The sequence below is a fragment of the Cognatishimia maritima genome, assembly GCF_900129685.1.
Taxonomy (GTDB): domain Bacteria; phylum Pseudomonadota; class Alphaproteobacteria; order Rhodobacterales; family Rhodobacteraceae; genus Cognatishimia; species Cognatishimia maritima.
In genome coordinates this window covers 199,238-256,908 of record NZ_FQWM01000003.1, presented here as the reverse complement: position 1 = coordinate 256,908, position 57,671 = coordinate 199,238, and the positions used below count along the sequence as shown (strand labels likewise).

Below are 57,671 nucleotides of genomic sequence, written 5' to 3'. Positions count from 1 at the left end.
AGGTTTTGTGGGCAAAGGTGCCAGCAGTGGAACGCGGGCGTGTTGTCCGCAAACTGGGTGAATTGATCCTTGCGCGGACGGAAGAGTTCGCTCGGCTGATTACGACCGAGCAGGGCAAGCCGCTGGATCAGGCGAAGGGCGAAGTGGGCGCGACGGCAGAGTTTCTGTTTCACGCAGCAGACAACGCACGGCGCATTGAAGGCGACATTCTGGTTTCAGACAATCGCAATGAGGAAATCCACATCCGTCGCCATCCCTATGGTGTTGTGGTCGGTTTGACCTCTTGGAACTATCCGGCGGCGCTGGCGACCCGGAAACTGGGTCCTGCGTTGGTGGCGGGCAACGGTTTTGTCTTGTTGGCGCATGAGATCACGCCGCTGTCAGGTTTGTATATTGCGGCCCTGGCCGAGCAGGCGGGCATTCCGAAGGGATTGTTCAATGTTGTCACCGGGCGCGGTCCGGTGGTGGGGCAGGCGTTGGTGGAACATCCGATCAGCGCCATGGTCACTATGACCGGCAGCAACCGCGCGGGGCGCGAAATTTTCCGTGCAGGGGCGGATGGCATGAAAGTGCTGCGTCTGGAGCTGGGCGGCAAAGCGCCGTTCATCGTGCTGGAGGACGCGGACATCGACAAGGCCGTCGAGGCTGCGGTGGTGGCGCGCTTTACCAACTGTGGTCAGATCTGCACCTGCAATGAACGCATGTACCTGCATCAGGACATTGCGGATGAATTCCTTGAAAAATTTGTTGCCAAAGCGGCGGCGCTGACCATCGGCGACCCGATGACCAACCCCGATATGGGGCCAAAGGTCAGCGGGCCGGAAGTCGACAAAATCGGCTCTATTGTGGCCGCTGCAGTGGCCGAGGGCGCAGAGGTGCTGCTGGAAGGCGGGGCCTTGACCGAAGGCGCCTATGCCAAGGGTCATTGGATCGCGCCGACAGTGCTTGAGGTGAAAGACAACAGCAATTCTGTTGTGCAAAACGAGGTCTTTGGCCCGGTGGTGCCTGCAGTTCGCGTGGGCGATTTCGTAGAAGCGCTGAAACTGGCAAATGACACCCATTTTGGCTTGTCGGCTTACTTGTTTACACAGAACCATCGCCGGATCATGCAGACGCCTTATGCGCTCAACTTCGGGGAAATTTATGTCAACCGCGCCAATGGTGAACAGGTTCATGCTTTCCACAATGGCTGGGGGCAATCGGGCCTTGGCGGTGAAGACGGCAAATACGGTTTTGATGGCTATTTGCGCAAGCAAAGCCTTTACATGAATTGGGACTAGGCCGGAACGGCCAGACCCGTCTGCGGGTATGCGGATCAACCGCATCGGGAACGGAAAAGACGACCAACAATGATGGCAGCGCCGGGGATCAGGTGTCGCCACCGGGAAAGGAACAAAAGAGATGGCAAAGATCGTCAAGGTCACGGTTCGGGTATTTGATGTCCCGTTGGCCGAAGTGCTTTCGGACGCGAAACACGGGGATCACACCCATTTCGAACTGGTGACCGCCACCGTGCAATTGGACAATGGCGCGGAAGGCACTGGTTACACCTATACCGGGGGCAAAGGTGGCCGGTCGATCGCGGCGATGATTGAACATGACTTGGCCGATTGGCTGGTTGGGCAGGACGCAAGCAAGGTTGAAGACATCTATGACGCCATGCAGTGGCACCTGCATTACGTTGCACGCGGCGGGATTGCTTCGTTTGCGATTTCTGCGGTCGACATTGCGCTTTGGGACCTGCGCTGTAAGGCGGCGGGCCAGCCGTTGTGGCAATACATTGGTGGGACCTCCCGCGAATGTCCGGCCTATGCGGGTGGCATCGATTTGAATTTCCCACTGCCAAAGCTTTTGGCGTCAATCCAAGGTTATCTGGATCGCGGGTTTAAAGCGGTGAAAATCAAGATCGGCCAGCCGACGCTGGAAGAAGATGTCGAACGCATCAAGGCCGTGCGCGAGTTGATCGGCCCGGACATCAAGTTCATGGTCGATGCGAATTATTCCATGTCCGTGGATGAAGCGATCAAGGCGGTCAAAGCCTTTGAACCCTTTGATCTTGTCTGGTTCGAAGAACCGACCATCCCGGATGACTACAAAGGGTTCGGTGAAATTGCCGAACAGTCTACCATCCCGCTGGCGATGGGGGAAAACCTGCATACAATCCATGAATTCGAATATGCGTTTGAGCAGGCGAACCTTGGGTTCGTGCAGCCTGATGCGTCCAATTGCGGCGGCATCACGGGTTGGCTGCAGGCTGCCGAGTTGAGCCGGAAATACGGCGTGACCGTCTGTTCACACGGCATGCAAGAGCTGCACGTCAGCCTTGTGTCGGCGCAGGAAAACCGGGGATGGATCGAAGTTCATTCTTTCCCAATTGATGAATACACTTTGCAACCGCTTCAGATTGAAAACCACATGGCACTGGCTCCGATGGAGCCGGGGGTCGGTGTGACCTTTGACTGGGGCAAACTAGAAGACGCACATAAGGAAATGCACTCATGAACGCTGAAACGATGACAGCGGCCTTTTATCGCGGCAATAAGACCTTTGCCGTAGAAGAGACGCAACGCGCGGTGCCGGGCGCAGGGGAGGCGACGATCCGCGTGGCCTACTGCGGGATTTGCGGCACGGATATGCATGTATTCCATGGCAACATGGATGCGCGGGTGGGCGACAACCGTGTGATTGGCCACGAGATGTCCGGCGTGATCGACAGCGTTGGTGACGGTGTGACGGGCTTTACGGCGGGACAGAAAGTTGTTGTGCGCCCGTTGGACCCCTGCGGCGATTGCCCGGCGTGTAACGCTGGCCATCCACATATCTGCCACAAGCTGAAGTTCCTTGGTCTGGATACCCATGGCGCCATGCAGGAATTCTGGACCGTCCCAGCCCATACGCTGCACGTGCTGCCGGATGATCTGCGTCTGGATCACGCGGCGCTGATCGAGCCTGTGGCCGTCGCCTGCCATGACGTGCGTATGTCCGGCCTGAAAGAAGGCGAAGACGTTGTTGTGATCGGCGGTGGGCCGATTGGCCTTTTGGTTGCCATGGTGGCGCGGGATGCGGGCGGCAAAGTCACGATCTCTGAAGTCAATGAAAAGCGTCTGGCGATTGCCGAGAAGCTTGGCTTTGAGACAGTGAACCCGATCAAAGCCGATCTGGTTGCGACCATCACCGAAAAGACCGGTGGCAAAGGCGCGGATGTGGTCTTTGAGGTGTCTGGCACGCAGCCGGGTGTGGATGCGATGACAGCGGTTGCTGCAACCCGTGGCCGGATTGTCATGGTTGCCATTCATGCCAAAAAGCCAGCGGTCGATATGTTCCAGTTCTTCTGGCGCGAGTTGCAGCTGATTGGTGCACGGGTCTATGAGCCGGAAGATTACGAGAAAGCGATCAACGTCATTGCAAGCGGCGGTGTGGATGCGGACACGGTCATCACCGACGTCAGCCCTCTGGCCGACATTCAATCCGCGTTTGAATCGCTGGATTCCAGCCCCGACGCGATGAAAAGCTTGATCAAAGTGGGGGACCTGTCATGAGCATTCTTTCCCGGTTTGATCTGAGCGGAAAAACCGCGCTCGTCACTGGCTGCAAACGCGGCATTGGGCGCGGGATGGCCGAAGCACTGGCGGAAGCTGGCGCCGATATCGTGGGCGTCAGTGCATCCTTGGAACTGGAAGGCAGTGCGGTGGAAAAATCCGTCCGCGAGATCGGGCGCAATTTCAAAGCCTATCAATGCGATTTCAGCTCTCGGGATGCGGTGCTTGGCTTTGCTGCACAGTTGGAAGCGGACGGCGTCAAACCTGATATCCTGATCAACAATGCTGGCACCATCAAACGTGCACCGGCAGCGGAACACGAGGATGCGCTGTGGGATGAGGTCATCAATGTGAACCTGTCCTCGCAATTCATCCTGTCGCGTGAAATTGGTCGCGGCATGATCGAGCGCGGCAAGGGCAAGATCATTTTCACGGCATCTCTGCTGACGTTCCAGGGCGGCATCACTGTGCCGGGTTACGCGGCGTCCAAAGGCGGCGTTGGTCAGTTGACCAAAGCTTTGGCAAACGAATGGGCTGGCAAAGGCATCAATGTGAACGCGGTTGCGCCGGGGTACATCGCCACGGACAACACGCAAGCGCTTCAGGATGATCCCGTGCGCTCCAAAGCCATCCTAGAGCGTATCCCGCAGGGTCGCTGGGGCACGCCCGAAGATTTCGCAGGTCCTGTGGTTTTCCTTGCATCAGACGCAGCAAACTATGTGAACGGCGAAATTCTGGTCGTCGATGGCGGCTGGATGGGCCGTTAAGAATCCACCGCCTCTCCGGGCTGGGTCCCGGGCAGGCATTTTGGGGAGGGGCAATGCGATAGAGGCACCAAAGTTAGGACCGGGGCGACCCCTCGTTAAGCTGGAAGAACTTGGCGAGGCCGTGGCCCAAAGCAGATTCGACGCACCTTAACTGCTGGTCCTGACGCCGCTATCGCATTGTCGCCCAAACTTATGTTTGGCGCGGCGGTGCTATTCGTTTTCGGGCCTCTGTTCGTTCGGTACGATCCCTAGCGCGATCTTTTTCCTCTCAAACATGCGTTTCAACCGCAGATCAAATTCGGCGGGTGAAAGTGTTTCGTCCTCTGCGCGTGCAATCAGCAGGGTCCGCAACGCCTCTTTTTCTTCGTCAGAATACATTATGCGCTCCTGTCTTAAGGGCATGTCCTCTTACGGCCCACGCAAAACCAGTTCGGCGTTGAGTTTGCGGAGGCCTGACCCTTTCGCCGCATCCCCATTCGGTTGCAGCAGGGCCATGGCTTCTTGGGCCAAAGCATCGATGGGCAGGCGAATGGTTGAGATGCCGCCGGCGAGCCAGCGGTAGTAAGATGGGTCCCCGTAGCCAATGAAGGCCAGTTGCTTTGCAGAACCGGGGCCATGTTCCATCAGGGCGCTCAGCGCGCCGTTGGAAATTTCCACGCCGCCGCAGACCAGTGCGGTTGCCGATTTACCCTTTAGCAGCTTGCCAAAGCAGCTGCGTCCCATCTCAAAAGACGGGCTGCCGGTGTGCACAAGTGCTGCGTCTTCGCTCAGCCCGGTCGTGGTCAACCCGGCGCGGAAAGCGGCGAGACGTTGTTTGCCCGAGGACAGATTGTTGTTGGCCCCAATAAAGCCAATCGCGCGATGGCCTTGCTGTGCGAGGTGCACCACCGCGTCGTGGATTGCCTTGTGATCATCAATCAGAACAGTGCCGCTGGTGCCGTCGATGGCGCGCTGGCGCACCAGTTGGATGACGTTCAGTCCTGACGCGGATGGTTGTTCATGCGGGGATGTGGCAGGCGTCGGTACCATCAAGACCGCCATGGCCTGCACTTCGCGCAGCCGCTCCAAAGCCTGACGTTCCAATGCGCTGTCGTCATTGGTCAGGTGGATGATCAGATGTAATGAGTTTGCTTCACAGGCGAGCGCCATGGCGTTGGCGAAGCGGGCATAAAATTCGTTGGTGATATTGGGCAAAAGCAGCCCGACGATCTTGGTGCCGTCCCCGCGCATGGCTTTGGCGGCGGCATTGGGCACATAGCCCAACTCACGTGCCCGCGCCTTGATCGCCTCGCGTTTGTCTTTGTGGACATTGGGGTGATCTGACAGCGCGCGAGAGACCGTCATGTGGGAAATCCCCAGATCCTGCGCGATGGATTTGATCGTGACGCGTTTTGTCAAACAAAGCCCCTTGGTGTTTCCGCCGTCCTAGCAAATTTGCCAATTCCTGTCTTGACAGAAATTCACTTGATAGACTAATTGTTCACGTGAACAAATCAAGAGGAATCATCGTGTCGACCGAGTTGGACCAACGTTGCCGTGACCTTGTTGTCGAATTGGGCCTTGGGGCTGCCTCTGACGTTTCCGAGGTGCGGCCCCTGACCGGCGGCGTGGCGTCTGACATCGCGATGGTGGTTCTGCCGGATCAGAAAATCTGCGTGAAATTTGCCTTGCCCAAGCTGCGTGTGGCGGCGGACTGGCAAGCACCGGTGCATCGCAACGCGGCGGAATACGCTTGGTTGAAAGTGGCGGCAGATATTTTGCCGGACAGTTCGGTGCGCCTTTATGGCCGGTCCGAAACCGCGCATGGTTTTGCGATGGAATTTTTGGACGGGCAGGGGGTCTATCTTTGGAAAGACGCCTTGCTGGCAGAGGCCAAAGACCGAGGCGAGGCGGCGCGCGTGGCCGATATGCTTGGCCAGATTCACAAGGCATCGGCTGCGAACGGATTTGACACCAGCGCCTTTCAGAACCGAGATGATTTCCGGGCGCTGCGGATCGAACCCTATCTTGGCTACACGGCCCAGAACCACCCTGATCTTGCGGCTATTCTCGGCGCGCTTGAAGAGATGCTTTATGACGGCAACGCGGTGCTGGTGCATGGTGATGTCAGCCCCAAAAATATCCTTTTCCGGGATGACGTGCCTTTGGTGCTGGATGCGGAATGCGCGACAATGGGGGACGCGAGTTTTGATCCTTCATTCTGTCTGAACCATCTGGTGTTGAAAGCCATTCATTTGCCCGGCTCTAGCGATAGTTTGCTGACTCAGGTGCAAGCCTTCTGGGCGGCTTATGCGACCCATATCACATGGGAAGCGCCCGCCGATCTGGAAGCGCGCATTTGCCGGTTATTGCCTGCCCTGATGCTGGCGCGGGTCGATGGCAAATCACCGGTGGAATATCTGGATGAGGCCGGTCGCGAGACGGTGCGTCGCGTCGCCATCCCCTTGATCAAATCGCCTGTCACCACGGTGGCAGATTTCGCTGACAATATTGCAATTGCGCTGAAGGAAATCCGTTCATGACTGCAATCAAATCCATCTCTGGGCGTCGCGTCTGGGACTCTCGTGGCCATCCAACTGTTGAGGTCGATGTGATCTTGAAAAATGGTACCTTAGGCCGGGCGATTGCGCCTGCCGGGGCGTCTCGGGGCACACGTGAAGCCATTGACCTGCGCGATGGCGGCGACAGACTGCAAGGCAAGGGCATCGACAAGGCGCTGGCCAGTGTGAATGGGCCGATTGCTTCGGCCTTGGTTGGGCGCGACGTAAATGACCAACTGGGCGCGGATACGGCGATCTTGGAACTGGACCCGTCGCCGTTGAAAGAAACGCTGGGCGGGAACGCGACAGTGGCGACATCTCTGGCGCTGCTGCATGCGGCGGCGGCCAATGCAGGCGCGCCGCTGTGGAAACACGTGGCAGACAAATACGGCTGCACCCCTTCTTTGCCTTTGCCTGAAATTCAGATTTTTGGCGGCGGGGCACACGCTGGCCGTCGGGTGGATATTCAGGACTTTATGATCATGGTGCCTGGCGCCAAAACATTTGACGAGGTGATGGAAATCACCAATGAGGTCTATTTCGCAGCTGGCGACATCATGGCGTCGCGCGGCAACCTGGCAGGCGTCGCAGATGAAGGCGGCTGGTGGCCTGTCTTTAAAAGCAACGAAGAAGCCCTGGAAACATTGGTTCAGGCGATTGAAAAAGCGGGCGAGAAGCCGGGCGAAAACGTCGTGATTTCGCTGGATATTGCGGCGTCGGAATTTGGCAAGGACGGCACCTACCGTCTGGCGCTGGAAGATCGCGACATGGACAGCGGTCAGATGATCGACATGCTGGGTGGCTGGCTGGATGCCTATCCGATCGCCTCGATCGAGGACCCGTTGGGCGAAGATGACAAGGCCGGGATGATCGAATTCACCCGTCGCTTTGGCGACCGCGTTCAGATCATCGGCGATGACTATCTTGTGACAAGTGCCGCGCTTGTCGAAGAAGCGATTGCGGATCAGGCCTGCAATGCGGTGCTGATCAAGGTCAATCAGATCGGGACGATCTCTGAGGCGGTGGATACGTTCAGAGCGGCCCAGAAGGCCGGGTGGGGGACAATCGTTTCCGCCCGGTCGGGCGAGACCGAGGATGCCTCGATCTCGCACCTGAGCACCGGCTTGGGTGGGCGTCAGTTGAAAGTCGGGTCGTTCCAACGGTCCGAACGTATGGTAAAATGGAATGAGTGCCTGCGGATTCAGGACGCGTTGGGGCAGGGCAGTTTTGCGGCTGGCCAATCCTTGGCAAACACCTGGTGGGGCAAAGCAAACGATAAGGACAAGTCAGAATGAAATTGATGCGCTACGGAGACCGCGACGGCTCTAAACTCCCCTGTATCCTCGACGCGGACGGCGTTGCACGCGATGCCTCCAGCATCGTGGGGGATTTTGGTCCGCGCGCCCTGACACCCGAGGTGATCGCGCAGTTGAAGTCTGTGGACCCAGCCAGCTTGCCGGTTGCAGACATCGACGGAAAACGGATCGCGCCGCCAACGGCGCAGCCTTTTAATATCTACTGCATTGGTCTGAACTATTCTGATCACGCAGCCGAGGCAGGTCTGCCGGTGCCGGATGAACCGATCCTTTTTAACAAGGCCTCGGTGACCTACTGCGGTCCGAATGATGACATCCTGTTCAGCGAAAAGATGACCAAGCTGGATTGGGAAGTGGAACTGGGGATTGTGATTGGCAAGAAGGCCCTGAACATCTCCAAAGAAGACGCGCTGGATCACGTATTGGGCTATGTGCTGGTCAACGATGTCAGCGAACGCGCCTGGCAGATGGAGCGTGGCGGGCAGTGGGCCAAGGGCAAAAGCTTCCCGAATTTCTGCCCAACCGGCCCGGTCCTTGTCTCTGGCGAGGAAGTTGGTGACGCCAAGGCGCTGTCGATGTGGCTGGATGTTAACGGCAAACGCATGCAGACCGGCAATACTGACACGATGATTTTTGATGTGGCGACAATTGTCAGCTACCTCAGCGAATTCACAGAATTGCAGCCGGGCGATCTGATCTGCACCGGGACGCCTCCGGGCGTGGGTGCGGGCATGAACCCGCAGGTCTGGTTGAACCCCGGCGACAAGGTCACCTTGGGCATCGAGGGTCTGGGCGACCAAGCCCAGACTGTTGTTAAACTATGACCGGGCGGCTGCAGGGTCGGCTGGCGGTCGTCACTGCGGCCGGTCAGGGTATCGGTCGCGCGGTCGCAGAGCGATTGCGCGCCGAAGGGGCCATAGTGCATGCCACTGATTTGAACGCGAACCTTCTGGATGGCTTTGACGGGCCTGTGTCTGCGCTTGATTGCACGGATCCAAAAGCGGTGCAGGCGTATTTCAGCGGCTTTGAAAAAGTGGATATCCTCGCCCATTGTGTTGGCTTTGTGCATCAGGGCACGGTTGAGGAATGCAGCGACGAAGATTGGCGCCGGTCGGTGCAGATCACGTTAGACAGCGCATTTTACACCTGTCGCGCGGCCTTGCCGAAGATGAAAGACAATGGCGGCAATATCGTCGCCATTGCCTCGGTGATTGGGGCCAACCGTGGCTTTCCACGTCGGGCGGCTTACGGTGCGACCAAGGCCGGGCTGGTCGGGCTGATCAAATCGATTGCCTGTGACTACCTGCCCAATGGCATTCGTGCCAACGCAGTTAGTCCCGGTACAGTGCAATCCCCCAGTTTGGATCAGCGCATCGCCGACCTCGCCAAGACATTTGGCGATGAACAGAAAGCGCGCGACTTCTTCATGGATCGTCAGCCGACCGGTCGCTTTGGCACGCCGGAAGAGATCGCCGCCCTGTGCGCCTACCTCGTTTCAGACGAAAGCGCGTTGATCACCGGACAGAACGTCGCGATTGACGGCGGCATTACAATTTAGGGCCCGACGCGGCCAACGATAGGAGCCAATTTGATGAGCAGTTTTGACCTAAAAGGGCGCCGCGCGGTGATCACAGGCGGTGGACGTGGCATGGGATTTGCCGTGGCCAAACGTTTCCTGGAAAGCGGTGCGGCTGTGTCTTTGTGGGACATTAGCGATGAGACGCTGGCCAAAGCGGCAGAGGCGCTTTCTCCATTGGGTACGGTCATCACCCAACGTGTTGATGTTTCAGATTATTCCAGTGTTGAGGCCGCAGCGGCGGAGACCGAACAACAGCTTGGCGGGATCGAGCTTTTGGTCAATTCGGCGGGCATTGCAGGCGTCAACGTGCCTGTCACCGAATATCCCATCGAGACATGGTACGCGGTGCAGAACGTGAACCTGAACGGGATCTTCCACACCTGCCGCGCGATTGTACCGATCATGCAGAAATCCGACTATGGCCGGATCGCCAATATTTCATCGATTGCGGGCAAAGAGGGCAACCCCAATGCCTCGGCCTATTCGGTGTCCAAGGCTGCAGTAATTGGCTTGACGAAGTCTTTGGGAAAAGAGCTGGCGACCTCAAATATTCGCGTGAACGCGCTGTGTCCGGCGGTGATCCAGACCGAGATGCTGGACGATGTGACGGACGAACAACTGGCTTACATGCTGTCCAAGATCCCGATGGGTCGCCCCGGCACGGTCGAAGAAATTGCAGCCATGGTGTCCTTCATGTGTTCTGAAGACTGTTCTTACACCACGGGCTTTGTGTTTGACCTTTCTGGTGGTCGCGCGACCTATTGATGATGATCTGAACAGCCTTGGTCCTGCAGGTTTAGGGCTGTTCAATCGCCGATCACCTCGTCGGGTGTTCCCTAGTCTAAAGCGAACGGATCGCCACCGTCTGCCAAGTCATGAGAATTGCCGCGATCTCTACCACTCAGCGAAAGAGCCGTCGGGGTGGGCCCAATTTGCATCTGAAATGGTCCAATCGGCATGCGCGGCGCGAACCGCCTTTTCATCCACCTCTAGCCCTAGCCCCGGCCCTTTTGGCTGAGGCAGCCATCCGTCGACGGGCATCAGGACGTCAGAGTTCAAGACATAGTCCGACATTTCGCCCTTGTTGCTGGTCTTGTGACTTTGCTTGTAGTCCAGGCCCCAGCTGGTTTCCTGAATAGTCACACTCGGGCAGCTAAAGCCGACCTGCATGGACGCCGCCAGACACATTGGGCCATTTGGGGAATGCGGGGCCACAAGCACGTCATAGATTTCAGCGAGCCGTGCAACCATTTCGAGGTTTGAAAGACCCGTCAAAGAGATGTCGGGCTGCACAATATCAACCGTGCCGGCATCCATCAGGCGCTTGAACTGGCCCGGCGTGATCAACCGCTCGCCGGTCGCGATGGGTATATGCGGGCAGGCACGTGCCAAATGTGCGAGGTTCTCATCGTAATCTGGAACGAAGGCTTCTTCGATCCACATCAGCGAAAAGGCGTCTAGCTCTTTTATCAAAGGCTTCAATGACGCTCGGGAGAAGCGACCGTGAAGATCAACGGCAATCCCAATTTCAGCGCCAAGCGCGTCTCGGACGGAAGAGATGCGTTGGCAAAGGTCGTCGATCTCTTCGTGTGCGCGCAAAGGTGCGATGCTAGCCTTTGGGGTCAGCTTCACGGCGTCAAAGCCTTGTTCAACCCGCTTTTTGGCGTGTGCGACAAGCGCATCGGTGGTTTCGCCATTGATCCAACCGTAAGATTGGATTTTGTCCCGTACCGACCCGCCCTTCAATTCATAAATCGGGGCCGACAGTTGCTTGCCTTTGATGTCCCAAAGGGCAATCTCGATCCCGGCCAAAGCCGACGAAAGCACCGGGCCGTCGCGAAAGAAAGACCCCTTGCGCAATGACTGGGCGAAATGAGTGATCGTGCTGACATCGCGGCCAATAAGATTCTGCGCCAGATCGCTGATTGTCCCGACAATACCGGATTTGCGTTTTGGTACGATGGCTTCACCCCAACCCACTGTGCCATCATCGGTCTCAACGCGGACGAAAATCCAACGTGGCGGGACGGTAAAGGTTTCGATACGCGTTATCTTGTTCATTTCCGACGCCATTTTCAGTGTTGAGGGCAGGGCTGGGTAACGTATAGCATGCGATACACCAGTGTCGCACGTGCCAGATAAGTTGTACTTTGTGTAGAAACTGGTATATCAGATGTCAATTATCTTTCGGAGAGAACGTGAAAATCAATTCCCTAAGTCGCCCGAAATCTTTGACAGAAATCACCTACGAACGTCTGAAAGCGGCGATCCTTGACGATGAAATCGAACTCGGCGCTCAGCTGTCGGAGCTGAAATTGTCGAAGTCGCTTGGGGTCAGCAAGACCCCCATCCGTGAGGCGTTGCAAGAACTACGTCGCGAAGGACTCGTGCATGTTGACCCGCAGCGCGGAAGTTTTGTTTTTAGTCTGACAGAGCAAGAGATCGATCAAATTTGCACGCTGCGTTCTATCCTTGAGGTCGGAGCCGCGCAGCGGCTTTACGAAGTTGGCCGGACTCGCACCATCAACAAACTTGAGAAAATTGTAGATGGGATGGTGACCCTTTCCCAAAAAGGCGATGCACGTGGGTATGTCAAATTGGACTCCGAGTTTCACCAGGCGATCGTGGAGGGCGCTCAGAACCGATATTTGGTGGCAGCCTATCGGCCTCTGAGTGCGCAGGTTGAGGCGATGCGTGCACGTAATTTGAAAAGCGCTGAAGTCCTGAAGCGCTCGGTCGACGTGCATCGCAGTATTTTGGAAACCCTGCGTCAGGAAAACCTTGAGGCTTTCTTGCAAACCACGCGCCAACACATCGAACAAAGCCGGTTGGATTTCCTGGATTGGCTGCAGCGGTCAACTAACACCGAATAATTGAGCCGAATGAAACGTCATCTGTGATGACAATAGACTCGCGCCTCAATCTAAGATATCAGATGTTAGGCACCATAGGCGGCGGGAGCTGGCCGATGGCGTTCGGAGTGTTTCTGGATGTTTCATTCAGGACAGCCATTCGACAGAGGAGGATAGAATGGGTTTGCAGTTTAGAATGAAGGGGATCTTGGCGGCGTCTGTTGCGACGATCTCTTTGGCCGGCATGGCCATGGCCGAGGGCTTCAAAGAAGCGCCAGCACTGGCAGAGATGGTTGCGGCGGGCAAGCTGCCCTCTGTTGAAGAGCGTCTGCCGTCTGAACCAATGGTGATGGAAGTTCTGGATTCTATTGGGGAATACGGCGGCACATTGCGCCGGGCGATTCTTGGCGGGGGCGACCAGCACAACATGGTGCGTCTGATCTCGAATGAGAACCTCGTGCGCTGGAGCGCGGATTGGTCTGAAGTCAAAACCAACATTGCTGAAAGCTATGAAGCGTCCGCGGACGCAACAACATACACTTTCAAATTGCGCGAAGGCATGAAGTGGTCAGATGGCGCACCGTTCACCGCCGATGACATCATGTTCTGGAACGAGGTGTTTAATGACAAACGCCTGACCCCTGTGCAGCACAGCAACTTTGTAGGCGCTAGCGGTCCGGTTCAGGTCACAAAGATTGACGATTACACAGTCGAGTTCAAATTTGGCGAGCCAAACGGCCTGTTCCTGCAGAACATGGCCTATGGTTTCGGCTACTACGTCGTGAACTATCCGGCGCATTATCTGAAGCAGTTCCATATTGACCATAACCCTGACATTCAGGCCTTGGTTGATGCAGAACCTGCGGCAACGGATTGGATTTCGCTGTTCAACCTGAAAGCCGGTCCAATGCACACGCCGCTGTTCTGGCAGAACGCAGACCGTCCAACGCTGCATCCTTGGCATATTGTCGAAGGTTACGGCTCTACAGAGCGCATGGTTGCTGAGCGCAACCCCTATTACTGGAAAGTGGACGCCGAAGGTCAGCAGCTGCCCTATATTGATCGCGTGACCTGGGATCAGGTGGAAGATCCGGAAAGCATCCTGTTGAAAGCCTTCAATGGTGAAATCGACTATATGGCACGCCATATCGGTCGCTCGTCCAACTTGGCGGCCCTGACAGATAACAAAGACCGTGGTCAGTACGGTTTCTATCAGGTGGCTGACATTCCGGCGAACGTTGCGATCCTGATGTTCAACTTGAACAACCCTGACCCGATCAAGAATGAGATCGTAAACAACATCGATTTCCGCAAAGCGGTAAGCCACGCGGTCGACCGTCAAGAGATCATCGATCTGGTCTATCTGGGCGATGGGACACCGGCACAGACAGCGCCACATAAGGTTGCGCCGTTCTACCAAGAAAAGTGGGTGAAGCAGTTCACCGAGTTTGATCCTGACAAGGCAAACGAACTTCTGGATAGCATCGGCTTGGACAAGCGCGATTCTGATGGGTATCGCCTAGGTCCGGATGGCGAGCGTTTCACGCTGGTCTTCCTAGTCGCCGATGTTTTTGGTTTGCAATATCCAGACGTGATGGAACTGGTGGCAGAATATGCATCCAATGTCGGTCTGGATTTCCAGGTACGGTCCTCTGACCGTGGCCGTCTGCAGGAAATCACGGCTAGCGGCGAACATGACGCCTACATCTGGAACTGTGGCGGTGGTCAGGTTGACGCCTACACCAACCCATATTGCTATGTGCCAGTGGGGACTGCGGTTCACTGGGCGCCGAAATGGGTTGCTTGGGGAGTTGGCGCAGCCGATGGTATCGAACCACCTGAGCACATCAAGAAGCTGTTTGAGACCTACGAAGGTGTGACCACCACAGCAGATCCTGAAAAGCAACTGGCTGCGTTGAACGATCTGATCGAACAAGCCACAAGCCAGCTTTTGACTGTTGGCCTTGTGCAAAGTGACGGTGCCTTTGGGATCGCGCGCAACAACCTGCGCAACTATCCTGATCCGATGCCAATCGCCGGTCAGCTTTGGACGCCTGCGCCCTATACCGCGCAGTTCTACTTCGAAGGCGGGGACAACCTGAAATAATCCGACCTTTGAAAGAGTTGCGTCTTTTCATCTTCCAAGTTGGCGCAACTTAAACCAAGCGGAGCTGCTCCCACCCTCCCCGGCAGCAGCTCCGCGACCTCTTCATTTAAGGCCCTGACAGATGCTCTGCTTCATCTATCGCGGAACGCGCTCCATGATCGTAACCGGCTTACTGGTTTTGATCGTGCCCCGAGCAATCGCAGCATCCCGCTTGTCGGCGTTTACGTCGCTCCCGTGGGCTAGGGCCTCTTAGATATGACCGTTGGCACGATGCATCACCTAGACATTCCCGCGATAGTAACGCCCGTAGAGATCGCGAAAATTGACGTGTGGGCGTTTCGCGAGCCAACAAAAGTGGCGGTCGAAACTTCATTCGGTCGCATGTCTGACCGTCGGGCCGTCGTTCTGCGCGTTGAAGATCGTGATGGCTGTTTCGGCTTTGGTGAAATCTTTGCCAATTGGCCCGTTGCCGCGCCAGAACACCGTGTGCGCTTATTGGTTGAAGACATTTGCTGGCTTCTAGAAGGCCAACGTCTGACGCGCCCCGCGCAGTTATTCGACTATCTGACCGATCGGGTGCGCCTTGTCGCCCTTCAGGCCGGGGAGTTCGGACCATTTCAGCAGGTCATCGCGGGGCTCGACACCGCAATCTGGGACCTCTTTGCCAGAAAATCCTGTCGCCCGCTTGCTCAGTATCTGAACAAGGTGGCTGCGAACGAGGTGCCAGCCTATGCCAGCGGCATCCACTTCAACGTGCGGCATCAGGCTGTGGCACAGGCGCAGGCCGTTGGGTTTGATCGGTTCAAGATCAAAGTCGGCTTTCATAAGGACGCTACAGTAGAAGCGCAGGAGATTTTGAATCTTCTAGAGAGTCTCTCCGACGATCAGACGCTTTTGGTTGACGCCAACCAAGCCTGGACCGCTGCGCAAGCAGAGACCTTTCTAAGGGCTACAAACGGCGCGGGTCTGGGGTGGGTTGAAGAGCCTATCCCTGCGGATGCCGATGAAACTGCCTGGCGCAGCTGTGCCGAGGCAACGACAACACCCCTTGCTGGCGGCGAGAATATCGCCGGATACACTGACTTTGACGCGGCGCTGTCCGGGCGGTTTCTGTCAGTTTTGCAACCCGATGTTGCCAAATGGGGGGGCGTGACCGGCTGCACCTTTGTTGCAACCGAAGCGCGCAAGCACGGTAAAACCTATTGTCCACATTTTCTTGGCGGCGGGATCGGCCTTTTGGCCTCTGCCCATCTTCTGGCGGCTCATCCGGGCGGACAGCTGGAAATGGATGTCAACGAAAGCGCTTTGCGCACAGCTTTTGGCGACGCGTTTTTGCCAAAGGTAACCGCTGGCCAATGGACCCTTTCAACTGAACATGGCCTCGGGGTGACGCGTTTACCCGAGGCCCTCAATCAATATCTTGTTGTTCATCAGGAGATAGCACTTTGACCACCAAATTTCCTGCCAACCCGTTTCGCAGCGCATTCGAAAACCATGCCCGTCCGCTTGTCGGCATTTGGTCGGTGCTGAATTCATCCAATGTTGTCGAAGGCCTGTCGTATTCTGGCTTTGACTGGATTCTCATCGACAACGAACATTCTCCGACGGACCTTGGAGACACGCTGGATCACCTGCGCGCGCTTTCAGCCTCGGACATCGTGCCCGTGGTGCGCCTGCCATGGAACGACCCGGTTTTGATCAAGAAATACCTCGATATTGGCGCGCAGACGATCATGCTGCCCTTTGTCCAAACACCGCAAGAAGCAAAGGCGGCGGTTGCGGCAGCGATGTATCCGCCGGATGGAAAACGTGGCTATGCCCTTATGCACCGGGCAAGCAGGTACGGGCGTCACAGCAACTATGCAGAGGCCGCTAAGGACAATGTCTTTATCATCGTGCAGCTTGAGACACCGGCAGCGCTTGAACATACCGAAGAGATCGCAAAAATCGATGGGATTGACGCAATCTTTTTCGGGCCCGGCGATCTGTCGGCCACAATGGGACATCGGGGCAATCCTGCGCATGCAGAGGTCCTAAACCTCATTTGTGAGAAATCCAAAATCGTGAAAGCTTTGGGCAAACGCACGGGTGTGCTTGCGCCCGGTGCCAGCGCGGCCGAGTTCTTTATCGAAGCAGGCATCGATTTTGTTGCTGCAGTGACGGACGGCGGGTTGATGTTTTCGGCCTCAGACAGCGCCGCACGGCATTTTGTCAGCTTTGCCGAGGGTGTCGTGAGCAAAGGCGCGGCAAAGGTCGCAACGCCTGCGAACAACACGCAATAATCCGAAACACAGCGCAACCGCGCAAACAATTAAGAGGTGACCTGTGAGTTCATCATTTCCCCAGGCCGGCATGCAGTTTATCGACGGCGCATTCTGCGACGGAACCGGCGAAACCACCATTCAGTTGATCAATCCCGCCACGGGCGCGGCGATCTTGGGGTTTGCCTCGGCCAGCCCGGCAGATGTCGAGAAGGCGCTGCATGCCTCTGCAAAGGGATTTTCGATCTGGAAGGCAGAGACACCAAAGGCACGACAGAAAGTTCTGGCGCAGGCAGCTGCCCTGATTGCCGAGCGATGCGAAGAAATCGCCAGCGACCTGACGCGGGAATCCGGTAAGCCAATCAAAGAAGCGCGGATCGAAGTAAATACGTCCGCCGAAATCCTGAGCTACTACGCCGAAGAGGCAAAGCGGGTTTATGGGCGGCTTGTGCCTGCCGTGACACCGGGGCTGACGCAAAGGGTGATCCATGACCCGGTCGGCCCAGTTGTCGCGATGGTCGCGTGGAACTTCCCGGCGGTGAATTACATGCGCAAGGTTGCGGCGTCGCTCGCTGCAGGTTGTTCGGTGACGATCAAACCTTCTGAGGAGACGCCGCTCACCGGCCTTCATTTCGCGCGCGCCTTCCAAGATGCCGGTCTGCCTGCGGGGGTTTTGAATGTCGTCTACGGAAACCCAGCAGCCATTTCACAGCAGATGTGCGCCTCTGACATTCCGCGCAAACTGTCCTTCACAGGCAGCGTTCCGGTCGGACGTGAACTGATCAAACTGGCAAGCGAAAACCTTATTCGCACAACCATGGAACTGGGTGGCCATGCCCCCTTCATCGTGTTTGAAGACGCTGATATCGATCACGCGGCAAATTTGATGGTGGCAGGAAAGTTCCGCAATGCGGGTCAGGTGTGCGTGTCGCCGTCGCGGTTTTTGGTGCATGAGTCCGTGCACGATGCCTTTGTGGCGCGCGTGATCGAGAACGCTCGCAAACTTAAGATCGGCGATGGGCTTGACGAAACAACCGACATGGGGCCTCTGGCCAATGTGCGCCGTCGCGAGGCGATGGAGCATTTGCTTTCAGACGCCCTGAATAAAGGCGCATCCTTGTTGTGGCAGGGTGCGGTTCCAGACAGCGAAGGCTTTTATTTTGCGCCAGCCATTCTTGGAAACATCGCGCCGGACAGCCTTTTGCTGACTGAAGAAATTTTTGGCCCGATCGCGCCGATTGTGACCTTTGCCTCGGTCGATGAGGCCATCGAAATGGCGAACTCCGTGCCCTATGGCCTTGCGGCATATGCCTTTACCTCAGATCAGGGAACCTTGCGCCGGGTCGGAGACGAAATCCATGCTGGTATGACAGCGATCAACACGCTTCAGGTGGCGTCTCCTGAAACCCCATTCGGCGGTCTTGGCTGGAGTGGTTGGGGATCAGACGGTGGCCCAGAGGGGCTTTCGGCCTTTCTGTCCGTGCGCTTGGTGAACGAGGCTTTGGCGCCGGGAAAATAACACCGATCAAGGCATCGCATGGTGGCTTTTGGCGCTGTGCTCCCGCTTCATCAACGGGGCAGGGCACAGCGCAGTCATAAAGAACATGATAAGCGGCGACACAAAATGTGTGCGCCCAAAGAGAGCCTGCACCGGTGCTTTCATGTTACTGAGAGCGCCGCAAAACATGTTCTCTTGTTAAGGCAACCAGCCGCGCGTTACCTCTGCGCGGCTTGCTTTCGAAACAACGGAAGCACCAGCAACAGAATGCTGATTATGGTCGCTGCCGCCAGCACAGCGCTGATCGGGCGTGTGAAGAATGGCTCTAAAGAGCCCTCTGACAGTATCAAGCCTCTGCGCAGGCTTTTGTCCAGCAACTCACCCAGCACAAGACCCAGTACCAAAGGAGCCATAGGAAAGTTAAGCTGTTTCAGGACAAATCCGATCACCCCGAACGCTAGCATCGTCCAGACGTCAAATGGTCGTGACGCGATCGCGAAAGCGCCCACTGTGCAAAGCACAAATATGATCGGAAGAAGGCGCTCCCGTGGGATACGCAGCACCATCAATAGGGGCGTCGTCAGCAAGACACCTGCAATTGTCATAACGACAGCGGCGAGAACAATAGCAGCGACCACGCTATAGACCATATCAGCACCCGTCAGCATGATCAGAGGTCCGGGTTGAACACCGTGGATGACAAGGGCGGCCAGAAGCACCGCAGAGGGTGCAGAGCCGGGGATCGCAAGCGTCAACACCGGTATGATTGCACCCGGAACCGCGGCTGAATTGCCGGTTTCGGCCGCGATCAACCCTTCTGTCGATCCTTTACCAAACAGCTCTTTGGAACGGCTGAAGCGCTTAGCGATGGCGTAGGACACCCATGCGCCGATGTCCTCTCCGACGCCGGGGATCAGCCCCATCAATGTACCCGCAAGTCCAGAGCGCCCGATGGTGCCCGCGTTGCTTGTAAGATCGCGCGCCTGAGGCAGCAGCCGTCCTTTGTTCTGCGACAGCTTCGGCGTCTTTGAGTTTGAGATGCTGGACAGGATTTCGACCAATCCAAAGGCCCCCACCATGGCCGGGATCAAGCTGACGCCACCTGTCAGGTCTTTGATATCAAACGAAAACCGTGCATAGGCAAACACTTGTTCCTGACCAATCATAGCGATGATCAGCCCCAGAAAACCCGCTATCCATCCCTTGAGGGGGTCATCCATGGCGGTCAAGCGTCCTGAAATGACGACTCCAAAAAGAGCCAGCCAGAAGAATTCGTAAGACCCGAAATTCAACGCGTAATCGGCCAGGATCGGTGCAGTAAAGAGCAGCAGGATAACCCCCACCATCGTGCCAAAAAACGAACCGATTGTCGCCAGACCCAACGCCTCTCGGGCGCGGGATTGGCGGGCAAGGGGGTAGCCGTCCAGCGATGTCGCCGCGCTTGCAGGCGTGCCTGGCATGTTCAGGATGATTGCCGTGCGGCTGCCGCCATAGATCGCGCCAACATAAAGGCCGAGAAGGGCAGTGATGGCCGCGACGCTTTCCATCTTGAATGTCAGCGTGGTCAGCAAAGCAAGACCCATAGTCGCTGTAAGCCCCGGCAGCATCCCGAAGACGATCCCGAGGATCGTGGCCCATATGGTGATCAACATCATCTCAAGCGAAAGGGCCGCAGAGAAAGCTGTAAGGATAGCTGAGAAGTCAGGCATATTTACCTACGGAAGTTGCACGAGGAAAAGCGTCTGAAACAGGTACTGGCACAGGAAGGCCGTTGATATGCCCAGCAGGCTGGCAATACCGATCGTTTTGCCGATATGGCGCGGCGCGCGTTCTTCTGGTCTCAACCAATGCTCAAAGGTGATGACGAAGCCAAAAACAAAGAGGAAGGTTGCAAGCAGAAAGGGGACGTTGCCAAAGAGCACCGCGCCGTATGATAGCGTAAGGGCAAGTGCTGCAAGCGCGCGTTTTCTGTTCTGAGGTGTTCCGGCGATTGCGTCCCAGTAGCTATGCGACTTGCCATCGGCACGCGCTTTGCGAAAGGCTAGCAATGCACCGCAAAGGGCCAGTGCCGCTCCAAGTAGCGCTGGCGTGAGTCCGGGTGCCTGATAAATCGACGCGCCCTGCGCCTCAAATCGCGGCATCGACCATGCGCCAAAGACCACGAACAGCCCCAAGCCGCATAAGACCAATCCAGAGATCCGATCCAACGCGTGATTTGTCATGTCGCTCTCCTCCCTTGGAAAAGGGCTGCCCAAGGCAAGGGCAGCCCACCATTATTATGGACGTGGAATTCCCAGGTCTTCTGGGCTTGTCACAGAGGTTCCGGCGTCATGCAGCAACCAAGCATTCAACTGGATAGAAGACCAGACTTTCTCCTGCGCCTCTGCGCCAGAGTGAACCGTCATCAGTGACCCCCGACCTTCGGTGTACTCTGCAAGAGCCTCAGAAGTTGCTAGGCCTGCCCAAGCCGCGTCAATTTTGGCAGAAACGTCTTCTGGCACGTCACCGGGCACGAAGATACCGAAGTAGATCGGCGCAACCGGCACATCCGGCAGGCTGCCAGAGATAGACGGAATAACGCCGACACCGGGCACATCCGCGTCCCCATCCGACAAGATCGCGATGGGCTTCAGTTTACCGCCACGCAGCATATCGATTTGCTCGGAAATCAGCTGGGTGGTGGCCTGAGTTTCACCCGAGACCGTTGACAGAACTGCCGCCGCACCGCCGTCATATGTGGCGTGGATATAGCTGCCGCCAACGGCATTGGAGATCGCTTCGATGGCCGAATGACCCGCCGAGTTCACGCCCGACGTTCCAACAGACAAACCGCCCGCTTTCAAGGCTTCGACAAAGTCTTCGATCGTGTCGATGTCAGAATCTGCAGGGACCGAGATGACGCTGGCCAAAGCAGAGTTCAGATAGAGGTCCCAGTCCTTGATCGAGGTGTCCATTTTGCCGGTCACGGCATATGTCCCAAGGTCCTTTGCGGCACCCGCCGTCCAGGTGTAGCCATCATGCGGCGCGTCCCAAGCGGCTTGGCTGCCAATCGAGCCAGATGCACCCGGTTGGTTCACGACCACAATGCTTTGTCCAAGCGCCTCCTCAAGCTCGGACGCGACAACCCGTGTGACCTGATCAGTTGCCCCGCCCGCGCCCCAAGGCACGATCAGCTGAATTGGCTTTTCGGGCCAATCTGCGAGCGCAGGGCTGGCCATAACAATCGAGGTCAGCGCTGCGGTAATCATATGTTTCATCTTCATAGTCTCTCCTCCACTTTCAATGTCTAGGTTGGCTCGTTTGCCAAATTGCCAAGCCTGATTGCTTGGTTCTGTGCCTCAAGCGCCAACCGCATCACGCGCAGTGTGTGATCCTGTGGGCAGGCGCTTTCAGTGCGATTCTCGATGTCATTGCGCAGACGCACGAAGTAGGGGGTGCCGGCATCGGACCCATCCAAGTAGGTGCACTCGGAGCCATTCACTAGGAAGACGTGGTCTGTACCCGGGCGTCCCGCAATATCCATGTATTTGCGAATTTCAATGTAACCTTCGGTGCCCAATATGGTCAGCCGACCATCGCCCCAGTTTGGGGCCGCGTCCGGCGTGTACCAGTCGAGCCGCACATAGCCTTGTGCCGTTGCACTGCTCAGGTTCATCTCGCCAAAATCTTGAAATCTAGGATGCTGCGGCGTGTTGAAGTTACCCACGGTTGCGCGCGTAACGGTGGCGTCAGTTGCTTTTGTAAAGTGCAAGAACTGGTCTATCTGATGGGTCCCGATGTCTCCTAGAATGCCGCCGTAATCCTTTGGGTCCCAGAACCAATCGGGACGCATATGTGCGTTCAATCTGTGTGGGCCAACGGAGAGAGTATGAACAACGTCGCCTATGCGTCCCTCGGCGAGCAATTTGTCAACAAGTGTGATGGCAGGGACTTCGAAACGCTCGGAAAAATTGACGCTCCAGATGCGGCCGGTGGAATGAATGCAGTGCTCTATCTGCTCAAGTTCCTCAGGCGTCAGGCACCCCGGCTTGTCCATCATCACGTCTTTGCCGTGCAGCATCGCCTGAATGGACAAAACCGCTCTTTCGGCAGGAGGGGCGGCGATAAGAACAAGCGAGATGGATTGATCTTCCAATATCTGTGCCAGATCGGGCACTCTTTTCGCATCGGGAAAACGCTTTAAGAACCCCGCCAGTGGTCCGGGCGTGCCCTCTGTCCAAAAGGCGGACAGCTCAGCACCGGCGTCAATCATGCCCTTTGTCATGCCGTAGATGTGTCTGTGGTCAAGCCCGATGGCTGCAAACTTTAAAGGTTTCATGTCTGGCCCTCGACCGTTTCTCGGCATCCGCTTTTTGCGGAACGCTCGATTGCATCAATCAGGCGATGCACCTCAAGCGAGGTTCGGCCTGTGATCAGAGGCGCTTCGCCATTGCGCCAGCTCGCTGCAAAATCTGCGATCAAATCTCTGTGCCACTCGCAGGGGAAATCCATTGGATCACTGCCGCCGCCCGTGCCGGTCACTTCGCCGGTTTTTTCGATTTGGCCATCGCGCCAATGAACCACCAATTCACCTGCGGTCAGCCGCACCGACGCATGTTCTGTGTCGAGTTCGAGCGACTCTGCGCCGCCGGGGAAGCTGGCAGTTGTCGCGACAATCGAGCCAAGCGCACCAGACGCAAATCGCAATCCGGCGGCTGCAAAGTCTTCGGCTTCCATTTTGTGCAGAGGGGTTGTGCCTGCGAGAGCGGAGACTGTTTTGACAGGACCTGTCAGGCTTAGCATCAGATCAAGGACATGGATGGCCTGTGTGATCAGGACGCCTCCGCCGTCAAATTCGTAGCTCCCGCGGCCCGCATGATCGTAATAGGATTGGTCACGCCACCATGGAACCGTGACGCGCGCGAGGTAAATTTGGCCAAGTTTTCCTGATCGCACCAGGTCTGTCAGGGTCTTCGCCCCCAACCGATAACGGTGCTGAAAAACGACACCAAGCGTCACACCTGCGGTTTCGCAGATTTGCACAATTTCCGCCGCCCCTGCCAATGTGCGCTCAACCGGCTTTTCCATCAGAATGTGTTTGCCCGCTGCGGCGAGTGGCGCAACAATGTCTTTCCGCGCGTTCGGAGGGGTGATTACGATGGCTCCGTCGATGTCTTTTGCGTCGCAAATCGACTGAATGTCCGAAAACGCGGGCCATCCGGTTTCCTGCGCAACGTCAGCACGACGTTGCGGGTTGCGCGTATAAACTCCTGCAACAACAACGTCTTGAGACAGTTGCTTTAACGCAGCGAGATGGGGCTTTGACGCCATGCCCAGCCCGATTACAGCCAGTCGCATTGGGGAATTTGCGTCCCTATTTTGGGTGTTGCTAGCCATTTTTATCTCCCACCATGTCTTCTATGGTTTCGGTTATGCCTTGGCGCATGATCTTGACGAGCTTCGACTGAACCATCTCTTGAAATCTAAGGCTCTGGGCGAGTTGCGCAGGGACAAGATCGGGAAGGTCGAAAATTGCTTTGACCAAGCCTTCAGCATTGTCAGAGTGCAGGGTGCAAAGCGCAGCAAACTCTGCTTCCCTTGGATCACGCAGGGCGTAAGAGTCGCCATCGTCGTGCCGACCGATCAGGTACTTGATCCAGATGGCTGTCGCGAAGGCAAAGGTGCGGATATCGCCGTCGTGCTCCAAAGCATGAAGCGCAGGCTCGAAAATGCGCTGCGGCATCTTCTGGCTTCCATCCATGGCAATTTGGTAGGTTTCGTGCGCGATGTTTGGGTTTTTGAAGCGATTGATCAGCGCTCGGCCATATTGCTCATAGTCCACACCATCAATTTGCGCCAACGTCCGCGAAGCGGCCCGGATGTGCATTTCAATGAGCGCAGCAATGCGTGTGTCTGACATTGCGTCTCGGACATAGCGGCAGCGCGAAAGAAATCCTGTATATGCCATAAGCGAATGGGCGCCATTCAGCATGCGTAATTTCATCTCTTCATAAGGTCGAATATCGCGCGTAAACATCACGCCAACCGAGTCCCACGCAGGTCGTCCGGAACTAAAGCTGTCTTCGATCACCCATTGCGAGAACGCCTCGGTCTCGATCGGTGCGCGATCAGATATCCCGGTCGATGTTTGGACTTCTGAGATAAGGGCATCGGTGGTTGCGGGTGTGATGCGATCCACCATTGTGCTTGGAAACCGTGTCGTTTCTTCGATCCAATTCGCCAGTTTGGTGTCAACACATTGGGCGAAGGACAAAACCGCTTTTTTCAACAGTAGCCCATTGTCAGGCAAATTATCACAAGACATTGCCGTAAACGGATCAAGGCCTCGGGCTTGTCTGATTTGCAAGGCACGAACAATAAGCCCGACGGCTGAACGCGGTGCATCTGGATTTTTCAAATCATGGGCAATTGCCGGGTCAGAAACGTCAAGTTTCCCTGTCGCACGCTCCAGGCAATAGGCCTTTTCCGTAATGGTCAAACTCACAATGCGCACGTTTGGCTGCGCCATGGCTTCGACGATGGGGTCGATGCCGTTGGCGGCAGCTAGGACACCGGCCACAGAACGGATGACCCTGAACTGCGGTTCCTCGGTGTCGTTGGGTCTTATGACCAGATGATAGTGGCCATTTTGTTCATTAAGAGCATTGGCCGTTTCAGCACTGCGCAGGCTGACTCCCAAAATACGCCAGTCGCCGCCGAATTTGGCGAGGACATCGTCTGTATAGACAGCTTGGTGGGCGCGATGGAATGCACCAATTCCAATGTGTACGATCCCTACTGCGTGCGCGTCTGGATCATAGTCGAGATCGTTTTTGTGGTCTGAGAATTTTAGCAAAGCATCAGTCATGCGATCTCTCCGCCGTGCCCATTCAGCCCGGTCAGGGCTGCCTCGATGCCGCGTAGCTCTGCGAGCCCGCGCAGACGGCCTACATAGGGGTATCCAGGCTGAGCGGTCCGTCTGAAATCATCCCCGATTTGATGCCCGTGATCGGGTCGCATGGGTATTTGGTGGTCGGGTCTGCCGCTCTCTTTGCGCGCCCGCTCTTCTTCAAGCACGGCCTGTATCAGCGCCACCATGTCGGTGTTGCCTTCCAAATGTGCGGCCTCGTGAAACGATCCGGGGAAGGCCTCGCCCTCACGCCGAACATTCCGCAGATGCAGAAAGTGAACGCGATGTCCAAGCCGCCGCATCATTCCAGCAAGATCGTTTTCTGGATGGACCCCGAGCGAGCCGCTGCAGAGTGTGATCCCATTGGCGGTGCTATCCAACGCGTCAACAAGTTGTTTGTAGTCCGCCTCTGTAGACATGATCCTTGGCAAGCCCAAAAGGCCAAATGGCGGGTCGTCAGGGTGACAGCACAAGCGCAAACCCAGATCTTCTGCGACAGGTATGATTTCATTTAGGAACGCGAAGAGATTGGCCTTCAGATCCGCGGCGCTAACACCCCGATAACTGTCGAGATGATCTTTGAAAGTGGCAAATGTCAGCGTCTGGTTCGCCCCGGGCAATCCTTTGATAATGTTTGCGGTAAGGGCATCTTTTTCGGAGTCTGACATGGCAGCAAAACGGTTCTGCGCTAGCGTTTGTGTCGCGGCATCGAAATCTGCTTCCGCACCGGGTCGCTTCAGGATCAGCAGGTCAAAAACCGCAAAATCGATGTGGTCAAACCGCATGCATGTCGACCCATTTGGAAGCCGCCATGCAAGGTCCGTCCGCGTCCAATCAAGGACGGGCATAAAGTTGTAGCAAATCACCTTAAGACCTGCGCGTGACAGGTTTCTTAGGCTCGATTTGTAGTTTGCGATATGCTGCTGCCAGTTCCCATCGCGCCGTTTGATGTCCTCTGAAACTGGAAGGCTTTCCACAACATCCCAGGTTAGCGCGGACGCTGTACCGTCCGGCCGTGTGCCGATTTCTTGGATGCGCTTTGATATCTCATCCTCCGGCCAGATGTGACCGCTGGGAATGTGATGCAATGCACTGACCACGCCGTGGGCGCCAGCCTGTTCAATGTCTGAAATGCTAACAATGTCTGCAGGTCCAAACCACCGCCACGTGTGCTTCATGGATTTTCCCCCAGACGATATGCCCGTTTTGCAAGATGGTAAGAGAGCTCCACAATGACTTCAGCGGCTTCGTCTTCGCCAAGGCGTGCTTCCGCAACTTGTCGCGCAAGGAACGCACAGTCGATGCGCCGTGCCAGATCGTGCCGTGCAGGAATGGACGGCAAAGCGCGCGTGTCGTCGTTGAAGCCAGCAGTGTTGTAGTAGCCTGCGGTTTCGGTTGTGATTTCGCGGTAACGCCGCATCCCGTCTGGGCTGTCAAAAAACCACCAAGCTGGTCCGAGGCGTAAACAGGGGTAAGCTGCGGCCAGCGGTGCCAGTTCGCGGCCATAGACGCTTTCGTCCAAAGTAAAGACAATCAGCGACAGGCGCGGGTCATGTCCATGTGCATTCAGCAATGGACGCAGCGCGTGCACAAAGTTGACCCTCGATGGAATGTCAAAGCCCATGTCGGGGCCGAACCGCTTAAATATTTCGGTACTGTGGTTGCGCACAGAGCCAACATGGAGCTGCATCACAAGCCCATCTTCCAGGCTCATACGGGCCATTTCGGTCAGCATCTGACCACGGAACTGTTCTTTTTGCTCCGACGTGGCGCGTCCTGTGCAGATATCTGCAAACAGCGCTTTGCATTCGCTTGGTGAAAGATCGCAGGTCAAGGCCGTGGGGTGCCCATGATCCGTCGCCGTTGCTCCAAATTCGATAAACAGCTTGCGGCGTTTTCTATGGGCGCCCAACAATCCCTGCCAGGTAAAAGTGTCCTCGCCGGTGAGGTCGCCAAGTGCCGCAAGCGATTGAAGAAAGCCCGGGCTGTCAGGGTCGGTGACGCAATCTGGGCGGTACGTGGGGATCACGCGACCTTTCCAAGCACTGTCTTTTACAGTTGCGTGGTGCTGGAGGTCGTCCAGACAGGAATCCGTAGTGGCGATGACTTCAATGTTAAACCGATCATACAACGCACGCGGCCTAAAGGCGTCGGTTTGCAGAGCTTCGGCAATGGTATCATAGCTTTTATCGGCATTTGATGCGGTCAGTGGCGCGTCAATGCCAAACAAGGTTTCTAGCGTGTGGTCCATCCAGTGACGGACAGGGGTGGAACGGAACAGGTAGAAGTTTTCTGCGACCAACCGCCAGATCTGTCTCCCATCGATATTTGTTGGCGCTCCATCCTTTGTAGCGACGCCCAACATGGCATGATCAATGCCCAGAGAAACCAACATGCGTAAAATGTAGTGGTCAGGTGTGACAAGAAGCTCTGCCGGGTCAGTAAACTTTTCATTTGTCGCAAACCAAGCGGGGTTGGTGTGCCCATGGGGACAAACCAGCGGCAGTTCAGCGATTTCTTTGTACAGACGGCGGGCAATACTGCGCGTCGTTGGATCAGCGGGGAAGAAACGATCCTGATCAAGCATCATCTTTTACCGCTTCGATTGCCGAGTTGATATGCTTTGTCACCAAAGCCTGCGCCAATTCCTCATCGCGGGCGACAAGCGCATCGACAATCGCAAGGTGCTCTTGAAATGCGATGTTGATCCGGTTGGGTAAATTGCTTGTCAGCACAATGCGCGCCCTATCCGTATGTGCTTTGACAGAATGCGCCAGCCGCCAAGCAGACGGCAACTCGGCTAAGTTTGCCATTTCAGCATGGAATTCTTCGTCAAGTCGGAAGAACTCGATGTAGTCGCCATGTGAAACAGCGACGCTTTGAAGCGCGATGATTTTATCAAGGGCACGAAGGTCTTTGTCCCCGGTACAGATGATCTTCACCACCTCTCGCTCCAGCGCGCGCCGGATAATGATACCCTCACGCACGCGCGCGTCATTCATAGGCGCGACCATTGTCCCGACTTTGTTCTGTGTGCTGATCAGCCCATCTTCGATCAGTCGCAGGTAGGCGTCCCGAACAGGCGTTCGGCTGACACCAAACCACTTCGCCAACTCTGCCTCGTTGATCGGCTCCAGCGGTTTCAGATTTTCCAGAATGATGTTCAACCGCACAGCTTCATAGATCTGCGCACCGATAGGGCGCGAGCGATCGATGTCTCCGATGAAGGGCGGCTTATCTTGCGATTTCGCAGGTGCGTTCTTTGGATTCGTCATTTTCATCCCCTTATTTGAATACAAGCACACATGTATACATGAAGGCAAGGACAGATTGAGTTGCCGGCTTAGCGACTAATGCCTGACTGCTAAGGGTTTGAAATTTTGTGATTTTTGGCGATTGCAATCGTGCTTTGGCAAAACCCTTGCCTTCAAGAGGATGAAGATGCCGCTGCTTGCAGAGACGGATTGTGTTCCCGTTGAGGTGTCAGAAAATCAAATTTGCGAACACAAAAGCACGGACCACTTTCCGTTGAAATTTCTGGGGATCCGCAAGTGAGAAAGGTGATTTGTTCCGCCGGCGCTTTGCCAGAAAAACGCCCTAGATGGTGCGCGCCGCGGTATGCTTTTCAGGATGTTAAGGCAAACTTGGCGAAATGCGCCGCCGATCGATCCGCCCGGGAGATGCATTGGTTAAGTCGGACGCACGACCCCTTTTTTCAGAATGATGTTCCCATAAAGGCGTCTTTCACCGGTTTGAACAATTGCAAACGCTTCCGTCGCACGCCGGTAGAACTCAAACCTTTCGATTGGCGCCACCTGGCACGCGCTGTTTGCGGTTGCGTCGATGATCTGTTGAAACTCTTGAACCACCGGCGGATTCTCTGGGTCGCCCTCCACCACAGCCATGACCATCGCGGGCGCTTCAACATAGCTATCAAGAGGCAACACCGAAAGAATTGAGGTAAGCAGCCGCGTAGCATCGACGCCGTCGGACCTAACAATCTTTTTGGCACAGGCCTCTGCGGGAAAATTTGCATCAGCGATGACAATCTCATCACCGTGCCCCATCGCACAAAGTATTCTGAGCAGATCTGGCGACAGTGCAGGATCAATTCCAAGTAGCATGTAAGGGTCCTCTCAGGTTTTTCTGAGCCGTTGTGTATTGATGGTCTCGTGTGAAACTTCGTAGGCGGGAAAGGCGCGACTAAGGTCCAAATTCGACCACGACTTTGATAAGATCATCTCTGGCGTGGGCAAGACTTGGCATTTGCTCTGCTAGCTCCTCCAACGTGATAACGCTTGAACAGAGGGCACTGGAGTTGATCAATCCGTCACGCATCGCAGAGATGACCCAATCAAAATCGGACTGCAGCGCGTTCCTGCTACCTATCAGTCGCATCTCGCGCTTGTGAAACTCGGGGTCGCTGAAAGTGATGTCGTCCTTGACGACACTGACCAGAACATAGGTTCCACCGTGTGCGACGGCCTCAAATCCTGTGTTGATCGCACCAGCATGTCCTGTTGCATCAAAAACGACATCGTACCCATCACCGCCACTCTCGGCAATTGCCTCACTGATCGAGGTGCAGCTGACCTGAAAATCAAATTGATCTTTGGCCATGGCCAGACGCTGTGCGCTCAGGTCAAGCAACGTGACCTCTGCTCCGAGCAATCGGCTGAATAAAGCGACGCCAATGCCAATTGGGCCAATCCCAGCAACGAGGACGCGGTCACCTTCCGTAACTTCGGATCGACGGACGGCATGCGCTCCGATCGCTAGAAATTCGACCATTGCTGCTTGAATGGCTGATAGCCCTATAGCGGAATAAAGATTTTGGCTTGGTACAGCAATTTGCGGGGCCATGCCTCCGTCTCTGTGGACGCCCAAAACCTCGATGTTTCGGCAGCAGTTGGGTTTTCCGCGATGACAAGGGCGGCAGTCTCCGCAAGAAATGTAAGGATTTATCACCACCAGGTCGCCTGCTTTCCAGGCCCCCGTGTCTTGGGTGACGCGCCCACTGAGTTCATGCCCAATGACGCGCGGATAGTTCAGAAATGGGTGTTTACCTTGGTAAATATGATAATCGGTGCCGCAAAGTCCCACGGCGCAAATATCAATCAACACCCAATCGTCGGGGATATCCGTTTCGGGTTCGCGTAGCTGGATTTCGAACCTATTCGGCGCTTCAACGACGCCCATTTTCACGAGATTGTGTGCCAACTTACCCAACCTTTCTGAACGTGTTGTCCGCGCGATCACGCAGACCCACATCAAATACGACGAGATGGGCCGCGCGTGGCTTAACTGACTACTCAGTCTTAGATGCCTCGCGCGGCGGCTATTTTTGCTTTCTAGCGCTCTGTCGTCCCAGATCGGGAGACAGCGTCAATGGCGACTGCAAGAAGCAAGATCGCTCCGGAGAACATAAGCTTGTCTGCTGCGCCGGCACCGGAAAGATCCAGCCCGTTTCCAAGCGAGCCAATCACAAGCGCACCAAGGATGGCGTTCCAAACCGATCCGCGCCCGCCAAAAAGTGACGTTCCGCCGATGACGGCTGCACCAATGGATTCAAGAAGCAAGGAGCCCCCAGCGAAAGCCGTGTAACTCACCGAGCCAAATCGCGATGCACCGAATATGCCTCCGATTGCGGCCATTAGCCCGACTATGGCAAACGCAGAAACGCGAATCCGTTTGACATCAATACCGACGCGTCTGGCGCTTTCAGGGTTGCCTCCAACCGAAAAAATGGCCCGACCATAGGGAGTTGATGTCGTGACCCAACCGACTAGGGCGGTGATAACCATGAGCAACACGATCAGCATCGGAACAGAACGATAGGAATTCAGCGTCGCGACCGTTGCGAGAACCAAAGCTCCGAAGAAGGCGATTTGCCCCCATGTCGCCGCCGGGCTGTCAAGCTCTAGCCCGCGGGCTGATCGCTGAGATTGCTTGCGCAAAACGGTCCATGCAAAATAAAGCACGCAAAGTATACCAAGCGCCCACCCTAAAGCATCGGGCAAAAGGACCCGCGCGAAGGCACGCACAAATGGGTCTCCAACATTCAAGTTACCTGTGGGCAGAATTTTTTGCATGACCCCTTGGAACCCAAGTAATCCTGCCAAAGTCACAACGAAGGAAGGGATACCAACGTAGGCCACAAGAATGCCCTGCGCTGCGCCAATCACTATGCCCAGTGCCATCACAATGAGACAGGCAAATGGAGCGGGAACACCCATGAGAACAAGGACACCAAGAAGCGCCGCACAAACGCCTGCCGTCGCTGCGGCAGATAGGTCAATCTCGCCCAATAGGAGCACCACGGTAATGCCCACGGCCAGTGTCGCAATGACAGCCGACTGCATGAAAAGGTTATAGATATTTCGTGGACTCAAGAAAATGAAACGCATGCTTTGGGCGTCTGGGTCCCCCCAATACTCCCATAGCGGAACGGCCAGTCCAAAGTAGATCCATATCGCTGCCAGTGCCAGAAGCACTGGAACGAACGCACCAAAACGGGTTTCACGCATGGCTTGCAAGCGGCCGACCAGCGACACTTTATTTTCAGGCTGCATTCTGTGCCTCTTTGTCTAGGCCACGCGTCATTGCGCTGACAATTTGATCTGGTGTGACGTCATTTTTGTTCCAGGTCGCGACATTGGCGCCATGGCGCAACACGCATATCCTGTCGGCAACTTCGAAAATGTCCCGCATATTGTGGGAGATGTAGACAACCGCATGGTTCGTGTCGCGCAGCCGTTTGACAACGTCGAGCACTTGCCGTGTCTGAGCGACTCCCAACGCTGCGGTCGGTTCATCTAGCATCACAACGGACCCATCTGCGCCGACGGCCCTTGCAATGGCAATCGCCTGCCGTTGACCACCTGAAAGACCGCCGACCTTTGCGCGAACGGATTTCAGCGTTTTCACCTGCAGTCTATCGATCGCCTCTTGCGCTCTGACTTCCATTTCAAGGTCGTCTAATGGGCGCAAAAATCGTGGAAGAAACGAAAACCCGGGCTTAATAGGCTCCGCACCGAGGCACAGGTTTGCCGCAACATCCAAGTTCTCACAAAGTGCAAGATCCTGATAAACAATTTGGATTCCAAGATCACTTGCGTCATGGGGAGAGTTAACTGACACGGCCTCTTCATCAATGAAAAACTGCCCTTCGTCTGCAGTGTGCGCCCCCGCCAGAACCTTCATTAGTGTCGATTTTCCGGCACCGTTGTCTCCGACAAGGGCCATTACCTCGCCACGTGCAACTTCGAAGTTGACCCCTTTCAAAGCGTGAACACCACCAAAACGTTTGTGAATGTCACTTACGCGTAAGTGAGGGGATGGGGCCGTTGGCCCCATTGATTGTTTAGTCTGAGACATAAATCTCTCCGGTTACATGCAGAATGCTGTTTTGGCAGCCTCGCCCTGACAGATCATATCTTTTGTGATCGAAGGATCGTTCTCAATCACATATGCAACGCCTTCGTCACCGACCGCGGAATAGGAGCCGACAGGCACATATGCGACTTCGGCACCAACGCCATTGGTCACCTTGTCTGGTGCCAGATCAGAGAAGTCTTCGTCGTTCAGCAACCGGACTGTGACCTTGGCAGCAGCTTCGGCCATATCTGCAAGCGGGCGCCAACCACACTGGGTCTGTTTACCGAGCAGCATCAACTGTTGCGCCTGTACGGTGCAGTCGAGGCCAGACACTGGCACTGTCCCAGCCATACCCTGTTCTTCGAGAGCAGCCACTGCTGCGCCAGCGTTACCATCGTTGGAGGAAACGACGCCTTGAACATTGTTTTCAAGCTGAGTCAGTGCCTGGTCCATAGAACGGCGCGCGATTGCCGGATCCCAACCTGGTGTCCAGTTTTCGTACCCCATAATCCGTTTGCCACTTTCAAAGTAGGGTGTCAGCGCACGCACTTGACCATTGTGAATGACGGCCGCGTTTGGATCAGTCGGAGACCCCTTGAGGAGGACAAGCGTATCGCCATCCTTGGTATTCTCGATGACGTGGGTGGCTTGATCAAAACCCATACCTTCAAGATCAGCTTGAACCCAGAACGTGGTGTTCATCGAGTTGATCATGCGGTCATATGCAATAGTTGGCACACCTTCTTCGGCGGCGGTATCCGCAATAATTGCTGAACTTTCGCCATCGATTGGGATAACGACCAGAACCTTCGCTCCTTGCGTCAGCGCCTGTTCCGCCTGACGCTGCTGCGTCGCGGTGTCATTGCCCGCGTTATAGACTTCGACTTCGACGTCTGGCGCAATTTCGGCCATTGTGCTGACAAACGCCGCGGCGTCTTGCTGCTCCCAGCGTGGGTTGACGTTTTCAGGCAGCAATAGCGCCACCATATCGGCAGCCGAGACCGCGCTCGCCGTCATGCCAACGCCAGCCATCATGGTTGTCGCGAGCAATACTCGTTTCGCTGTGTTCATCTTCTTCTCCTCCTAGTTGAACAATTCGTTCGATGATTTCCCGAGGTGCTTTGCCGGCCGATTGATGAATTCCACCCATCTTGCGGCGCTATACTTGGTCCGTTTGACGAATGGCTGACATTGACCGGTGACACCTTTATGTCTTTAATAATAATAAACCTAAGAATAGCGCGTCGCTGCTATCAAATGTTTTTAATTTTTTTGAACATTTGAAAAAACAGCGATAAGGTGGTTCTCAAGCTTTGTGGGAGTGGATGAAATGGCGCGTACAAATGAGCGTTTTGTGAACGCACACAATATGCTATTAACACATTGTAAAAAAATAGAAATATCAGATACTCTGCCGTCTGAAAACAGTCTTTCCGATCTGCTGGGCGTCAGTAGGACTGTGGTGCGCAGCGTTTTGAGTCGGTTTCACGAGGAAGGCATTATTACTCTCTCTGGCAGGAAGAGATTATTGAATCGTGCCCCGCGAAAGTCCGACTTTCTATCGCCGCCGCCCACATTGATCAGTATTGATGAGCTTGAGAATCGCTTTCTCGATTGGGTGCTGCGTATGGACGTCCCTCCGGGTGAGGTTCTGAATGTTACGCAGCTGGCGAAAGACTTTTGTGTTGCGCCACATACTCTGCAAGAGTTTCTGTCATCGCTTAATCGCTTTGGGATTGTTCATCGCCGACCGAAAGGCGGCTGGGTGCTGAATGGTTTCACTGCAAACTACGCAGTGGAGTTGTCAGATTTCAGGACGGTATTGGAACTCAACTCTGTAAAGCACCTTATTGCACTGCCTGAAGCGCATGAAATTTGGGGCCAAATTGAACAGTTGGAGCGCAAACACAGAAGTCTTTTGGAACGCATCGAAACATCATTTCACGACTTCTCGCAGTTGAACGAACAGTTCCACACAACTGTGAATAGCGTTGTGACCAATCGATTTGTGAAGCAGTTTCAGAAAGTTATATCGTTGATTTTCCACTATCACTTTCAATGGAATAAATCAGATGAACGGCTTCGAAACGAGGCCGCCATTTCGGAACACCTCGCCTATATTGATGCGCTAAAAAGCCGGGATTGGGATCAGGCAGAGCAGGCCGCAAGACGCCACCTGCAAACCTCGAAAGCGACATTGCTGAATTCGCTGGAAGCAAACGGCCATATTCTCTAGCCCAAAACGACACAGCCACCAACTTTGGACCAATTGGGATCGATTCAACTTCGGAGGCTTGCAAAAATGGTAGGTCGCTCGCCGCTTATTCCTATTTGGGCGCGGCTTTGAAAGCGCGTAGGACTGAGCGCGTTGCCAGCATCACCGGATCATGTGTTTCCTTCAGAATGCTGACACGATCAAAGCGATCCGGGTCAGCGTTCACCGCCTGACGCAGGGCGTTGCCAAAGGCCATGCGCAGCTCGGTCCCGATGTTAAACTTGCAGATCGCCGAGGTCCGCGCCAAATGCGTCCGCTGCGCCACCGGCACACCGGAGCCACCGTGAATGACCAAAGGTACATCCGTCAGGGCTTCGATCGCGCGGATACGAGGTTCGTCCAGCCCCGCGCCGTCCTTATCCTGCTGCAAATGCACATTGCCCACGGAAATAGCCATGGCATCAACACCCGTGTCCCGCGCGAATTGCGCAGCTTCATCAGGGTTCGTACCAGCCGATTGCTCACCACCAGAATAGCCAACAAAGCCAATCTCACCTTCGCAGGACACGCCGGCCGCATGGGCCATTTCGGCAATCGCCGCTGTCTCATCAATGTTCTGCTGCAAAGGCTTGCGCGAGCCGTCATACATGATCGAAGTAAACCCGCTGTCGAGCGCGATTTTGCACTCTTCCAGCGTATAGCCGTGGTCCAGATGCGCGACGACAGGAACCGAGGCATGTTCGGCCAGATAGCGAAAGGTTTTCCCAAGGATTGGCAGGGGCGTGTGCGCGCGACAACTGGGACCCGCCTGCAAGATCACAGCCACGCCTTCGGCTTCAGCCGCCGCCACATAAGCGCGGGTTTCTTCCCAGCCAAGCGTGACCAATCCGGCCACCGCATGGCCCTGTTTCAACGCGGGTTGCAGAACGTCTGCAAGTGTAACTAGGCTCATTTAAACTTTGCCACCATGTCCATGATGCCCGGGATCGTATGCAACTGCGCGGCATGGGTAGGTTGGAAATATTGCTTCAGGCTGCGCTGGCTTAACCCGCCCAGAATGGTGAAGTAATACATTTGGTAACCGGGCAGCACGGCGCAGGGGTGATAGCCCTTGTCGATGCAAATCGTCGATCCATCCATGATGTGATAGGCATCGCCCGGTTCATTATCCGCCCGCTGCAACATCTGCATGCCAGAGCCATAGTTGGGTTTGAAACGGAAATTATAGGTCTCGTCATGGCGGCTTTCGATCATCTCGCCATTCTCGTCCCACCGGTCCGTGTCGTGCTTGTGACTTGGGAAGCCTGACCAGCCGCCTTCGCCCACGGTAAAGAGTTCACTCACCAGCAGGCGGCCCACCTTGTCGTGGTATTTCGTGCCAAGGATGTGTTTGATTTTACGGTGTGTTTTTGTGTCGTCAGAGCCATATTGCACGAGATCAATCTCTGCCTCGCGCACGTCAAACGGCTCTAGCACCTTGTCGTATTTTGCACCGGCGATGAAAACCTCGGTCTCCTCGCTTACGCAGGTAAAGCGGGTTTTGGCACCAACCGGCACGTAAACGCCTTCGGGTTCGCCGCCCCAAACGTCTTCGACACGATTGCCGAGCGCCGGATACCTTGCGCCTTCGACTTCGACGTCCACCGTGCCGGTCGCTGGCACGATGCAGGTCTCATAGCCCGGCACAGCATAGTCAAATGACTCACCCTTCTTTAGCTTCACGATGTTGAAATAATTCAAGGGAACCAGCGCGTCCTCGGCGTCGACAATAGGTTTGTTCTGGTTGTCATGTGGCGCGATATGCATGTCGCTGGTCCTTTATGCGTCAGTAGGGCCGTCATGGGCGGCCAGAAAATCTTGAAGTTGCTGAGGGGTTGGCATCGCAGGGGCGCAGCCGGGCTGGCTGACCACGATAGAAGCACAAGCAGAGCCGCGCAGGATGGCCTCCTTCAGGTCACGCCCTTCTGCGATCCCGGCGAGGAGGCCCGCCATGAAACTGTCTCCCGCGCCATTGGGTTTGACGGCAGTCACTGGATAAATGCCGGTGCGGATTTCTTGACCTTCAAAGAAGGTGACCGCGCCTTCATGGCCCATTTTGTAGATAATGAATCGCCCGTCTTGGGACAGCTCCTTGGCCATGGCGAGGCCCTTGTCGATGCCACCTGCCATAAAACCAAATTCTTCGTCATTGCCGACGATCATGTCGCTGGCTTCCCCGGCGCGGGTCAAAACATCTGCGGCCACTTGAGGGGAAGGCCAGGAATAGGGGCGGTAGTCGATGTCAAAAATCACCGGCAGGCCCGCCGCCTTGGCGTTTTCAAAGGCTTTGAAGGTCGCCTCACGAGAAGGCTGTCCCGCAAAGACGGTTCCCGCCGTGATCAAGGCTGAGAAGCGCGAATAGTCAACGCGATCAACGTCTTCTTCGGTTACTTGGAAATCTGCTGCTCCATTGCGATAAATCACATTTTGAAAGTCTTCGATGCAGCTTTCGTAAATCGCCAATGAGGTCCGCGCCTCGCCGCCTTCGGGCCGCACATAGGTGGTGTCGACGCCGTAATGCTTTAGCCGGTTGGTCGCAAATCGGCCCACAGCGTCATCAGACACAGAGGTCACCAAAGCCGCCTCGCAGCCCAATTTGACCAGACCGGCACAGATATTTGCGGAGGAGCCACCCAAATCGGCACGAAACACCTCGGCGTGTTCCGATTTCGTGCCCACTGGGTCGGCAAACATATCCATACCGGCCCGGCCAAAGACCACAAACTTACGGGTCTTGATGGCGTTGATCAGGTCGCTCATTCAGACGCCCTTCCGCTGCTTGCTGCGGGAGGATTCCCAATCGAGATGCGCCTCGCGCACGCGCTCGCTGTCGGTGATATGCGGCGTGCCGACTTCCCACCATGTGTGGCCTTCGGTGGTCCAGCCCTCATAGGGGTCGACTTTCATAACAATCACATGGCTGCGGTCGCTGGCTTTGGCGCGTTTGAACGCTTCGCCGAGTTCCGCAGGATTAGACACTGTTTCAGCGATTGCGCCTTGCGAGGCCGCGTGGGCTTCAAAATCCACACCGAACGCTTCTGGAATTGTCGGACAATCCGCCAAGAGGTTGTTGAAACTTTCGTTGCCGGTGTTGTTCTGCAGCTTGTTGATGACCGCAAACCCGCCGTTATCCAGCACTAGAACAATCAGCTTCTTTCGGCTTAGAACGGATGAATAGAGGTCCGAATTCATCATCATGTAAGACCCGTCGCCAATAAAGACGATGGTGTCTTGATCCGGTTCCCGTTCGGCTTGGGCAATACGTGCGCCCCAAGCGCCGGAGATCTCGTAGCCCATGCAGGAGAAGCCAAATTCCACATCCACCGTCCCGATATCCAAAGTGCGCCAGTTGGCGGTGACTTCGGCAGGCAGGCCCCCCGCTGCGGCGACAACGCGGTCGCGCGGATCGCACAGTTCGTTCACAACGCCAATCGCTTGAGCATAGGAGTTCGGGCGGTTCCCATGGGCGACATTCTCCGCCACATAGGCATCCCATCTCACGCGCTCGGCCTTGGCGAAATCCGTCCAGCTTTGCGGGGCCATATAGTCCAGCGCCTTATCCAGCGCTTTCAGGCTGAGTTTTGCGTCGCCTACCACCGGGAGGGAACGGTGTTTGCCCGCATCATGGCGCGCAGCGTTGATAGAAATCAGCTGTGCGTCCTGGGCAAAGGCTGTCCAGGATCCGGTGGTGAAATCTTGCAACCGGGTGCCAACGGCAACAATTACGTCAGCTTTTTCGGCTGTGTTGTTTGCACTGTCAGACCCTGTCACACCAATCGGGCCGATGTTCAGATCATGGGTCGCGACCATATTGGCGCGGCCCGCGATGGTTTCGACCACAGGAATTTGGTGTTTCTCAGCAAAGGCGGTCAATTCTTCCACCGCGCGAGAATATTGCACGCCGCCGCCTGCGATGATCATCGGGCGCTCGGCTTTGGACAGCGCCGCGATGGCATCGGCGATCTCTGCCTCATCCGGCGAAATGCGGCGAATGCGGTGCACTTTCTTTTCAAAGAACACAGCCGGGAAATCATAGGTCCAGCCCTGAACGTCTTGTGGCAGACCCAGAAAGGCCGGGCCGCAATCTGCTGGATCAAGCAATGTCGCCAAAGCCGCTGGCAAAGATTGAATGATCTGCGCCGGGTGCGTGATGCGGTCCCAATAACGCACAACTGGTTTGAAGGCGTCGTTTACGCCAAAGGTCGGGTCGTTGAAATTTTCCATCTGCTGCAACACAGGGTCGGGCAGGCGGGTCAGGAAAGCATCGCCACACAAAAGCAACATGGGCAGGCGGTTCGCATGGGCCAGTGCCGCTGCGGTGATCAGGTTAGATGTCCCCGGACCGGCAGAGGCCGTGCAGAACATAAAACGCTGACGCAGCCATTGTTTGGCATAGCCAGCCGCCGCAAATCCCATGCCCTGTTCGTTCTGACCACGGTAAAGCGGCAGTTCCTCACGATGGTTATAAAGCGCTTCCCCAAGGCAGGTCACATTGCCGTGGCCAAAGATTCCAAACCCACCGCCGCACACGCGCATTTCCTGCCCGTCGATTTCAATGAATTGGTTCGAGAGCCAGCGAATAATGGCCTGAGCCGTGGTCAACTGGATGGTGTCAGTTGCTGTCGTCATATCGGGCGACTTTCTTCGTCTTTGGGCATTCTGCCGAATGGGGATTGCGAGTTTTCGAATCCCACGATACAGTTTTTGCAACCGGTTGCAAACTGGTTTTAGAATTTGATCAGGGGAGGGGCCTTGTGACAGCGATTGGTATCGGCATCCTTGGTGGCGGCTATATGGGCAAAGCGCATTCTGTCGCGATGGCCGCGGTCGGTGCGGTGTTCAACACCACACTGCGCCCGAGGTTAGAAATGATCTGCGCGTCCACGCCTGAAAGCGCGGAACGTTACCGCAAGGCCTATGGGTTTGCGCGCGCCACTGCCGATTGGCGGGCCTTGGTCAATGACCCCAAAGTGCAAGCCATTGTCATTGCCACGCCGCAGGAAACCCATAAGGAGATCGCTGAAGCAGCGCTGACCTTGGGCAAACCTGTCTTGTGCGAAAAGCCGCTTGGGGCGTCGATAACCGAAAGCGCCGCAATGGTCGCTGCCGCCGAAAGGGCGGGCGTCGTGAATATGACGGGGTTCAACTATATCCGCACCCCGGCTAGCCAGTTTGCCCGCAAGTTGATTGCCGATGGGGTGATTGGCGATGTGACTTGGTTCCGGGGAGAACACACTGAAGATTTCTATGCTGATCCAGAGGCGCCTGCGACTTGGCGCACCACTGGCATGGCCAATGGGACCATGGGCGATCTGGCCCCGCATATGATCAATGCTGCGCTTGCCCTGATTGGACCGATTGATCAGGTCATGGCCGATGTGGAAACCGTGCACAAAACGCGTCCGGGTGGCGCGGTCACCAATGATGACCACGCCCAAATGATGTGCCGTTTTGCAAACGGTGTCATGGGGCACATGTATTTCAGCCGTGTCGCGACCGGGCGCAAAATGGGCTACGCCTATGAGATCACGGGCACCAAAGGCGCGATCCGTTTTGATCAGGAAGATCAGAATGCGATCTGGCTTTATTCCATGGACGAACCCGAAGCCACACGCGGTTTCCGCAAAATCCTGACAGGTCCGGCGCATCCCGACTACAAGCCCTTCTGCCTCGGCCCGGGTCACGGCACCGGCTATCAGGATCAGATCATCATCGAGGCGAAGGATTTCCTAGAAGCCATCGCCAACAAACAGAACAAATGGCCGACCTTCAAAGACGGCCACGACGTGAACCGTATTGTCGCTGCGGCGCTTGCCAGTTCGGACAGCAAGTCCTGGCAAGACGTCAACGCATTCTGAGCATCGGAAAGGAATAAGATGACCATCAGAATTGGCAACGCCCCCTGTTCTTGGGGTGTGGAATTTGCAAATGACCCACGCAACCCGACTTGGCGCGAAGTGCTGCGCCAATGTGCGGCGGCGGGGTATAAAGGCATCGAATTGGGCCCTGTTGGCTTTATGCCCGAAGACCCGGCAGTATTGGCTCCGGCGTTAGAGGAATTTGATCTGCAACTGATCGGCGGTGTTGTCTTCCGCCCGTTCCATGATGCGGACGCGTGGGACGATGTGCTCGACGGTACGCATCGCACGGGTGCAGCCCTGAAAGCCCATGGCGCGAAGCATATGGTGCTGATCGACTCGATCTCTCCGCGTCGCGCGCCAACGGCGGGTCGGGCTTCGGAAGCTGAACAGATGGACAAGGCAGAATGGGCCGCTTTCCGGAACCGTATTGCCGAGGCCGCACGTATTGGCACCGAAGAGTATGGCCTGACGGTGGGCATTCATGCCCATGCGGCGGGTTTTGTTGACTTTGAGCCAGAGCTTGAACGGCTGCTGAATGAGGTTGACGAGAAGATCCTGAAGATCTGCTTTGACACTGGCCACCATTCTTACGCGGGCTTTGACCCGGTTGCGTTTATGAAACGCCATGTGGAGCGCATTTCCTACATGCACTTCAAGGATATTGATCCGAAGGTGAAGGCCAAGGTGATCGAGAACCGCACAGACTTCTATGAAGCCTGCGGCGATGGCATCTTTTGTAATCTCGGCGAGGGCGATGTCGACTTTCCGGCGGTGCGTCAGGTGCTGCTGGACGCGGGCTTTGAGGGTTGGTGTACCGTCGAGCAGGACTGCGATCCGCTTTTGGACCCGGACACTCTGGGCGATGCGCGCAAGAACCGCGAATATCTTGAATCCATTGGCTTTAACTGAGGAAGCTTCGATATGGCAAAATTGAAATGGGGCATGATTGGCGGTGGCGAAGGCAGCCAGATCGGCCCGGCACACCGTATGGGCGCTTTGGCAGATGGCCGTTTTGAAATGGCAGCCGGCGCGCTTGATCACCGGCCAGACATCGGTCGCGAATATGCGCAGCGCTTGGGCGTGGCCGTGGATCGCGCCTATGGCGATTGGCAAGAGATGCTGGCAGGTGAAAAGGACCGTGAAGACCGGATTGATCTGGTCACAGTGGCGACCCCGAACTCCACGCATTTTGAGATCACGAAGGCGTTCTTGGAAGCCGGGTTTAACGTGCTTTGTGAAAAGCCCATGACAATGACTGTCGAAGAGGGCGAAGAGATTGTTGAAATCGCAGAAAAGACCGGCAAAATCTGCGCCGTCAACTACTGCTATTCCGCCTATCCGATGGTGCGTCAGGCCCGCGCGATGGTGCGGAATGGAGAGATTGGCAAGGTGCGCGTTGTGGTCACGAACTTCAGCCACGGCCACCACGGTGACGCGACCGATGCGGATAATCCGCGCGTGCGCTGGCGCTATGATCCGGCGATGGCGGGCGTGTCGGGGCAATTTGCAGATTGCGGCATCCACGCGATGCATATGGCGAGTTTCATTTGTGATGATGAGGTGGAGTCACTCTCTGCTGACTTCGCCTCGGCGATCTCAAGCCGCGAGTTGGAAGATGACGCGATGGTCAATTTCCGCATGCAGGGCGGTACGATTGGACGTCTTTGGACATCTTCTGTCGCCATCGGCCGCCAGCATGGATTTGAAATTCAGGTGTTTGGCGAAACCGGCGGCCTGAGATGGCATGCAGAGCAACCGAACCAACTGATTTACACGCCGGTCGGTGGGCGCACCCAGATCATTGAAAAAGGCGAAGGCGGTTTGCACGAAGATGCGCAGCGCCTAAGCCGCGTGGCGATTGCCCACCCAGAAGGTTTCCCATTGGCGGTCGCGAACATCTATTGCGATCTCGCGGATGCCATTCGGGGCGAAAAGCGTGACGGGCTTCCCAATGCTGCGGATGGATTGCGGTCGATGGCAGCCGTGCACACGGCGGTCGCTTCTGCGAAAGAGGGGGGCGTCTGGATGGACGCGCGGCCTTCTATCTTTCGGTGAAAGCTACGGCCCGAAAACCAAATTCTGAATGGGGCGCAATGTGCCCCGTTCGACAATAGCGCAGGGAAAGATGCGCGTTTCCGGGTAGCGGTCTTTGTCGTCCAGCATGGCGACCATCAATTCAATCGACGACTGCACAATCTGGCGGATGGGTTGGTGAACGGTGGTCAGATTGATGTTCTCCCAACCTGCCATTTCCATGTCGTTAAGGCCAATGATGCCGATATCATCGGGGCAAGAGAGGCCGCTGTCTTGTACCGCAGATAGCGCGCCAATTGACAAGACGTCATCACCGCAGAAATAGGCTTCGGCGGGCGCGTCCTGCAACAGGCGCAGCATTTCGTAGCGGCCTGCCTCAAAACTGTAGTGATCTGCAAAGGACGCGGTCACTTTGACTTCGGGATGTTTGGCCAGTTCCGACATAAACCCGGCATGGCGATCCTGGGTCGAGGTCGCGCTTAGGGGGCCGCCCATAAACGCGACATGTTTATAGCCGCGCGCGATCAAAGTCTGCGCCACCAGACGCCCGGCTTCGACGTTGTCGATGCTGACAATGTGCACTTTGGGCGCTGACGTCGCCCGCCCGAAGGAGTGCACCACCGGCACGCCTGCATCTTTGAAAGCGCGTGAGAACCCTTCTGGCAAAGTGGATGACGCCACAACCGCACCGTCGACTGAATACTGCCTGAGCATGCGCACAGAAGCCTCTGCATCTGTTTCGTCAGAAAGGTTTACAAGCAATGGTCGCAAGCCACGATCCTGCAAGCCTTTGGTAAATAGATCAAAAACCTGAAGGAAAATCGGGTTGTGGAAGTTGTTAGAGACAAGGCCGATCAGCTTGGTGCGGCCCGTGGTCAATGAGGAGGCCAGCGCGTTCGGGCTGTAACCCAGCTCTTTTGCTGCTTTCTCCACTTTGCGGCGCATTTTTTCAGAGACCGAGGCACCATCGGTAAAGGTTCGGGAGACCGCCGAACGGGAGACGCCCGCGCGCTCTGCTACATCCTTTAACGTTGCTGCCATCATGTCCTCTCGGCGTCCAACCTCCGGCAGGAGGCCAAATCACTAACGTCCTTTAATCGCTGAAGCCCAGAGGGGAAACATAATACTGGCGGTTTTGATCTCCGGCGAAAAAAGTGTTGTTTTATGGTCTAACACTGACTGATTGCGCGTTTTTGCGGCGCTTAAGGTGTGTTGCGACCGGGGCAAAGTATGCCCCAGCGCTGATTTGCTTTGGACTGGCCAACCAGAGGGGTGGCCAGAGGTTAGGGCGCGACGGCCTGCCCGGTTTCCACTGACTTCAAGGCGGCCTCGGCCAGTTCCAAGGCGCGCAGCCCATCGGTGCCGGTGACGGGCATTTCTGTCCCGTTTTCCACCGCATTCACAAAGGCTTCGATCTCATTGGCGTAGGCGCGGGTGTAGCGCGTCATAAAGAAATCCAAAAGCGGCGGGCGGGTGTAGCCCGCACCATTGGCGATCTCGATATTGGCTTCGTGCTGGTTGCTGGCTGAAACACCGCCTTTTGACCCGTGCACCTCGATGCGCTGATCATAGCCATAGGTCGCCCGGCGCGAGTTTGCGATCGTGCACAGCTTGCCGCTGGCGGTGCGCAGGATCAGATTTGCGCTGTCAAAGTCGCCAAGTTCCCCAATTTTGGGATCGGTCAGGACCGAGGCGGAGGCCTGAACAGAAACAACCTCTTCGCCAAGTAGCCAGCGCGCGACATCCAGATCATGGATGGTCATATCGCGGAAGATACCACCAGAGCGCGTGATGTAGTCATAAGGTGGTGCGCCCGGGTCGCGAGACGTCAGAGAGATCATCTCCACATCCCCGATTTGTCCGGCATCAATCGCCGCCTTCAGTGCCATAAAGTCCGGGTCAAACCGACGCTGGAACCCCAGCATCAACTGACCGTTTTCAGCCTCGACTGTCGCCAGACACTGGCGCACCCGATCCACATCCAGATCGACCGGCTTTTCGCAAAAGACAGCTTTGCCGGCCTTCACAAATTGTTCGATCAGATCCGCATGGGTGTCAGTCGGAGTGCAGATCGCGACCGCATCCACATCGTCAGACGCTGCGATGTCATCAATGGTGCGGATGTCGCAGCCAAACTGCGCGCGCATGGCCTGCGCCGCCGCTTCCATAGGTTCCGCCATGGCCACAAGGTTCGCCGTACGGACAGAGGACACGGCGCGCGCATGAACCTGCCCGATCCGACCTGCGCCAAGGATTGCGAAATTTACGCTCATTCATCGTCCTCAAGCGTTGGGGTAGGGGCCTTAAAGCGCATGTTCCATGAACTCCTCACCGGTTTTAGCACCGGTGATATAAGACACGACATCTTCGCCGGTGTAATCCCCGCTTTTGATGTCGAGGTCGGCGCACATACGGCCGCGACGGAAGACAACAATCCGGTCCACCAGATCAAAGACCTGCCGCATATTGTGGCTGATTAGGATCAGGGGTTCGCCTGCTTCCTTCAAGGTACGCACGATGTTTTCCACCTGCGCGGTTTCCTGAACACCCAAAGCTGCTGTCGGCTCGTCCATGATCGTCAGACGCGAGTGGAAAGTTGCGGTTCGCGCAATCGCCACACATTGCCGCTGACCACCCGACATATTGCGGATCGAGTTGCGGATATTGGGGATTTTCACTGCTGTCCGGTTCAGCCCTTCAATGGTGGCCTCACGCATCGCCTTATAGTCCAGCATCCGGAACGGGCCGAGCCAGTCAAACTTTGTGATCTCGCGACCAAGGAACAGGTTGTCCGGCACGTCCAGATCGTCGGCCAAAGCCAAGGTTTGGAACACGGTTTCAATGCCGGCTTCGCGTGCATCCAGCGGGCCTGCAAAATTCACCTCTTCACCGTAGAGCCAGACCTTGCCACGGGTGCGCTGTTCAACGCCTGTGATCTGGCGCACGAAGGTGGATTTACCCGCCCCGTTGTCACCCATGATGGCCACATGCTCGCCCTTGCGCATTTTGAAGTTTGCGCCTTCTAAGGCATGCACGCCACCATAATGTTTGGTCAGGTCTTGGGTTTCTAGAACGTATTCTTCGCTCATGGTTTCTCTCCTGACTATGCTCGGTTGCGTTGTCGGTATTGGTCAAGAATGACCGCAGCGATGATGATCGAACCCATAGCCATCAGCTGGTAGGACCCATCAAGCTTCACGTAGGTAAAGCCAGAGCGGATCACGCCCAGAACCATCGCGCCCAGCACGGTGCCAATGATCGAACCGCGACCACCGGTCAGGCTGATGCCGCCGATCACCGCCATGGCGATGGCGAAGAGTTCGTAAAACTCCCCCATACCCGCCTGCGCCGTGGAAGCTTTGGAGCTGAGAACGATGCCCGCGAAGGCCGCCAGCATAGAGGCGATCATATAGACCATGACCTTGTGGCGTTTGACGTTGATGCCCGACATCCGCGCGGCTTCTTCGTTGGAGCCAATCGCATAGGTGTGTTTGCCATACACAGTGTAGCGCAGGATGAAGTGGAAAATCGCCGCCAGTGCAAGGAACCAGACCACAGGCATCATGCCGGACCCGATGAAGGAATAGCTTTCTGTTGGGAAAGAGACGGGGTTACCGGATGTCCACCAAAGCGCGATACCACGACAGCCAAGGAACATGCCCAGCGTTGCAATGAAGGGTGGGATGCGGAAATAGGCCACAAATGTCCCGTTGATCGCCCCGATCATGGCCCCAAAGGCAAGGCCTGCGAGAACGGGGATGATGACCGGCAGATCCATCGCCCATGGGCCGAAAACCGCCTTTGGGTTTGGGTTGCCGTTAACGAGTTCGGTCTGCGCAAAGCTCATCGCGATCATCGCGGTAGCGGCAACCAAGGGGCCGGAACTCAGATCGATGCCTGCGGTCAGGATGACCTGTGTCACCCCGATGGCAATGATACCAATGATGGCGACCTGCAGAATGATAATTTTCAGACGCGCTTCGTTAAAGACAGAGTCAAAACGGTCGCGTGTGTCGAATAGGAAGCTTTGGCCGTTCATATAAGGCAGAACCTGCCCAAGAATTTCAAAAATGGCGATGATGATGATCAGGGCGAGCGCAATATTTAGCTCGTTCGGCCATGATCTCTTGGACTTGTCGAAAACAAGCCCGCCGGTGCCGTGGCTGGTGTCTGCCATTGGTCGGGGTTCCTTCTGGCGTCAAGTCGTTCCTCAGGGCGGCGGCATCTTGCGCCGCCCTGAAGAAAGGGTGGGATTTGAAGTTAGTTTTTGTCCAAGAAGTCATTCATGTTGTCTGGCGTCACCAGAACGAACGGAATGTAGACCTTGGTGTCGACTTTCTCACCGTTTGCGAGCTTGATGGCCGCATCAATAGAGCCTGTGCCCTGACCAACAGAGTCTTGGAACACGGTCACGTCATAGTCGCCTGCTGCCATAACCAGCAGGGCGTCCTGAGATGCGTCAACACCACCAACCTGAACGTCAGCCATGTCCATACCTGCGGCTTTCATCGCCTGGATCGCGCCAATGGCCATTTCGTCATTGTTTGCTAGAACAAAGTCAAAAGGCTCACCAGAGGACATCCAGTTGGTCATCAAATCCTGCGCTTCGTCGCGGGACCAGTTGGCCGGTGCTTCATCGATGATTTCCATGAAGTTGCACATGTCCATGCCGATCACGTCATGCACGTCCTTAGAGCGTTGAACCGCAGCTTGGTTGGACAGCTGACCGTTCATCAGATAGCCGCGCGCGCCATTGCCTTTGCCTTCGGCGCGCAGGTTTTTACAGACCTCAAAGGCAGACAATGTGCCTGACTCAATCTCGTTTGAAGCAACGAAGGCTTGGGTCGGCGGCAGTTCGTTTACGTTGTCTGGTTCGCGGTTCACAAACACCAGCGGGGTGTCGCCCGCTGCAGCTGTGATCGCGGCACCCGCAGAAGTATCAACGATGTTCACGATGATCGCATCAACGCCTTGCGCCACGAAGTTTGTGACCTGATCGATCTGTTTTGCAAGATCGTCGCTGGCGTCTTCTTGTTGGTATGTCAGACCATCAATGGACTCTGCATATTCGACCATACCGTTGCGCAGAACGGTCAGCCAGTTGTCGTCAAAGCGCGAAAAGGTTGCGCCAATCTCCAATGCGAAGGCACCTGTGCCCATGACTGTAACAAGGCCAGCCATCATAAATGTTTTCTTCATAAGTTTCCTCCCTAGTTGGTGTCCGGAACACCTTTTTTACTCACCGGATCGCCCGCTGTGCGGGCTAGACAAAACTCCGCATCACGCCGCTCTCTGCTGCGCGTGTGAAGCAATGAAATTCATGGATTGCCTGAGGGCCGCCTCTGGCGCTGCAAGGTCGTGAACCTCTGGCGCGAAACATTCGAACGAAAATGCCCCTGTGTAGCCCGCGTCGATCAAGGCAATGATCTGCTGCACAGACCCCAGTTGGTCTGCGGCCGTCACAAGCCCTCTGTGCGCGTCAACGATATCGGGTTTTTGGATCGAAACATCGGCCAGACCAGAAATATGTACGATGCCGGTTTCCGCCGGAAACAGCGTGTCTTCCTCGGCCAGATAATGGTGAAACGTATCATGTACGATCTTTATGCAATCGGTTGCATCCAAAGATCGCATGATTTCAATAGCCTCGGACTTCAAACGAGACGACGATGATTGAAACCCAAGCGGCTCAAAAAACGCCTTCATGTCTGCCTGTCTTAGCATTGGGTGAATTGCTTCAATCCCCGTGACCAATTGATCAACGCGGTTGATGTCTTTCCGCTGGTCGCCATCGTTGCACGGGATCAGGCTGATGGCCTCCGCCCCGGCTTCAACAGCGCTGTCGATCAGCCATTGGCTGTCCTTTGCGATGGTTTCAGACCACCGGTTGCAAGGGTAGATTTGCGAAAGACCCAGCAGGCGAAGCCCATGATCACGCACCATCGCACCTGCGTCTTTTGCCGAAAGCCCATCAAAAAGAGGGCGGTTCAAGTCATTGCGTAGCTCAACACCCACGCAGCCCAAACGCTGCGCGGTCTTTAGCACATCGCGTAGCGGCGCGTTGGCCATCGTCACCTGATTTAACGCAAATTCGAGCATGTCTCTCCCTAGACCGCCTGTTTTTGGCAAACGGTCCCGACTCTACCTTCCACTGCAAAGCTGCGATCATTTCGGGGCTAAGTCAACTCATTTTTGCAACCGGTTGCATTTTGCCTTTCCGTATGAAGATCTGCAACAAACATGATCTGTCACACGCAACCCTGCGCTACTCCGCGTACCAGCTTCAGGGGATGGGTAAGAACTTGGAACCGATTGCACTTCGGTAGATATGCACGGTTTCATGTGTTGCGTCGGTTTTCCAACCGCATTTACAGCGCGCGATGAAGGCCAAGACGCGTAGAGTTGACGGTCGTAACAAGTCTTTTCTTATCCGCCATAAATATAACATAATCTATCTTACACGCTATATGTTTTGCCTGATTGGTTTCATTAGCGAAGTACTAACTAGGTACGAATATAAGGAGCATGGAAAGGCAAACTGATCTTTCTGGTCGAACGTGTCTGCGGGTACACCGTCGACCTGCGGATCCCGTATCGTCAATCAAGGCCGACTGGAATGAAAGGATATTTCGGAGTTCACTCTACGCCAAGTGTTCACGATCACTGTTCAGGCATCGCTCACTATGACCCGGGCAACATTCTTGAGGTTAGCGTGGCGGACCACCTCATTGGAATCTGTCACGATCCAAATTCCTTCGCTTGTCTCGTCAATCGCGATCAGCCCGGTCGTGCTCGTTGCCTCGACTTTGCTGTGATCGACAGCAAAAATTACCTGTTTGGCAATACGTGACATCGCCTCGACCATATCCGCCTCACATTGTTCTGCCATGAGAAACCCCCGTTCGGGATGCACCTGAGCAGCGGTTACGACACAGAAGTCTACTTGCATTTTCTCTACGGTGTGAAACGCCGTGCGATCATAGGAAGCTCCATCGTAATCGCGTAATTGCGTGCCGGCAAAGTAGACCCGGTTACCCTTTGTCATCGACAGCTTACTCGCCACAAATGCTGAATTTGTTACGACCGTGAGATCCTTCTTCATCTGTAGAGCTTGGGAAACGAATCCTGAACTGGACCCCGCATCAATGGCAACAGACGCGCCATTGGGAATAAGCTCGACCACCTTGGAGGCGATACGAGCCTTGGCTTCACGGTTGTGATGCATCCGAATCTGGAATGGTGCCGTCATCGGGTTTTCGATACTGACAATGGCGCCATGGACCTTTTCAACCTTGCCGGCATCAACCAGCGGCTTGACGATCCGTCGGATCGTCTGATCCGAAACACCCAGCATTTCGGACAGTTCCGTGACGGTCAAAGTACCGCGCAAAGCCACGGCGTTGAGGATCTCTTGGTCATATTTCGCCATGGTTATTCCTTCCCAGAAATCCTTCTCGTACGCAACCGTCAGGCGCGAAATCAAACAAATTGCTTTGGCGTCACTCCGAATTTGCGCTTGAAGGCCGTGCGGAAGCACGAGTCGGATTGAAAGCCGCAGGCTATGGCCACTTCCAGAACGCTCATGTTGGTGATCTGCAACAGTTTCTGCGCCTTTCGCAACCGGTGATCCTTGATGAACCGTAGGGGTGAGGTTCCTGTCTTTTCTGCAAATTGCCGTTCAAGCTGGCGCCTTGAAATGTTGAACTCGCAGCAAAGATCCTGCACGGAGATGTCTTCCTCATAGCTGCTTTGAATGCGTTCAACCACAGCCAGAAAAGTCTGGTTTCGCGAACCATACTTGCGTGCCAGGGGAATGCTTTGCGGAGTGGTCGGGGGGCGGCAAGCCGGCCGGTTGAGTTGCTCTTGCACCTTGCTTGCGATCTCGCGGCCATGGCGTGTTTCAATAAGGCCAACCACCAATTCCGTCGCTGCATCACTGCAAGTGCTGGCGCAAATGCGCGGGGACACCGAGTAGAGCTGATCAACGGCTAGGATATTCGGGTAAAGCTCCTTCATCGTTTCCATCCATTCCCAATGGACGGCGACGGGGATGTCGCTTAGCAAACCGGCGCGCGCCAAAGTGAACACCGCATTCCCCTGCAAGATAAACTTGTTGCCGACCCGGTATTGCCGGCGCACCCATGCGATTAGCTTGTCTTCCTTTGCGGTGGCAGCACTGCCCCAATTCAAGACGACCAAAGTATCGTGATGCAATTGACCCACATCGGCATCACAAGACAATTCCGCTCCGCAGGCAAGTTTTTGAACCGACCCATTCAGCGAGGCATAATGCCATCTGTAATGCCTTCGTCCCGAGATTTCGTTCATGGTGAGCATGGGTTGGGTAATTGCACTGCAATCCGCCAACGTTGCACCGTCACCCAACATGATGACCACATCCTGAACAATTGGCTGTGCTCCTGAGTTGAAGGAATTCCGTGCCGGGTGTTCCATGACTTACCTCCTTTGGGTTGCACTGGCGACGATCTCGCCCTTTTCCGCCCTTTGAAAGCGCCGGAATTCAGAGTAATTTGCGTCATCGACTTCTCAATTTCAACATCTTTCCACATTTTTTGTTGTTTTTTGTTGTTTTTGTGGCAGTCTAATTCCGAATTCAGTGAGGAATCGGAAATGACCACCCATTCAGCGAAGCATCTCATCATTGGCGGAGGCATCATCGGATGTTCGACCGCGTACCATCTTGCCAGAAACGGCGAGAAGGACGTCGTTCTGCTTGAAAAGGCCTCCTTGACAGAAGGCGCAACCTGGCATGCGGCGGGCCTCGTCGGGCAGTTGCGCTCATCTCGCAATACCACCCGCATGTTGAAACGTTCGGTGGCCATGTATGACCGGCTGGAAGAAGAAACCGGTATGGCCTTCGATTGGAAGAAGGTCGGCAGCTTGCGGTTGGCGGCAACCAAAGAAAGGTTGCTGGAAGCCAAACGCCTGACGACAATGGCCAAAAGCTTCGATCTGGAAATGGAGATGATCACCGCCAAAGAGGCCAAGGAGTTGTTTCCCTATATCGACGACTCAGGCTTGCAAGGCGCGGCGTTTATCCCCTCGGATGGTCATGTTGACCCTGCCAGCCTGTGTCAGGCCATTGCCTCAGGCGCCCGCAAATACGGCGCGCAAATCCGGCAGGATGTGAAGGTTTTGGATTTCGAAATCAAGGACGGACGCATCACCAAGGTGATGACCAGCGAAGGCGACTATGAGGCTGAGACCATCGTAATGGCCGCCGGAATGTGGAGCCGTGAATTGGGTGCGAAGCTGGGTATTCATGTCCCAGCTTGCGCGGTTGAGCATCAGTATATCGTGACAGAGCCGCTTCCTGATGAGGCGCTGGTTAAAGGCTTGCCCACCCTGCGCGACCCGGAGCGTCTTGTGTATTACAAGCCCGATGCCGGTGGCCGCCTTGTAATCGGCGGCTATGAAGAAGGCACCCTACCCTTTGGCGATAATGGCATCCCAGGAGAGTTCGTGCGCCAATTGCTACCGGACAACCTCGACCGGTTCGGCCCACTGGCGGAATTGGCCGCACAGGTGACACCGGTCCTGAACGAAGTTGGCATCCGCTCGGTGATCAACGGCCCGATCCCCTATTCGGCGGACGGGGACTTTGTGCTGGGCTGGGCGCCGGGCTTTGACAACCTGATGATGGCAACCGGATTCCTTTATGGCATTGCCGCCGGCGGTGGGGCTGGCGAGATGATCGCCGAATGGATCACCGAAGGGCGCCCCAGCCTTGACCTTTGGCCGCTCGATTGCCGCCGCTTCGGGCCGCATCACGGCACCAAGTCTTTCATGTACCCGCGCGCGGTCGAACACTATGCGCATCATTACAAGATGCGTTATCCCGGTCAGGAACATGAAAGCGCCCGCAACCTGCGTCTGTCGCCGCTATATGACATCCTAAAGAAGAAGGGCGCGGTCTATGGATCCAAGAATGGCTGGGAACGTCCACTGTGGTTTGCTCCGGAAGGCGTTGAGCCTGTAGACCAGCTCGATTTCCTTGAGCCCGGCTGGCACAAGTTTGCCGCCGAGGAGCACAAGGCGGTGCGCGAAGGCGTGGCTCTGATTGATCAATCGAGCTTTGCCAAATTCGAAATCATCGGCCCCGGCGCACTGGATCTGTTGCAGCACCTTGCCGCCTGCAACATGGACAAGCCCGACGGCACCGTGATCTACGCACAATTCTGCAACGAAACAGGAGGCATCGAGGCCGATGTCACCATAACCCGGCTTGGGCGAGATCACTTCTATCTCGTCACTGGCTCGGGCTTCGGCACACATGACGAAGACTGGATTCGCCGCAACATGCCCAAGGACGGCTCGGTCCAAATGATCGAGGTGACCTCTGGCCGCGCAGTTATTAATATTTGCGGTCCCAAGGCGCGCGACGTGCTGCAAGCGGTCTGCGAACAGGACGTTTCCAACGAGGCGTTCCCCTTTGGTACGGCCCGCGACATCACGGTTGGTAGCGCGCCGGTTCGCGCTGTACGCATCGGGTTTGTCGGCGAACTGGGTTGGGAACTACACGTCCCGACGGAATTCGCTGCCCATGTTTATAAGGCCTTGCACGGTGCAGGTGAGCCTCACGGCATTCGAGACATCGGCTATCGCGCCATCGACTCTCTGCGTCTGGAGAAGGGCTATCTTTATTGGTCGGGCGACATTACCCCCGACTACACCCCCATCGAGGCTGGGCTTGGGTTCCGCGTCCATCTCAAGGCCGGCGGTGATTTCCTTGGTCGCGAGGTGTTGGCGAAGCAGAAGGCGGAAGGGCCTGACCGCAAACTTTGCACCTTTGTTACTCCCGTCAAACTACCACTCTATGGCGGTGAAACCATCATCCATGACGGCAAGACGGTCTCACTCGCGACCAGCGCTGGCTTCGGATATTCGGTCGGACAAACGATCATCTTCGGATATCTGGAAAACGCGCTCTGCGGGGAAACCACATTTGAGATCGAAGTGTTCGGTGAACGCCACCCAATCACAAGGGTAGACGGGCCGTTGTTTGACCCGCAAAATGAAAAATTGAAGTCCTGAGGAGCTGACATGTACGAGCATACGGAAACCGTTCTGGCCACGTTGCGGAAGACTCCTGGCTTTGAAACTGTTGCGTCGGATCGGTGTAGTATCACGCGTCTTGGCGGGCTGACCAACCTTGTCCATCTTGTTGAAACCCCAACTGCTCGCGTGATTGTGCGCATCCCCGGCGAAGGCACCGATGAATATATCGACCGATCAATCGAGATCACCAACGCCAATGCCGCCTGGCGTGCCGGTATTTCTGCCGAGGTTCTATGGGCCGATGCCAATTCGGGCGAAATGGTCACCCGAGCGATAGAAAACATTGAAACTATGACGCCCGCGTTGTTTAAGTCTCGCTCAGGGTCTCCGGAGCGAGCGGGTAAGGCGTTGGCCAAGCTGCACAATTCGGGCGAAGCGTTCGAGTTTCGCTTCGAGCTGTTCGCCATGATCGATGAATACCTCAAGGTACTGGCAACAAAAGACGTGGACCTGCCGGAAGGCTACCACGTGGTGGTCAAGGCGGCCGAGCCGATAAAGGAAGCCCTCAACGCCAACCCAGCCCGCTTGGCGCCGTGCCACTGTGATCCACTTTGCGAGAACTTTCTTGACGATGGCGAGGCCATGTGGATCGTTGACTGGGAGTATTCCGGCATGAACGACCCGCTTTGGGATGTTGGTGATCTTTCGGTCGAAGCCAATATGGACGAAAGTCAGGAGGCCGAACTTCTACGCGGCTATTTCGGGCGCGAGCCCACCGCAGAGGAAAAGGGGCGCGTTGTGATCTACAAGGCCATGTGCGACCTGCTCTGGACGTTGTGGGGGTTGATCCAACACACCGACAACAATCCGGCAGAGGATTTCTGGGCCTATGCAACCACCCGCTTTGATCGTTGCAAGGCGCTGATGAACAGTGATGATTTCCCAGGGCATGTGGCTGCGGTGAAGCTTGGCTAATACTCTTCCCAAGCAAACGAAAAAGGGCGCCGGTCCTCACCGGCGCCCTTTTCCATTCAAACCGTTTCATTCAGCCATTGACGACATCCAGCATGGCCTGCAGCAGTTCAGGCGTGGTCGCGGTGACGACCTTGCCATCAGACTTCATTGTCAGGTCATTGCCCTCCCAATCAGTGATGACGCCCCCTGAGGCCTTGATCAAACCGACAAGAGGCAGAAAATCGTAAGGCTCCAGCCTGCAATCCACCACCGCATCAATTTGTCCCGATGCCACCAGCGCATGCGGGTAACAATCATAGGCCATCCGTCTGGTATGGCCTATGCGGCAGAGCCGCCCGAACAGGTCCGGGTTCATCGATTGAAGCCGCTCCGCTTCGTTTACATAGATCATCGCCTCTCCCAACTCGCGGGTATCGCGGCACCGAATCCGTGCACCGTTCAGTGTCGCCCCCTGCCCTTCAAGGCCGATATAGGTTTCATCCAGCGCCGGCATGCGGACTAGGCCAATCTTGGGGCGACCCCCGACAAGGTATCCCATCAACATGCCGAATAGGGGGGAGCCGGTAATGAAAGTCCGGGTGCCGTCAATCGGGTCAATGATCCAAGTTTCTCCGTCCAAGGACCCGGAAATCCCGTATTCCTCGCCAAAGATACCGTGCCCCGGAAAGGCGCTTTGCAAGGCGTCTCGGATGAAAGCTTCGGTCTCGCGGTCTGCTACCGTCACTGGGCTTTCGTCGGCCTTGGCGTCAATATCCAGTGGCGCGCGGAAATGTGACATCGGGATCGCACTGGCTTCGCGGGCAATCCTTTCGGCGATTTCACCGATCTTTTCTATCGGGGGGCTCATCATTTCTCCTATTTGGCTACTTGGATGTCTGTGCCCCAGTCGACCAACGCGGCGGAGGCAATTTCTTTAGGCGGTTCCTTGTCGCAGACAAGGTAATCAACCCGTTCCGGGTGACCAATATCGACCGGCGCGACCCGGCCGAACTTGCTGAAGTCCGCCGCGATGATGCTGGTGTTGGCCTGCCGCATGATCAGGCGCGAAAACCGAGCTTCCTCAAGGTCGTACAAAAAGAACCCCTTTTCGTTGATCCCGGCAGAGGACAAGACCGCGAAGTCGGTGTTGAAGTTCGCGGCAAACTCCATGGCATCCGCGCCGAAAGCTCCGCCGTCATGGCCCCGCAATTCCCCGCCAGCCAGAAACACCCGGTTTTCATTGCGGGTGGCCAGGCGGAAAGCCACATAGACTGAGTTCGTCACCACGACCAGTCGGCGGTGGTCGCGCAATGCGTCTGCGATATGAGCGGTGGTACTGCCAATATCGAGAAACAGGGAAACATCATTAGGCAACATTGAGGCGACGTGCTGTGCAATCCGCTGTTTGGCGATTGGATTCTCGCGATATCGGGCATTGAAATCGGCCTCAGTGCTATCGCTGACGATACGAACGCCACCGTGCATGCGCTCTACCAAGCCATCATCTGCAAGAACCTTGAGATTTCGCCGCACGGTTTCTTCGGTCACATCCAGAGCCTCGGCCAGCGCATGTATCCGCATCGAGCCACCAGACCGGTGCAGTTCGTCCAGAATAGCCTTCTGTCGGTGATTAACCCGAGTCTCCATGATTCTACTCCATTTCCGCAGTCAACACCGCGGCTGCACCTCTAAATAGCCACTAATTTCCACAAATTTCCACATATTTTTTACCTTTTACAACGTTTTCTAACTTTTTATGTTGATTTATGTTGGTTTTTGGCGAAACATTAATTCATTCACGCATTTTCAGACGCCTGATCTTGCGAAACCCACAAAATCAACAGCTGGGAGGCTGACCATGACAAAATTCACACCTTTTTCTGCGGCGCTTCTGACAGCCCTCTCGGCAGCGGGCGCGATGGCCGAGGTTGAATCTCTGGATCCGATCAAGCTGACGACGCATGACTGGACGGGCCAGATCATCACCACCACCATCATGGGGGAAGTTCTGAAAAAGGCTGGCTATAATGTGGAATACGTGCAGGCCGATTACATCGCTCAGTTTGCCGGACTTAAGACCGGCGACCTGCATGTCGCTATGGAAATCTGGGAAACCACTGGTCGCGAGGCGATGGACGAAGCCTTTGGCACCGGCAAGGTCGTCAACATGGGTCCAACCGGTATGAAAGCCATCGAGGAATGGTGGTATCCGTCCTATATGGAAAAGCTGTGCCCCGGCCTGCCCGACTGGCAGGCACTGAATGACTGCGCCGCCGAATTCGCCACCCCTGAAACCGCGCCGATGGGGCGTTACCTAGGCGGTCCTGTGACTTGGGGCGGCTTTGACGACGAACGCGTCGAGGCCCTAAGCATGGATTTCGAAGTCGTGCACGCTGGCACCGACGCTGCGCTTTTTGCCGAACTGGAATCGGCCTATCAGCGTGAAGCCCCGATCGTGCTTTGGATCTATTCTCCACATTGGGCGACCGCCAAGTATGACGGCAAATTCGTCGAATTCCCGCCCTACTCTGACGAATGTTACAACGACCCGTCTGTCGGCGTGAACCCGGACTCGGCCTATGATTGCGGCAAGCCGACCGGTCCGATCTGGAAAGTGGCCTGGTCCGGCATTGCCGACAAATGGCCGGGTGCTGCCAGCGCGATCAACGCCTTTGACATCGACAACGACACGATGGGCGCCCTTGTCGGCAAAGTCGACCTCGATGGTGAAAGCATCAGCAGCGTTGTTTCCGAATGGATGAGCGCTAACGAAGCCACCTGGTCGTCCTGGATCAAGTAACCCTCCTTGATCCGCTCGGAGAAG

The 57,671-nt window shown here is 55.8% G+C and carries 52 protein-coding genes (1 of these 52 cut by a window edge); 21 read left to right on the top strand and 31 right to left on the bottom strand.

Annotation, left to right across the window (positions count from 1 at the left end; all coding sequences use genetic code 11):
• From BUA39_RS09740 to BUA39_RS09725, 4 genes are all read left to right on the top strand, one after another.
• Nucleotides 1–1,280: the 3' portion of an aldehyde dehydrogenase family protein gene (locus tag BUA39_RS09740; RefSeq protein WP_242648576.1), read on the top strand. It extends 190 nt beyond the left edge of the window; 1,280 of the gene's 1,470 nt are visible here — the last part of the coding sequence; the start codon falls outside the window, past its left edge; its stop codon occupies nt 1,278–1,280.
• Between the two features lie 121 nt (nt 1,281–1,401).
• The gene (locus BUA39_RS09735; protein ID WP_072793014.1) at nt 1,402–2,502 is read left to right on the top strand and encodes a mandelate racemase/muconate lactonizing enzyme family protein; all 1,101 of its coding nucleotides are present in this window, start codon (nt 1,402–1,404) and stop codon (nt 2,500–2,502) included.
• On the top strand, nt 2,499–3,539 hold the full coding sequence (locus BUA39_RS09730; RefSeq protein ID WP_110721837.1) for a zinc-dependent alcohol dehydrogenase: 1,041 nt from the start codon (nt 2,499–2,501) through the stop codon (nt 3,537–3,539). The genes BUA39_RS09735 and BUA39_RS09730 overlap by 4 nt, the downstream gene beginning before the upstream one ends.
• 2 nt (nt 3,540–3,541) lie before the next feature.
• Complete coding sequence (locus BUA39_RS09725; protein WP_131814596.1) at nt 3,542–4,306, top strand: SDR family oxidoreductase; 765 nt, start codon at nt 3,542–3,544, stop codon at nt 4,304–4,306.
• Between the two features lie 210 nt (nt 4,307–4,516).
• On the opposite strand, the gene BUA39_RS16815 is transcribed toward BUA39_RS09725, so the two are convergent.
• Both BUA39_RS16815 and BUA39_RS09720 read right to left on the bottom strand, forming a co-directional pair.
• Entirely contained in the window at nt 4,517–4,684 is a 168-nt protein-coding gene (locus BUA39_RS16815; protein WP_165610515.1) for a hypothetical protein, read from the bottom strand.
• 30 nt (nt 4,685–4,714) lie between these two features.
• Entirely contained in the window at nt 4,715–5,704 is a 990-nt protein-coding gene (locus tag BUA39_RS09720; protein ID WP_072793012.1) for a LacI family DNA-binding transcriptional regulator, read from the bottom strand.
• 110 nt (nt 5,705–5,814) lie between these two features.
• Here BUA39_RS09720 and BUA39_RS09715 point away from each other — a divergent pair, with 110 nt between their 5' ends.
• Genes BUA39_RS09715 through BUA39_RS09695 form a run of 5 tightly spaced genes read left to right on the top strand, consistent with a single transcriptional unit; the run spans nt 5,815 to nt 10,506 of the window.
• Nucleotides 5,815–6,828 carry a phosphotransferase family protein gene (locus tag BUA39_RS09715; RefSeq protein ID WP_084604888.1) on the top strand — a complete coding sequence of 338 codons (1,014 nt, stop codon included), beginning with the start codon at nt 5,815–5,817 and terminating at the stop codon, nt 6,826–6,828.
• The gene (eno, locus tag BUA39_RS09710) at nt 6,825–8,141 is read left to right on the top strand and encodes a phosphopyruvate hydratase (protein WP_072793011.1); all 1,317 of its coding nucleotides are present in this window, start codon (nt 6,825–6,827) and stop codon (nt 8,139–8,141) included. The genes BUA39_RS09715 and eno overlap by 4 nt, the downstream gene beginning before the upstream one ends.
• Nucleotides 8,138–8,986 (top strand): fumarylacetoacetate hydrolase family protein, encoded by an 849-nt coding sequence (locus BUA39_RS09705; protein WP_072793010.1) that lies wholly within the window; start codon nt 8,138–8,140, stop codon nt 8,984–8,986. The genes eno and BUA39_RS09705 overlap by 4 nt, the downstream gene beginning before the upstream one ends.
• Complete coding sequence (locus BUA39_RS09700) at nt 8,983–9,720, top strand: SDR family oxidoreductase (RefSeq protein WP_072793009.1); 738 nt, start codon at nt 8,983–8,985, stop codon at nt 9,718–9,720. Before BUA39_RS09705 ends, BUA39_RS09700 begins: the two co-directional genes overlap by 4 nt.
• Nucleotides 9,721–9,753: 33 nt before the next feature.
• Complete coding sequence (locus BUA39_RS09695) at nt 9,754–10,506, top strand: SDR family NAD(P)-dependent oxidoreductase (protein WP_072793008.1); 753 nt, start codon at nt 9,754–9,756, stop codon at nt 10,504–10,506.
• A 129-nt stretch (nt 10,507–10,635) separates the two neighbouring features.
• Here the strand turns inward: BUA39_RS09695 and dgoD are convergent, their stop codons facing one another.
• Nucleotides 10,636–11,802 carry a galactonate dehydratase gene (gene dgoD, locus BUA39_RS09690; RefSeq protein WP_072793007.1) on the bottom strand — a complete coding sequence of 389 codons (1,167 nt, stop codon included), beginning with the start codon at nt 11,800–11,802 and terminating at the stop codon, nt 10,636–10,638.
• Nucleotides 11,803–11,939: 137 nt separating this feature from the next.
• Between dgoD and BUA39_RS09685 the strand changes: the two genes are divergently transcribed.
• The 5 genes from BUA39_RS09685 to BUA39_RS09665 all read left to right on the top strand — a co-directional run bounded on the left by BUA39_RS09685 (nt 11,940) and on the right by BUA39_RS09665 (nt 18,480).
• On the top strand, nt 11,940–12,614 hold the full coding sequence (locus BUA39_RS09685; RefSeq protein WP_072793006.1) for a GntR family transcriptional regulator: 675 nt from the start codon (nt 11,940–11,942) through the stop codon (nt 12,612–12,614).
• A gap of 157 nt (nt 12,615–12,771) precedes the next feature.
• Nucleotides 12,772–14,700 carry an ABC transporter substrate-binding protein gene (locus tag BUA39_RS09680; protein WP_072793005.1) on the top strand — a complete coding sequence of 643 codons (1,929 nt, stop codon included), beginning with the start codon at nt 12,772–12,774 and terminating at the stop codon, nt 14,698–14,700.
• A 255-nt stretch (nt 14,701–14,955) separates the two neighbouring features.
• Nucleotides 14,956–16,149, top strand: a complete 1,194-nt coding sequence (locus BUA39_RS09675; protein WP_242648575.1) for a mandelate racemase/muconate lactonizing enzyme family protein — start codon at nt 14,956–14,958, stop codon at nt 16,147–16,149.
• Nucleotides 16,146–16,982, top strand: a complete 837-nt coding sequence (locus BUA39_RS09670) for an HpcH/HpaI aldolase family protein (protein WP_072793003.1) — start codon at nt 16,146–16,148, stop codon at nt 16,980–16,982. Before BUA39_RS09675 ends, BUA39_RS09670 begins: the two co-directional genes overlap by 4 nt.
• 43 nt (nt 16,983–17,025) lie before the next feature.
• Nucleotides 17,026–18,480 carry an NAD-dependent succinate-semialdehyde dehydrogenase gene (locus tag BUA39_RS09665; RefSeq protein WP_207546216.1) on the top strand — a complete coding sequence of 485 codons (1,455 nt, stop codon included), beginning with the start codon at nt 17,026–17,028 and terminating at the stop codon, nt 18,478–18,480.
• 197 nt (nt 18,481–18,677) lie between these two features.
• On the opposite strand, the gene BUA39_RS09660 is transcribed toward BUA39_RS09665, so the two are convergent.
• From BUA39_RS09660 to BUA39_RS09595, 14 genes are all read right to left on the bottom strand, one after another.
• Complete coding sequence (locus BUA39_RS09660) at nt 18,678–20,168, bottom strand: tripartite tricarboxylate transporter permease (RefSeq protein WP_072793001.1); 1,491 nt, start codon at nt 20,166–20,168, stop codon at nt 18,678–18,680.
• Between the two features lie 6 nt (nt 20,169–20,174).
• Entirely contained in the window at nt 20,175–20,681 is a 507-nt protein-coding gene (locus tag BUA39_RS09655) for a tripartite tricarboxylate transporter TctB family protein (RefSeq protein ID WP_072793000.1), read from the bottom strand.
• 54 nt (nt 20,682–20,735) lie between these two features.
• Entirely contained in the window at nt 20,736–21,716 is a 981-nt protein-coding gene (locus BUA39_RS09650) for a Bug family tripartite tricarboxylate transporter substrate binding protein (RefSeq protein ID WP_207546215.1), read from the bottom strand.
• A 29-nt stretch (nt 21,717–21,745) separates the two neighbouring features.
• Nucleotides 21,746–22,777, bottom strand: a complete 1,032-nt coding sequence (locus BUA39_RS09645) for a Gfo/Idh/MocA family protein (protein ID WP_072792998.1) — start codon at nt 22,775–22,777, stop codon at nt 21,746–21,748.
• Entirely contained in the window at nt 22,774–23,835 is a 1,062-nt protein-coding gene (locus BUA39_RS09640) for a Gfo/Idh/MocA family protein (protein WP_242648574.1), read from the bottom strand. Before BUA39_RS09640 ends, BUA39_RS09645 begins: the two co-directional genes overlap by 4 nt.
• On the bottom strand, nt 23,828–25,306 hold the full coding sequence (locus tag BUA39_RS09635; RefSeq protein WP_072792996.1) for a mannitol dehydrogenase family protein: 1,479 nt from the start codon (nt 25,304–25,306) through the stop codon (nt 23,828–23,830). Before BUA39_RS09635 ends, BUA39_RS09640 begins: the two co-directional genes overlap by 8 nt.
• The gene (uxuA, locus tag BUA39_RS09630; RefSeq protein WP_072792995.1) at nt 25,303–26,526 is read right to left on the bottom strand and encodes a mannonate dehydratase; all 1,224 of its coding nucleotides are present in this window, start codon (nt 26,524–26,526) and stop codon (nt 25,303–25,305) included. Before uxuA ends, BUA39_RS09635 begins: the two co-directional genes overlap by 4 nt.
• Nucleotides 26,523–27,938, bottom strand: coding sequence for a glucuronate isomerase (gene uxaC, locus BUA39_RS09625; RefSeq protein WP_072792994.1), 1,416 nt, complete (start codon nt 27,936–27,938; stop codon nt 26,523–26,525). The genes uxuA and uxaC overlap by 4 nt, the downstream gene beginning before the upstream one ends.
• The gene (locus tag BUA39_RS09620) at nt 27,928–28,623 is read right to left on the bottom strand and encodes a GntR family transcriptional regulator (protein ID WP_165610514.1); all 696 of its coding nucleotides are present in this window, start codon (nt 28,621–28,623) and stop codon (nt 27,928–27,930) included. Before BUA39_RS09620 ends, uxaC begins: the two co-directional genes overlap by 11 nt.
• Nucleotides 28,624–29,037: 414 nt before the next feature.
• Nucleotides 29,038–29,472: an RbsD/FucU family protein gene (locus BUA39_RS09615; protein WP_072792992.1), complete on the bottom strand. Its 435-nt coding sequence runs from the start codon at nt 29,470–29,472 to the stop codon at nt 29,038–29,040.
• A 79-nt stretch (nt 29,473–29,551) separates the two neighbouring features.
• Nucleotides 29,552–30,607 carry a zinc-binding alcohol dehydrogenase family protein gene (locus BUA39_RS09610; RefSeq protein WP_242648573.1) on the bottom strand — a complete coding sequence of 352 codons (1,056 nt, stop codon included), beginning with the start codon at nt 30,605–30,607 and terminating at the stop codon, nt 29,552–29,554.
• A 92-nt stretch (nt 30,608–30,699) separates the two neighbouring features.
• Nucleotides 30,700–31,920 (bottom strand): sugar ABC transporter permease, encoded by a 1,221-nt coding sequence (locus BUA39_RS09605; RefSeq protein WP_072792990.1) that lies wholly within the window; start codon nt 31,918–31,920, stop codon nt 30,700–30,702.
• Nucleotides 31,910–32,725 carry an ATP-binding cassette domain-containing protein gene (locus BUA39_RS09600; RefSeq protein WP_072792989.1) on the bottom strand — a complete coding sequence of 272 codons (816 nt, stop codon included), beginning with the start codon at nt 32,723–32,725 and terminating at the stop codon, nt 31,910–31,912. Before BUA39_RS09600 ends, BUA39_RS09605 begins: the two co-directional genes overlap by 11 nt.
• 12 nt (nt 32,726–32,737) lie before the next feature.
• Nucleotides 32,738–33,796 (bottom strand): ABC transporter substrate-binding protein, encoded by a 1,059-nt coding sequence (locus tag BUA39_RS09595; RefSeq protein WP_072792988.1) that lies wholly within the window; start codon nt 33,794–33,796, stop codon nt 32,738–32,740.
• A gap of 259 nt (nt 33,797–34,055) precedes the next feature.
• Here BUA39_RS09595 and BUA39_RS09590 point away from each other — a divergent pair, with 259 nt between their 5' ends.
• Complete coding sequence (locus BUA39_RS09590) at nt 34,056–34,961, top strand: GntR family transcriptional regulator (RefSeq protein ID WP_072793045.1); 906 nt, start codon at nt 34,056–34,058, stop codon at nt 34,959–34,961.
• A gap of 91 nt (nt 34,962–35,052) precedes the next feature.
• On the opposite strand, the gene BUA39_RS09585 is transcribed toward BUA39_RS09590, so the two are convergent.
• From BUA39_RS09585 to iolD, 4 genes are read right to left on the bottom strand one after another with little or no spacing between them, the layout of a single operon-like run.
• Nucleotides 35,053–35,892: a class II fructose-bisphosphate aldolase gene (locus BUA39_RS09585; RefSeq protein ID WP_072792987.1), complete on the bottom strand. Its 840-nt coding sequence runs from the start codon at nt 35,890–35,892 to the stop codon at nt 35,053–35,055.
• On the bottom strand, nt 35,889–36,746 hold the full coding sequence (locus tag BUA39_RS09580) for a 5-deoxy-glucuronate isomerase (RefSeq protein WP_072792986.1): 858 nt from the start codon (nt 36,744–36,746) through the stop codon (nt 35,889–35,891). The genes BUA39_RS09585 and BUA39_RS09580 overlap by 4 nt, the downstream gene beginning before the upstream one ends.
• A 12-nt stretch (nt 36,747–36,758) precedes the next feature.
• The gene (gene iolC, locus BUA39_RS09575) at nt 36,759–37,739 is read right to left on the bottom strand and encodes a 5-dehydro-2-deoxygluconokinase (protein ID WP_072792985.1); all 981 of its coding nucleotides are present in this window, start codon (nt 37,737–37,739) and stop codon (nt 36,759–36,761) included.
• Nucleotides 37,740–39,608, bottom strand: a complete 1,869-nt coding sequence (gene iolD / locus BUA39_RS09570) for a 3D-(3,5/4)-trihydroxycyclohexane-1,2-dione acylhydrolase (decyclizing) (RefSeq protein WP_072792984.1) — start codon at nt 39,606–39,608, stop codon at nt 37,740–37,742. It abuts the gene before it with no gap.
• Between the two features lie 125 nt (nt 39,609–39,733).
• Between iolD and BUA39_RS09565 the strand changes: the two genes are divergently transcribed.
• The 3 genes from BUA39_RS09565 to BUA39_RS09555 are packed head-to-tail and all read left to right on the top strand — an operon-like array spanning nt 39,734 to nt 42,895.
• A complete protein-coding gene (locus tag BUA39_RS09565) occupies nt 39,734–40,837 on the top strand; it encodes a Gfo/Idh/MocA family protein (protein ID WP_207546214.1) in 1,104 nt (367 codons plus the stop codon).
• An 18-nt stretch (nt 40,838–40,855) separates the two neighbouring features.
• Nucleotides 40,856–41,749, top strand: a complete 894-nt coding sequence (locus BUA39_RS09560; protein ID WP_072792982.1) for a TIM barrel protein — start codon at nt 40,856–40,858, stop codon at nt 41,747–41,749.
• A gap of 12 nt (nt 41,750–41,761) precedes the next feature.
• Nucleotides 41,762–42,895, top strand: coding sequence for a Gfo/Idh/MocA family protein (locus tag BUA39_RS09555; RefSeq protein ID WP_072792981.1), 1,134 nt, complete (start codon nt 41,762–41,764; stop codon nt 42,893–42,895).
• A 3-nt stretch (nt 42,896–42,898) separates the two neighbouring features.
• On the opposite strand, the gene BUA39_RS09550 is transcribed toward BUA39_RS09555, so the two are convergent.
• The 8 genes from BUA39_RS09550 to BUA39_RS09515 all read right to left on the bottom strand — a co-directional run bounded on the left by BUA39_RS09550 (nt 42,899) and on the right by BUA39_RS09515 (nt 51,328).
• On the bottom strand, nt 42,899–43,915 hold the full coding sequence (locus BUA39_RS09550; RefSeq protein ID WP_072793044.1) for a LacI family DNA-binding transcriptional regulator: 1,017 nt from the start codon (nt 43,913–43,915) through the stop codon (nt 42,899–42,901).
• Between the two features lie 242 nt (nt 43,916–44,157).
• Entirely contained in the window at nt 44,158–45,147 is a 990-nt protein-coding gene (gene iolG / locus BUA39_RS09545) for an inositol 2-dehydrogenase (RefSeq protein WP_072792980.1), read from the bottom strand.
• Nucleotides 45,148–45,177: 30 nt separating this feature from the next.
• The gene (locus BUA39_RS09540) at nt 45,178–45,963 is read right to left on the bottom strand and encodes an ATP-binding cassette domain-containing protein (RefSeq protein WP_072792979.1); all 786 of its coding nucleotides are present in this window, start codon (nt 45,961–45,963) and stop codon (nt 45,178–45,180) included.
• 14 nt (nt 45,964–45,977) lie between these two features.
• Nucleotides 45,978–47,051: an ABC transporter permease gene (locus BUA39_RS09535; RefSeq protein WP_072792978.1), complete on the bottom strand. Its 1,074-nt coding sequence runs from the start codon at nt 47,049–47,051 to the stop codon at nt 45,978–45,980.
• An 83-nt stretch (nt 47,052–47,134) separates the two neighbouring features.
• Nucleotides 47,135–48,073 carry a substrate-binding domain-containing protein gene (locus tag BUA39_RS09530; protein WP_072792977.1) on the bottom strand — a complete coding sequence of 313 codons (939 nt, stop codon included), beginning with the start codon at nt 48,071–48,073 and terminating at the stop codon, nt 47,135–47,137.
• 81 nt (nt 48,074–48,154) lie between these two features.
• Nucleotides 48,155–48,973 carry a TIM barrel protein gene (locus BUA39_RS09525; protein WP_072792976.1) on the bottom strand — a complete coding sequence of 273 codons (819 nt, stop codon included), beginning with the start codon at nt 48,971–48,973 and terminating at the stop codon, nt 48,155–48,157.
• Nucleotides 48,974–49,541: 568 nt separating this feature from the next.
• Nucleotides 49,542–50,303, bottom strand: coding sequence for a DeoR/GlpR family DNA-binding transcription regulator (locus BUA39_RS09520; protein ID WP_072792975.1), 762 nt, complete (start codon nt 50,301–50,303; stop codon nt 49,542–49,544).
• Nucleotides 50,304–50,353: 50 nt separating this feature from the next.
• The gene (locus BUA39_RS09515; RefSeq protein ID WP_072792974.1) at nt 50,354–51,328 is read right to left on the bottom strand and encodes a GlxA family transcriptional regulator; all 975 of its coding nucleotides are present in this window, start codon (nt 51,326–51,328) and stop codon (nt 50,354–50,356) included.
• 177 nt (nt 51,329–51,505) lie between these two features.
• Between BUA39_RS09515 and BUA39_RS09510 the strand changes: the two genes are divergently transcribed.
• Both BUA39_RS09510 and BUA39_RS09505 read left to right on the top strand, forming a co-directional pair.
• Nucleotides 51,506–53,929, top strand: a complete 2,424-nt coding sequence (locus tag BUA39_RS09510) for a GcvT family protein (RefSeq protein ID WP_072792973.1) — start codon at nt 51,506–51,508, stop codon at nt 53,927–53,929.
• Nucleotides 53,930–53,938: 9 nt separating this feature from the next.
• On the top strand, nt 53,939–54,868 hold the full coding sequence (locus BUA39_RS09505) for a choline/ethanolamine kinase family protein (RefSeq protein ID WP_072792972.1): 930 nt from the start codon (nt 53,939–53,941) through the stop codon (nt 54,866–54,868).
• 70 nt (nt 54,869–54,938) lie between these two features.
• Here BUA39_RS09505 and BUA39_RS09500 read toward each other — a convergent pair whose 3' ends face one another.
• Together BUA39_RS09500 and BUA39_RS09495 are read right to left on the bottom strand one after the other, a co-directional pair.
• Nucleotides 54,939–55,715 carry an inositol monophosphatase family protein gene (locus tag BUA39_RS09500; protein WP_110721836.1) on the bottom strand — a complete coding sequence of 259 codons (777 nt, stop codon included), beginning with the start codon at nt 55,713–55,715 and terminating at the stop codon, nt 54,939–54,941.
• A gap of 8 nt (nt 55,716–55,723) precedes the next feature.
• Nucleotides 55,724–56,494 (bottom strand): DeoR/GlpR family DNA-binding transcription regulator, encoded by a 771-nt coding sequence (locus BUA39_RS09495; RefSeq protein WP_072792970.1) that lies wholly within the window; start codon nt 56,492–56,494, stop codon nt 55,724–55,726.
• A 211-nt stretch (nt 56,495–56,705) separates the two neighbouring features.
• Here BUA39_RS09495 and BUA39_RS09490 point away from each other — a divergent pair, with 211 nt between their 5' ends.
• On the top strand, nt 56,706–57,647 hold the full coding sequence (locus BUA39_RS09490; protein ID WP_072792969.1) for an ABC transporter substrate-binding protein: 942 nt from the start codon (nt 56,706–56,708) through the stop codon (nt 57,645–57,647).
• Nucleotides 57,648–57,671: the final 24 nt, after the last annotated feature.

Coding starts and splice junctions, on each gene's coding strand:
- BUA39_RS09735 (WP_072793014.1), top strand. CDS start 1,402: ATGGCAAAGATCGTCAAGGTCACGGTTCGGGTATTTGATGTCCCGTTG.
- BUA39_RS09730 (WP_110721837.1), top strand. CDS start 2,499: ATGAACGCTGAAACGATGACAGCGGCCTTTTATCGCGGCAATAAGACC.
- BUA39_RS16815 (WP_165610515.1), bottom strand. CDS start 4,684: ATGTATTCTGACGAAGAAAAAGAGGCGTTGCGGACCCTGCTGATTGCA.
- eno (WP_072793011.1), top strand. CDS start 6,825: ATGACTGCAATCAAATCCATCTCTGGGCGTCGCGTCTGGGACTCTCGT.
- BUA39_RS09705 (WP_072793010.1), top strand. CDS start 8,138: ATGAAATTGATGCGCTACGGAGACCGCGACGGCTCTAAACTCCCCTGT.
- BUA39_RS09700 (WP_072793009.1), top strand. CDS start 8,983: ATGACCGGGCGGCTGCAGGGTCGGCTGGCGGTCGTCACTGCGGCCGGT.
- BUA39_RS09695 (WP_072793008.1), top strand. CDS start 9,754: ATGAGCAGTTTTGACCTAAAAGGGCGCCGCGCGGTGATCACAGGCGGT.
- dgoD (WP_072793007.1), bottom strand. CDS start 11,802: ATGAACAAGATAACGCGTATCGAAACCTTTACCGTCCCGCCACGTTGG.
- BUA39_RS09680 (WP_072793005.1), top strand. CDS start 12,772: ATGGGTTTGCAGTTTAGAATGAAGGGGATCTTGGCGGCGTCTGTTGCG.
- BUA39_RS09675 (WP_242648575.1), top strand. CDS start 14,956: ATGACCGTTGGCACGATGCATCACCTAGACATTCCCGCGATAGTAACG.
- BUA39_RS09660 (WP_072793001.1), bottom strand. CDS start 20,168: ATGCCTGACTTCTCAGCTATCCTTACAGCTTTCTCTGCGGCCCTTTCG.
- BUA39_RS09655 (WP_072793000.1), bottom strand. CDS start 20,681: ATGACAAATCACGCGTTGGATCGGATCTCTGGATTGGTCTTATGCGGC.
- BUA39_RS09650 (WP_207546215.1), bottom strand. CDS start 21,716: ATGAAACATATGATTACCGCAGCGCTGACCTCGATTGTTATGGCCAGC.
- BUA39_RS09645 (WP_072792998.1), bottom strand. CDS start 22,777: ATGAAACCTTTAAAGTTTGCAGCCATCGGGCTTGACCACAGACACATC.
- BUA39_RS09640 (WP_242648574.1), bottom strand. CDS start 23,835: ATGGCTAGCAACACCCAAAATAGGGACGCAAATTCCCCAATGCGACTG.
- BUA39_RS09635 (WP_072792996.1), bottom strand. CDS start 25,306: ATGACTGATGCTTTGCTAAAATTCTCAGACCACAAAAACGATCTCGAC.
- uxuA (WP_072792995.1), bottom strand. CDS start 26,526: ATGAAGCACACGTGGCGGTGGTTTGGACCTGCAGACATTGTTAGCATT.
- uxaC (WP_072792994.1), bottom strand. CDS start 27,938: ATGATGCTTGATCAGGATCGTTTCTTCCCCGCTGATCCAACGACGCGC.
- BUA39_RS09620 (WP_165610514.1), bottom strand. CDS start 28,623: ATGACGAATCCAAAGAACGCACCTGCGAAATCGCAAGATAAGCCGCCC.
- BUA39_RS09615 (WP_072792992.1), bottom strand. CDS start 29,472: ATGCTACTTGGAATTGATCCTGCACTGTCGCCAGATCTGCTCAGAATA.
- BUA39_RS09605 (WP_072792990.1), bottom strand. CDS start 31,920: ATGCAGCCTGAAAATAAAGTGTCGCTGGTCGGCCGCTTGCAAGCCATG.
- BUA39_RS09600 (WP_072792989.1), bottom strand. CDS start 32,725: ATGTCTCAGACTAAACAATCAATGGGGCCAACGGCCCCATCCCCTCAC.
- BUA39_RS09595 (WP_072792988.1), bottom strand. CDS start 33,796: ATGAACACAGCGAAACGAGTATTGCTCGCGACAACCATGATGGCTGGC.
- BUA39_RS09590 (WP_072793045.1), top strand. CDS start 34,056: ATGGCGCGTACAAATGAGCGTTTTGTGAACGCACACAATATGCTATTA.
- BUA39_RS09585 (WP_072792987.1), bottom strand. CDS start 35,892: ATGAGCCTAGTTACACTTGCAGACGTTCTGCAACCCGCGTTGAAACAG.
- BUA39_RS09580 (WP_072792986.1), bottom strand. CDS start 36,746: ATGCATATCGCGCCACATGACAACCAGAACAAACCTATTGTCGACGCC.
- iolC (WP_072792985.1), bottom strand. CDS start 37,739: ATGAGCGACCTGATCAACGCCATCAAGACCCGTAAGTTTGTGGTCTTT.
- iolD (WP_072792984.1), bottom strand. CDS start 39,608: ATGACGACAGCAACTGACACCATCCAGTTGACCACGGCTCAGGCCATT.
- BUA39_RS09560 (WP_072792982.1), top strand. CDS start 40,856: ATGACCATCAGAATTGGCAACGCCCCCTGTTCTTGGGGTGTGGAATTT.
- BUA39_RS09555 (WP_072792981.1), top strand. CDS start 41,762: ATGGCAAAATTGAAATGGGGCATGATTGGCGGTGGCGAAGGCAGCCAG.
- BUA39_RS09550 (WP_072793044.1), bottom strand. CDS start 43,915: ATGGCAGCAACGTTAAAGGATGTAGCAGAGCGCGCGGGCGTCTCCCGT.
- iolG (WP_072792980.1), bottom strand. CDS start 45,147: ATGAGCGTAAATTTCGCAATCCTTGGCGCAGGTCGGATCGGGCAGGTT.
- BUA39_RS09540 (WP_072792979.1), bottom strand. CDS start 45,963: ATGAGCGAAGAATACGTTCTAGAAACCCAAGACCTGACCAAACATTAT.
- BUA39_RS09535 (WP_072792978.1), bottom strand. CDS start 47,051: ATGGCAGACACCAGCCACGGCACCGGCGGGCTTGTTTTCGACAAGTCC.
- BUA39_RS09530 (WP_072792977.1), bottom strand. CDS start 48,073: ATGAAGAAAACATTTATGATGGCTGGCCTTGTTACAGTCATGGGCACA.
- BUA39_RS09525 (WP_072792976.1), bottom strand. CDS start 48,973: ATGCTCGAATTTGCGTTAAATCAGGTGACGATGGCCAACGCGCCGCTA.
- BUA39_RS09520 (WP_072792975.1), bottom strand. CDS start 50,303: ATGGCGAAATATGACCAAGAGATCCTCAACGCCGTGGCTTTGCGCGGT.
- BUA39_RS09515 (WP_072792974.1), bottom strand. CDS start 51,328: ATGGAACACCCGGCACGGAATTCCTTCAACTCAGGAGCACAGCCAATT.
- BUA39_RS09510 (WP_072792973.1), top strand. CDS start 51,506: ATGACCACCCATTCAGCGAAGCATCTCATCATTGGCGGAGGCATCATC.
- BUA39_RS09505 (WP_072792972.1), top strand. CDS start 53,939: ATGTACGAGCATACGGAAACCGTTCTGGCCACGTTGCGGAAGACTCCT.
- BUA39_RS09500 (WP_110721836.1), bottom strand. CDS start 55,715: ATGAGCCCCCCGATAGAAAAGATCGGTGAAATCGCCGAAAGGATTGCC.
- BUA39_RS09495 (WP_072792970.1), bottom strand. CDS start 56,494: ATGGAGACTCGGGTTAATCACCGACAGAAGGCTATTCTGGACGAACTG.
- BUA39_RS09490 (WP_072792969.1), top strand. CDS start 56,706: ATGACAAAATTCACACCTTTTTCTGCGGCGCTTCTGACAGCCCTCTCG.